Consider the following 57,671-nt stretch of genomic DNA (forward strand, 5'->3'; position numbering starts at 1 on the left):
CGCCTTCGATCTCGGCGCGAGCTTGGATAGTGGCCTCCGGTCCGCCTCCGCGAGAGTGAAGGATCGCCGCATGGCGCTCGTTCTGGAGACGCTGGGAATGGCCGCGGAGGAACGGCTCGCGAGCGCCCGCGCCGCGGACCTCCTGGCGGGCCTCGCCGATCGGCTCGCGTTCGAGGAAAGGCTGGAGGACGAGGTCAAGGCCAGAGCGAGCGGGGCCCGGCAGCAGCAGAAGCTGCTGGCGCTGCTCGTCCCGGCGATCGCGCTCGTGCTGATCGGCTCGATGCCTGCGCTCGCCACGGCGCTGGATAGCACCTTGGGTCGGTTCGTATTGATACCTGGAGCCGTCGTCCTCGAGGTTGAAGACCGGTGGTGCGAACGCGTCCGCCAGGAGCACGGGCGCCAGGGGGTCGGTCTCGTCGGCGTCGGCGAAGCGGATCCACCCTCCGTTGACGCCGCGCCCCGTCTTCTCCCCCCGCATGAACCCGAGGAACTCCTCGGGGGTCGCCCAGTCGAACCGTTGCAGGAGCGTCGGGGCGTCGGGGTACTCGCTGCCGTTGATGCGCTTGCACTCCTCACGCGGTGGGAGCGGAGGTGGCGACTCGGCGACGTGGGTGGGACCGTCGGCACGCGACAGGTCGGTGAACGTGGCCAGCGTCCGCAGGACCTCGCGTCCGTCCTGGACCAGCCGGCACGTCGCGGTGGAGTGGCGCTTGCCGGCGCGCACGACCTCGACCTCGAGCTGTGTCGGTCCGGCAGCCGGCGGTGCGATGAAGTGGCCCGTGATGGAGGCCGGATGCGGATGGGGCAGCGTGGCGGCCATCGCCCGGGCGGCCACGGCGAGGACGTAGCCCCCGTTGGGGGTCCCCCCGGGCGTCTGCCAGCGGTCGGTGAGTTCCCCACGCCAGCGGCCGTCGCCCGCGGGTTCGACCGCCGTGTCATCGGTGAAGACGCTCACACGCCACTCCTGTGTCGCCCGGTCACGCAGATTGCCACGAGGGATCGCGACCACTGGCAATGAGGACGGCCTCCCAGGTATCGTGGTCCCCGTCGAGCGGCTGACCCGTGGGCCCCTCCAGGCGGGCTCGCCACACGTCCGCGAGGACCTCGGTGTCGCCAGGCCGGTGGTCGGTGCCCTGGGATCGGGCGAGGTCCCACGCGTGCACGTGCCACTCGATGGCCGCCACCCCGACGTGCTGTCCGACCGTCCACACCGCCGACGGGGCGAGCATCATCGGCCAGTCCCAGTGACGGTCGGCGAGCTGCAGGTGGCGATTGGCGTGTCCGCTGAACACCTGCAGGTGGGTGCGGGCGGGCAGCAGCGGCAGACGCACCATGGCCTGCTCGTTGTGGTACGCGAGCTCGGCGCTCCGCAGCAGCGGACGGGTGCGGTCGGCGGGCGCGTCGTCGGCCCACTGCAGGTAATCGGCCGCGATGGCGTGCAGGTGGCGGACCAGCGTGTGAGCGTCCCACCGCGTGCAGGGCGTCGGGACCTGCCAGTCGGTGACGGTCTCCGCGATGCGCTCGATCGCCGCGATGCCGACACGTGCGGAGTCGAGCAGGCGGTAGCGACGCTCGGCGGGGCGCGGCTCCTCGCTCACGCGCCCGTCACACGCCCATCGGGTGCCACACCGTCTTGGTCTCGGTGAAGCGCAGGATGCGGCGCGGGTCGGGCTCGGCGGTCCAGTCCGGCTCGCCGTCGGTCGGCGGTCGGAGGACGCGCTTGATGTTGTCGGCAGCAGCGACCTCCAGCTCCGCCGCCGCGTCGGGCTCGACGCCGGCGAGGTCGATGGCGTTGACGTCCATGTGTCCGGCGAGGTGGGGGGCGAGCTCCTCGACGTGCCCGGTCAGCAGGTTGATGACTCCGCCCGGCACATCCGAGGTCGCGAGCACCTCGCTGAGCGTGATCGCGGGGAGCGGCATTCGGTGGGACGCGATGACCACGCAGGTGTTGCCGCTGACGACGACGGGGGCGATGACGCTGACGAGCCCGAGCAGCGGCGAGGTCTGCGGGGCGACGATCCCGACCACGCCAGTCGGCTCGGGGATCGAGAAGTTGAAGTAGGGACCCGCCACCGGGTTCGCCGCCCCGTCCACGACGGCGATCTTGTCGGACCACCCCGCGTACCAGACCCAGCGGTCGATGGCGGCGTCGACCTCACCAGCGGCGGCGGTTGCGTCGACGCCCCACGCCGCGGCGACCTCGGCCGCGAACTGCTCGCGTCGCCCCTCGAGGACCTCGGCGACGCGGTAGAGCACCTGCCCCCGGTTGTAGGCGGTGGCGGCCGCCCAGCCGGGCTGTGCCTTGCGGGCGGCGACGACCGCGTCGCGCAGGTCCTTGCGGGAGGCTCGCGCGGCGTTGGCAAGGAAGCGGCCGTCCGCGGCGGTGACCTCGTAGCTGCGCCCCGACTCGGAGCGTGGGAACGCCCCGCCGATGTACAGCTTGTAGGTCTTGCGCACGTCGAGCCGACCGGCACCGTCAGACATCGAGGCGCGCCTCCCCATCGGCGCCGTCAGACATCGAGGTACGCCTCCAGGCCGTGGCGCCCGCCCTCGCGTCCGAACCCGGACTCCTTGTAGCCACCGAAGGGCGAGGCGGGGTCGAAGCGGTTGAACGTGTTGGCCCACACCACGCCGGCGCGCAGGCGCTGCGCCATCCACAGGATGCGGCTGCCCTTCTCGGTCCAGACACCGGCCGACAGCCCGTAGGGGGTGTTGTTGGCCTTGTCCACGGCCTCGTCGGGCGTGCGGAAGGTCAGCACCGACAGCACCGGGCCGAAGATCTCCTCGCGCGCGATGCGGTGGCTCTGGCTCACCTCGGTGAACACCGTCGGTGGGAACCACCACCCCCGTTCGGGGAGGGTGCACTCGGCCTGCCACAGGTGCGCGCCCTCGGCGGCGCCGGCCTCGACGAGCTCGGTGATGCGCTCGAGCTGCTCTGACGAGTTGATCGCGCCCAGGTCGGTGTTCTTGTCGAGAGGGTCGCCGACCCGGAGCTTGCCGAGGCGGCGCTTCAGCCGGTCCATCACCGGCTCGACGACGGACTCCTGGACCAGGAGGCGTGAGCCGGCGCAGCAGACGTGACCCTGGTTGAAGAAGATGCCGTTGACGATGCCCTCGACGGCCTGGTCGAGGGCCGCATCGTCGAACACCACGTTGGCGGCTTTCCCTCCCAGTTCCAGGGTCAGCTTCTTGCGCGTGCCGGCGACGGCACGTCGGATGAGCTTGCCTACCTCGGTGGATCCGGTGAACGCGACCTTGTCGACGTCGGGGTGCTCGACCACCGCGCGCCCCGTCTCACCCGCGCCGGTCACGATGTTGACGACGCCGGGGGGCAGATCGGCCTGCTGGCAGATCTCGGCGAAGGCGAGCGCGGACAGCGGGGTCGTTTCGGCTGGCTTGAGCACCACCGTGTTGCCACAGGCGAGGGCGGGGGCGATCTTCCAGGCGAGCATCAGCAGCGGGAAGTTCCAGGGGATGATCTGTCCCGCGACACCGAGCGGCCGCGGGTCGGCGCCGTAGCCCGCGTGGGCGAGCTTGTCGGCCCAGCCGGCGTGGTGGAAGAAGTGCGCCGCCGCGAGCGGCACATCGACGTCGCGCGTCTCGCGGATCGGCTTGCCGTTGTCGAGCGTCTCGAGGACCGCCAGCTCACGGGCGCGCTCCTGGATGGTGCGCGCGATGCGGTAGAGGTACTTCGCGCGTTCGCGCCCCGACATCGGCCCCCACACGTCGTCGTACGCGCGTCGTGCGGCGGTGACGGCGCGGTCGACGTCCGCCGGTCCAGCCTCGGTGACCTCCGCCAGCACCTCCTCCGAAGCCGGGTTGACGGTCTTGAAGGCGCGACCGTCGCTGCTCTCGACGAACTCCCCGCCCACGAACAGCCCGTAGCTCGAGCGGATCGTGACGATTTCCCGGGCCTCGGGCGCCGGGGCGTACTCCCACGTCGGGGTGATCAGGTCGGGCACGTCGGAGATGGTCGCCACTGCGGCGTCGCTGGTCGCGGGCTCGGATGGGGTGGTCATGGGCGAAGGGTACGCGTGGTCACCGGTGGCGCGTCGTGACGACCGGGGCTCGATCGCGTACCCGCCTCCGACCGAGGACGACCGACTAGCCTCGTCCGTCCTCGCGTGCGGAGGGCTGATCGTGCCCGACGAACCCCTGCGGCGGATCGAACGGACCTCGCTGCCGGGAGTCGGCGAGCGCTTCGCGTTCAGACTCGGCGACGGACGCCACCTGTCGGTGCTCGTCCACAACACCGGACGTCGGGAGCTGTTCCTGGAATCCGCCGACGATCCCGACGCCAGCGAGCACCTGGTGTCGCTCGACGAGCGCGACAGCGTGTTGCTCGCAGAGCTCCTCGGCGGGTCCCAGGTCGTGCGCGGACTCGAGCGGCTCCAGCACGTCGCCCCGAACCTCGCGTTCGACTGGATCACTGTCGGCAACACCAGCGAGGCCGTGGGCCGGAGCGTCGGCCAGCTCGAGTTGCGTTCCACGACCGGCGTCACGGTCGTCGCCCTCCGCCGACGCGATCACACCGACGTCACCCCAGGCCCGGCGACGACGCTCCTGGCCGGTGACACGGTCGTCGTGCTCGGGACCCCCGAGAACATCCGCCGTGTCACCGACCTCCTGCGGCCGGGCTAGATGGACACCGGGTCGCTCCTGATCGAGCTCGGGGCGGTCGCGCTCATCCTGTCGCTGGTCGCTCGCCTCGCCGGCGGGATCGGCATCTCGGCGATCCCGCTGTACGTCCTGGCCGGTCTCGCCCTGGGCGAAGGCGGTCTCGTCCCCGTCATCACCGCCGAGGAGTTCCTCGAGGCCGGCGCCGAGATCGGCGTGATTCTGTTGCTGCTCATGCTGGGGGTGGAGTACTCCGGACGTGAGCTGATCGACGGTCTGCGCCGGACCGCCCCGGTCGCGGGGCTGGACCTGGTGCTGAACGCGGGTGCCGGGTTCGTCTTCGGGCTCGTACTCGGGTTCGGCCATCTCGGGGCAATCGTCCTGGGAGGCGTGACCTACGCATCCTCGTCCGGCATCGTGGCCAAGCTGGTCGACGAGTTGGGGTGGCTGGGGAACCGGGAGACGCCCGGGATGCTCTCGCTCCTGGTCGCCGAGGACCTGCTGATGGCGTTGTACCTGCCCATCCTCGGGGTCCTGCTCCTCGGCGGAGCCGGCGCTTCGCTGGTGGGCCAGGTCGCACTCGCCGTCACGGCTGCGTTCCTCGTGCTGGGGGTGGCGATCCGGTTCGGCGGCACCATCAGCGCGTGGCTCTTCACCGAGCACACCGAGGCGATGCTGCTCGGAGCCTTCGGCCTGGCGCTGCTGGTCGCCGGTGCCGCCGAGGCGATCCAGGTCTCCGCGGCGGTGGGAGCGTTCATGGTCGGCATCGCGATCTCGGGTCCCGCGCAGGAGGTGAGTCGTGCGCTGTTCCGGCCGCTGCGTGACCTGTTCGCGGCGCTCTTCTTCACGTTCTTCAGCCTGACGATCGACCCGGGCGACATCCCGCCCGTGCTGCTGACCGCGGTCCTGCTCGCGGTCGTGACCGGCGCGACCAAGTACGCCGTCGTGCGGTGGGGTGCGACCCGGGATGGCGTCGGTGAGCGTGGCCGCAACCGGGCCGGCCTGGCCATGCTCGCGCGGGGCGAGTTCTCGATCGTGATCGCCGAGCTCGGTGTGGCGTCCGGGATCGACGAACGGCTGGGTCCCCTGGCGGCGGCGTACGTGCTGATCCTCGCCATCGCCGGTCCCGTGCTGGTCCGCGTGTCGAGCGCGTATCAGTCGCGCGTGAAGTAGTCGGGCCCCGCGTAGCGCCCCGTCGCCTGCTTCTCGAGCTGCATGAGCACGTCGTTGACGAGGCTCGACGCCCCGATGCGGAAGCGGTCGGGGTGGAGCCATTCCGCCCCGGCGATCTCGTTGACCAGCACGAGGTAGCGGATGGCGTCCTTCGCGGTGCGGATACCGCCCGCGGCTTTGACGCCCCGGACCTCCCCCGTGGCCTGGGCGAAGTCGCGCACGGCCTCGAGCATGACGAGCGTCACGGGCAGGGTGGCGGCCGGTGAGATCTTGCCGGTGGAGGTCTTGATGAAGTCGGCACCGGCGATCAGTGCCAGCCACGACGCTCGGCGGACGTTGTCGTAGGTCGCGAGCTCGCCGGTCTCGAGGATGACCTTGAGGTGGGCTGATCCGCACGCCTCCTTCGTGGCGACGATCTCCTCGAAGACCTGACCGAGGCGTCCGGCGAGGAACGCCCCTCGGTCGATCACCATGTCGATCTCGTCGGCGCCCGCCTCGACCGCGGCACGGGTGTCGGCGAGCTTCACGGGCAGCGGGGCGCGCCCCGACGGGAAGGCGGTCGCCACGGCAGCCACCGCGACCCCGCTGCCGGCGAGCACCTCGACCGCGGTGGGCACGAGGTCGCCGTACACGCACAGGGCGGCGCAGTGGGGCACCGTGTCGTCGCCGGGGGCGGGGCGCAGCGCCTTGTGCGCCAGCGCTCGGACCTTGCCCGGCGTGTCCTGGCCCTCGAGGGTGGTCAGGTCGGTCATCGCGATGGCGGTGCGCAGTGCGCGGACCTTGGCGTCACGCTTGATCGAGCGCTTGGTCAGCCACGCTGCCCGCTCGTCTGCCCCGACCTGGTCGACTCCCGGCAGGCCGTACAGGAACCGGGCGAGCGCCGCCTCCGATCCCGCCGCGTGACGCACCGCCTCGGCATCGAGCGGGACGAGCGTCTGGCTCACGGCGGCTCCGGGCAGGGTGGAACCGAAGGGTACGCTCGCCGTCCAGACGAGGCGGTCCAGCCAGGGTCGCCGCGACCTCGCGAGGCTTCCCCCATGCCCCCCACGTCGGACGATGCCACCACGCCCTCGGTCGAGGCCGACTTGCCCACCATCGTGGAGCTCAGCAAGAAGCGCGGACTGGTCTTCCCGTCGTCGGAGATCTACGGCGGGCTGCGCTCGACCTGGGACTACGGCCCGCTCGGCGTGGAACTGAAGGAGAACATCAAGCGCCAGTGGTGGCGTTCGATGGTGCAGCTGCGTGACGACATCGTCGGGCTCGACAGCGCCATCATGATGGCGCCCCAGGTGTGGGAGGCGTCGGGTCACCTCGAGAACTTCACCGATCCGCTCGTCGAGTGCACCGTGTGCCACAAGCGTTGGCGCCTCGACCACCTCGAGGAGGCGGCCACTGAACGCGGTGATGACGGGCCGGTCACGTGTCCCGATGACGGCGGGACGCTCACGGACCCGCGCAACTTCAACCTCATGTTCAAGACCTTCCACGGACCCATCGAGGACGACAACGCGGTGGTGTGGCTGCGCCCCGAGACCGCCCAGGGGATGTTCGTCGACTTCGCCACCGTGCAGCGCGCGAGCCGGCAGAAGGTGCCCTTCGGCATCGCTCAGATGGGCAAGTCCTTCCGCAACGAGATCACACCGGGCAACTTCATCTTCCGTACCCGCGAGTTCGAGCAGATGGAGATGGAGTTCTTCGTCGAACCGGGGACCGACGAGGAGTGGCACCAGTACTGGATCGACGAGCGTCTGCGCTGGTACGTCGACCTCGGTATCCGCCACGAGAACCTGCGCATCCGCGAGCACGACGCCGACGAACTCAGCCACTACGCCAAGCGGACCGTAGACGTCGAGTACTACTTCCCCGACGAGTCCATGGGCTGGTCCGAGCTCGAGGGGATCGCCAACCGCACCGACTTCGATCTCAAGGCGCACGAGAAGGTCAGCAACCAGGATCTCAGCTACTACGACCAGCCCAACGACCGGCGCTACCACCCCTACGTGATCGAGCCGGCGGCGGGTGCGACCCGAGCGACCCTGGGGTTCCTCTACGACGCGTACCGCGTGGAGCAGGCGCCGACCGCGGAGGGCGGAACCGAGGAGCGCGTGCTGCTCGCTCTCGACAAGCGGCTGGCGCCCATCAAGGTCGCGGTCCTGCCGCTGAGCAAGAAGGACACGCTCCAGCCGACCGCCAGGCGCGTGTTCGACATCGTCAAGACCGAGTGGATGTGCGACTACGACGAGACCCAGTCGATCGGTCGCCGCTACCGCCGCCAGGACGAGGTCGGCACCCCCTACTGCGTCACGGTCGACTTCGACTCGCTCGACGACCAGGCCGTCACGGTCCGCGATCGCGACACGATGGCGCAGGACCGCGTCGCCATCGACCGCCTGGTCGACCACCTCCGGGAGCGACTGCCGCGGTGACCGCAGTGACCTCGATCCTGGTGTAACGCTGTACCACCGGACGGGCGAGGTGATCGGGGCCGCCCGTACGCTCCAAAGGTGAGGACGCTCGATCACGAGATAGCACCCGGGCGCCGACCGCCGACGACCGGTCGAGCCGGGTCGCGCACTGTCGGGTCGTTCGCGTTCCTCCTCTTGCTGGTAGTCGTCGTCTCGACCGGCGCGAGCACGGAGTCGGTGATCCCTACCGCTACCGCGGCGGGTGTCGCGGTAGTGCCGACTCCGGATCACGAGCATCTGCTCGCGCAGCCAGCCCAGTCCTCGTCGGAACGGTTCGAGGCGGCGGTCGCAGCCGCTGGTGGGGATGTTGTCGGCCGCATCGCTCGGCTCGGCATCCACATCATCGAGGTGCCCACACGGCGCGCCCCGGAAGCGTTACGAGACCTGTCGAGGTCCAGCGCGGTCGCGTTCGTCGAGCGCGACGCTCCCGTCACGCTCCTGACGCGACTCCCCAACGACCCTCTCTACGAGTTCCAGTGGAGTGCTGAACTCGTGCGTGCGCCGGAGGCGTGGTCGATCTCGGTGGGGGACGAAGAGGTCCTTATAGCGGTTCTCGACACGGGTGTGGATGAGTCACATGAGGACCTCCAAGGCTCGGTCGTGGGTGAGGCGAACTTCATCGATCCGGCGGCGCAGGCGGACGACGATCACGGGCACGGCACGCTGGCGGCCGGGGCAGCCACCGCACGCACCGACAACGGACGTGGTGTCGCCGGGCCGTGCTGGACCTGCTCCATCCTGGATGTGAAGGTGCTGGACGAGCAGGGCCGGGGAAGCCTGTCGAGCGTGGCGTCGGGGCTCGTGTACGCGACCGACCAGGGCGCCGACATCATCAACATGAGCCTCGGCTCATCCAACCCCTCGAGCACCCTCCAGTCGGCGGTGACCTACGCCGAGCAACGCGGCGTCCTGTTGGTCGCCGCGGCCGGCAACGCCGGGACGACCGACCTCGTCTATCCCGCCGCCTACGACGAGGTCATCGGGGTCGCCGCGGTGGACGAGTTCGACCAGCGCTACTCGTGGTCCTCGCACGGCGGTTGGGTCGACGTCGCCGCTCCTGGATGCACGCCGTCGACCGACTTCGACCCGTCGCGCCGGTACTCGTGGTTCTGCGGGACCTCCGCCGCCAGCCCGATCGTCGCCGGGATCGCTGGCATGGCGTTCGCGCTCGGAGCCCGACCGACGAACGAACAGGTCAGAACCGCGCTCTCGACGACGGCGATCCCCGTCGGTGACATCGTCAGGTTCGGACGGGTCGACGCGGGAGCAACACTGCAGACGTTCGTCGCCGCGTCGCCGTCCCCGTCACCCTCGCCCAGTCCGTCACCCTCGCCCAGTCCGTCACCCTCTCCGTCCCCCTCGCCGAGCCCGTCGCCGTCGCCCAGTCCGTCGCCGTCGCCGAGCCCGTCTCCCTCGATCGCACCGCTACCCCCGATCAGCGACGGTGACGACGAGCCCGTTCCCGCGCCCGCGCCGGGCACGACCATCGAGCGTCTGGCGGGGAGCGATCGGTACGAGACCGCCGTCACCATCAGCCGCACGACGTTCGACTCGGGGCTCGATGAGGTCTTCTTGGTCAGCGGCGAGCGCTTCCCTGACGCGCTCAGCGCTGGTGCTGCCGCGGCGACGGTCGGGAGCCCGGTGCTGCTCACGCGCCCCGACGTCCTGCCGCAGCCGGTCGCGGACGAGCTGCGTCGGCTCGCGCCACGTCGGGTCACGATCGTCGGGGGACCTGACGCCGTCGAGTTGGAGGTGGCGGAGCGAGCCGGTGCTGCAGCTGGCGCACCCCTACGGCGGGTGGCGGGGGCGACCCGGTACGAGACGGCCGCGGCAGTCGCGGCAGCGTACTTCGCCGCCCCGCTCGGCACGGCGTACGTGGCCACCGGCGAGACCTTCCCCGACGCGCTGGCGGGCGTGCCCGCGGCGGGGAGTGACGACGCCCCCCTGCTGCTCGTGACCAGGGACGACGTCCCGGTCGCCGTCGAGGCGATGCTGGAACGCCTCGCCCCAGAGCGGATCATCCTGCTGGGAGGCGAGGAGGTGATCACGCCGGAGGTGGCTCGGCGGCTCGCGGAGATCACACCCGACTTGCAGCGGATCGCCGGCGCCGACCGCTACGCGACCGCGGCCGCGATCGCGGAACGCACCTTCCCGGGTGAGTCCGCCGCCGTGTTCCTGGCGACCGGGACGACCTTCCCGGACGCGCTCGCGGGAGGCGCGGCCGCTGCAGCTCTACCTGCTCCGATCGTGCTAGTGACGCGCGACGCCGTACCGGACCCGTCACAGGAGGAGCTCACCCGTACAGGCGCGCACACCCTCAAGGTGCTCGGTGGGGTGCTGGCGATCTCGGAGGACACCGCCCAGCAGGCGGCGCAGTTCGCCAGCGAGGGCGATCCCGCCTAGTCGGAAAAGGCGGGGGCGGCGTCGCTGTTCAACGCAGCTGCAGGTCCCGGACGTGGGCGTCGGTGTCGAGGTGGCGCGGGCGCTCCCCGGAGGACCGATCGCCCCGGTTCTCGAACGCCTGAGCCAGGCGCAATCGCTCTGACGCGCACGTGGCGAACGACGACACGATGCGCTCGTCGCTGCGGCTGAACCCCACGGGGCGCTCGTCCTCGACGACCACCAGCAGCACGTGTTCCTCGGGGTCGAGGCACTCGAGCGGAGCGATGAGCGCGCGAGGCATGTCTCCGAACGGCCGTCGCAGACGCTTCACGCCGACGCCCCGCATCCGTTCGAGCAGCAGCGTCGTGCTGAGCTCGTCGATCATCACGGCGACGTCGTCCCGGTGACGCCACGCCTGCCACCGAACCGAGCCGTCGGGTCGTGCGGCGACGACCTGGGCGCGCGTCGCCTCGAACGCCTCGAGAGCCGCGTGCAGGATCGAGCTGATCACGGCGTGCCCGTCGGCCTCCGCCAGGCTGACCCGTTCGAAGAGCAGCCGCAGCGCGCGCTCCTCCTCCGCCCTCTGCACCTGGGAGTAGTACGCGGCGTGGGCGGGGATCAGCGGGAAGACCAGCAGGGCCATCTGCCACGGCTCGTCGAGGAACCGCACGGCCGCGAGCCCCAGCGAGGTGTTCGCGGCCCACCCAACCATGAGGATGAGCACGTTCTGGCGCAGCACGGCGTGCAGGGGCTGACCGGAGGACCGAGCGATGGCGACACCGACGAGCGTGTTGTTCACCAGGAAGTAGAAGGCCATCCCGATGGCGGCGGCACCGAGGTGCAGCCCGTCCGGGGCGACGAGCCACGCCACCATGGATGCGCCGCCTGCGGCGAGGGCGTGCTGAGCGGCGTTGAAGACCTGCTTCAACGGTTCTCGGCGGCCCCAGCGACCCAGGTACATGCCGCCGCCGCTGGCGAGCATGAGCCACCCGGGCGACAGCACGAACATCCCGACGGCGACGATCGCTTCCGAGAGGCCCCAGCCCCACCTCTGCCGGCCGATCCGTCGCATCACGAGCGGCATCTCGGTGACGGCGGTGGCGAGCAGGAATGCGCCGAACCAGTTGGGAGAGAGCGTGTCGGGCACGAGCGTCACGGCTGCGGTGACCAGCACGACGGCCGCCGTGACCAACGTGAAGACGTAGCCACGCACGGAGGTGGATGGGGGAGGGGCGGCGGCCGCGATCACCGCCAGGCCGCCGTGTTCCAGGTAGAGCTCGCCCAGGACGACCACGACCAGCTCGAGCTGTTCCAGGACGAGGAGTCCCACGACGAGCCGTTCCAGCTCGAGGAGTTCCACGAGGAGCTGTTCCAGCTCGAGGAGTTCCAGGACGAGCTGTTCCAACTCGAGCTCGTCCACGTCTTGGGGTCCCAGGCGTTGCCGAACACGTCGACCTCGCCCTCGACGGCCTCACCGTCGACGTACACGACGCTGGTGCCGCGGGCGGCCTGGAGCGAACCGGATCCGTCACCGCTGAAGGCCGGCTCCAGCGGGGCGAGCTGCCCCCGGTCCACCTTCCGCCACTGGAACCAGCCCGCCCCGTCGCCCCGCCCGTTACCGCTGGGGTAGTGGGCACCGGACACGACGCGAGCCCGGATCGTGTCGACGTCGTCGTCGGGGTGAGCCTGCACGAGCACGGCGGTGGCGCCGGCCACGAGAGCCGCGGCGTGTGACGTGCCCGAGCCGCGGATGTAGCTCGCGTCCTGCAGCGCGTCCGGGTTCTCGGTGGCCACCGTCGAGCTGGGATCGACGGGCGCGACCAGGTGCGTCCCGGTCGCGAGCAGTTCGGGCTTCGCGAGCCCGTCGACGGTCGTGGCGGTGGCGGAGAACGCGGCCGCGCTGCCGGCGTCGTGGTCGAACGCCCCGACCGTCAACGCCGCCGGTGCTGCGCCAGGGTTGGTGACGGCGGCGTCCGTGCCGCCGTTGCCGGCGGTCGCGACCGGCACGATGCCCGCGGCGTGCACGCGCTGGACGGCGTAGGCGAGGGGATCGACCGTCGCGGACTGCTGGCTATCGGTCGCGTAGGCGAGGAGCAGGACGTCGACGCCGTACACCTCGCGGTGGCTGACCGTCCACTGCAGCGCCGCGAGCACCTGGCTGACGTCGGTGGCTCCGTCGGCGCCGGCGACCTTGACCGACAGGATGCTCGCCCCCGGAGCCGCGCCCATCCAGCGGCCCCCGCTCGCGGTGCCATCACCGGCGATCAGGCCGGCCATGACGGTCCCGTGCCCGTACACGTCGTCGCTGGTGCCGTCGCCCGCGAAGTTCTGGCCGTGGATCACCCGCCCGGCCAGGTCGGGGTGATCGGAGACCCCGGTGTCGACCAGCGCCACCGTCGCTCCCGCCCCGGTCAGACCGTGGCGCCAGGCGGCCTTCATCCCCAACTTGTCGCCACCGCTGTAGCGCGGGAGCGCGTCGGCGTCGCTGGCAGCCGTCGGCGTCAGGCTCCGATCGGCGGCGACGAAGACGGTGTCGGGATCGCGATCGAGGCGTTCCGCAGCGAGTCGGTCAGCGGCCACGAGGGCGACGTCGAGGTCGTCGAGGACCGCCGTCACCCGCCCCGCATCGAGGTCCGCGGCCGTGGCACCGGGTGCCAGTCCGACGATCCACGTGGTCGCAGGTGGTGGCGCGGCGAAGAGGCCACCGAGCACCAGCAGCGTCGCGACCGCGACGGCGGTACGGCTTATCCGGGCCATCGTTAACCCCTCTGCCTCCACTACGGGTAACGGCACGGACCGTAACTAGCTGAAAGTGACTAGGCAGATACGCGGCGTTGCGTGCGCGCAGCGCACGTCTCAGTAGGGTGGGGTGTGGCGCCCCCAGGGGTCGCGTCCCGGCTCCGGTGTTCCGCCCCGGTCCGCCACGAGCTGGGCCAGATCGCTCTCCATGCGCGCGATCCGTGCCAACAGTGCGGCCATGCCGCGGGTCAGGAACGCGACGATCATCAGCAGCGCGCCCGCGGCGAAGGTGAGGACCCAGACGATGACCGCGCCGGCGGTGTCCCCGTCGGAGAACGCCAACCCCCCCGCGACGACGCCGGCGAGTCCGACGACGTACGCGAGCGACTGCGCCACCGCGGCGGCGCCGCGCAGGTCCTTGGGTGAGGGGATGCGGTCCACGGGTCGCATGGTCGCACACGCGTCGCCCGGTGCCGGCGCCCGCCACCTGCGACGCCACACGCGGAGGAGTCGGTACCCTGCCGTCTCGAGCGGTTCATGGAGGTGCAGGGTTGGACGACACCTCTCCGATCTCCTCCTGGGATGTCGCGCTGGCACGTCTCGAGGACTACCTGCTCGCCTACCCCTACGACCGGTCGCTACCCGATCTCGACACGATCCTCGTCGAGGCTGACGTGACGCGCGACTTCATCGAGAGCGACGACCGCGCTCTCAAGGTCCTCCACGAGGCCATCGTCGCCAGGCCGCTGTCGTCAGCCGATGCGGTCGCGCGGGTCCGTACCGAGGTCGAGCTGCTGACCCTCGAGGTCCGCGTCCTCACCGAGCGGCTGCGACACCCACGAACGACCGATGAGGAGGCCGCCACGGCCAGCGCGCGCTTGGCTAGGGTGCGACGGAAGCTCAACGAGATCCGCGACCTGCTCTGAGGCACATGCCGACCACGTGGGACCCCGCCACCGCGCTGGTCGTCGTCGACGTCCAGAACGACTTCGCCGATCCCGACGGTCGCCTGTACGTGCCGGGCGGCGACGAGGTCATCCCCGCCATCAACGATGCCGTACGTTCGGCCGACGAGGCGCGCGCGACGATCGTCTACACCCAGGACTGGCACCCCGAGGTCACGCCGCACTTCGAGAAGGACGGCGGCATCTGGCCCGTCCACTGCGTCAAGGGCACCTGGGGTGCAGCCTTGCACCCCGACCTCGTCGTGATCCCCGGACCCGTGATCCGCAAGGGCGTCGAGGGCGAGGACGGCTACAGCGCCTTCACCGTGCGCGATCCGGAGACGGGCGAGGAGGACCCCACCGACCTCGACGGGGTGCTCCGGGAGCGTGGCATCGAGCGGGTGGTCATCGTCGGTCTCGCCCAGGACGTGTGCGTCAGGGCGTCGGCCCTCGACGCGGTCGAGCGCGGTTACGACACGGTCGTCCTGCGGCACGCGACCGCCCCGGTCGAGCGCGAGCCGGGCGACGGCGACCGCGCGAACGACGAGATGGTCGAGGCGGGCGTGACACTCGCGTGAACCTCGGGCTCCACACGGACCTCTACGAGCTCCGGATGGTCGAGTCCTACCTCGCCGCCGGGATGACCGGCGCTGCGACCTTCAGCCTGTTCGTCCGCCCGCACCGGGCGCGACCCTGGCTGCTCGCTGCGGGTCTCGAGCGCGTCCACGAGACCCTCGCGGGGTACCGCTTCGGCGGCCCCGAACTCGACTACCTGCGGGAACAGGGTGTGGGAGACGGGGCGCTCGAGTGGTTCTCGACCTTCGAGACCGAAGGCGAGCTGGTGGCGGTCCCGGAGGGCACGGTGGTCCTGGGCGACGAGCCGTTGCTGGAGTTCACCGCTCCGCTGCCCGTGGCCCAGCTGCTCGAGACCGCGCTGCTCAACGTCGTCCACCTCGACACGCTGCTCGCGACCGAGGCCGCGCGGTGCGTGATCGCCGCCGAAGGACGCAGCGTCGTCGACTTCGGTTTCCGACGCGCGCACGGGTTCGAGGCCGGGATGCGTGCCGCCCGGTGCAGCTACCTGGCCGGAGCTGGCGCGACCTCCAACGTCGAGGCCGGCCGCCGGTTCGGCCTGCCCATCACGGGAACGATGGCCCACGCGTACGTGCAGGCCCACGACGACGAGCGCGAGGCGTTCCGTCGCTTCGCCCGTGACCACCCCCACGGAGTGACGCTGCTCGTGGACACCTACGACACCGAGGCCGGCGTGGCCAACGCGATCGCGGTCGCCCACGAGCTCGCCACCGAGGACATCGCGGTCCAGGCCGTCCGCCTCGACTCCGAACCGCTCGACGAGCTCGCCCGCAGCACCCGCTCCCAGCTGGACAGCGCCGGCCTGCGGAAGGTGCGCGTCTTCGCGTCCGGAGGTCTGGACGAGGAGCGCATCGCGGCGCTCGTCGCCGCCGGCGCCCCGATCGACGGGTTCGGAGTGGGCACGGCCCTGGCCGTGTCACGCGACTATCCGGCGCTCGACATCGTGTACAAGCTGGTGGCCTACGACGGCGTGCCGAGGGCGAAGTACTCGACCGGCAAGGAGCTGCTCCCGGGTCCCAAGCAGGTCAGACGGCCGGACGGCCTGGGTAGCGACGTGCTCGACGTCAGGGCTGGCGATGCGCCGGGCGAGCCCCTGCTGCTCCCGGCGTGGCGGGACGGCGAGGTGCTGCTCGGCACGGCCCTGGGCGAAGCCCGGGAGCGTGCCGCCGACCAGCTGGCACGGCTACCCGACGCGTGGACCCGGCTTCCGGGCCCCGACCCCCCGCCGGTCCCGAGGGTCTCGGACGCGCTACGGCAACTTGCTGCCGAGGTACGCGCGCGCGAGGTGGCGTGATTCAGGCGACGTCGTCGATGCTGGTTCCCGACCAGCGCTCGAACGCCGTCCGCTGGTCCTCGGAGGGATCGTCCACCGCGCCGATGCGACGTCGTGGGGCCGGCTCCCCCAGGGTGACCGGCAGCAGCAGCAGGCGCGGCCCACGGAGGACCGCGAGTTCGACGGTGACCCCTGCGGCGTGCTGACGCAGGACCGCATCGAGTTCGCCGCGCTCGACGCGCTGGCGGTCGATCGCGACCAGTCGGTCTCCACCCGTGACCCCGCCCCGCCACGCGGGTCCATCGCGCAACACGGCGGTGAACCGCACGCCCTCGTCGCTCTCTTCCGTCTGCGCGCCCAGGTGGGGGGCGGGTGGATCGTCGCCGCCGTCGGGGTCCTCGGCCAGCGCGAGGCCGATGACCTCGAGCAGTTCCTCGAGCGGTGGATCGTCGGTGCCGGCGACGTGGTCGTCGAAGAACTCCGACAGGTCGGTGCCGGCGACCTCGGACGCCGCGGTCTCGACGTCGGCCTCGGTGTAGCCCTTCCCGGTCCGTCCGAAGCGGCCCCAGAGCAGACGCAGGACGTCGTCGAGCCCGTCCCCGGTGGGTTCCGCACGACGGACCAGCAGGTCCAGGCACCATGCGAGGTTGGCGCCATGTGCGTAGTAGTTCACGGTCGCGTTGGGTGAGTTCTCGTCGCGCACGTAGTAGCGCGTCCACGCGTCGTGGCTCGCCTGACGGACGGACTGCAGCTTGCGACCCGGCGTCTCGAGGCTCGACCGCCACCGCTCCGCCGCGCGGTCGAGGTGGCGACGCGGTCCCCACGCCCCCGCGCGGAGCGGCAGCAGGTCGTCGTAGTAGGCGGTCCAACCCTCGGCCACCCACAGCGAGGGCGTGTGCGTCGGACGCTCGAGGTCCAGCTCCACGAGCTCGACCGGGACGAGGCGCTTGACGTTCCACAGATGCAGGTACTCGTGAGCCACCAGCTCGAGGAACGAGCGGTAGCGGTCCGCGGTGCTGAAGGTGGTGGCCGGAACCATCAGTACCGACCCGTCGCGATGCTCCAAGCCACCACCACCGCGATCCCACGCGGTGCAGAGGAACGTGTACGCCTCGATCGGCAGGTCGCCCTCGAACAGCTCCACCGCCTTCTCGGCCACCGCCCTGATGTCCTCGGCGATGCGATCGAGATCGGGGCGTCCGCTGTGGCCCGCCCAGACGAACCGGTGCGGGACGCCGGCGACCTCGAAGCTCGTCTCTGGATGCGCCCCTGCCTCGAAGGCACTGTCGACGAGGTGGTCGTAGTCGGTGGCGGTGAAGCGATCGTCGCCGGGCAGCAACGACCAGACGTGCCAGCCATCGGGAGCGTCCACCGTGACCTCGTGCGGCCGGTCGCGAGCGCCATCGACGAAGGGGAAGGTCGCGGCCCCGACGAGGAGGGCGTGATGGTCGTCGACGTGGTTGGAGCGGACCGTCAGCTCGTTGGCGTACAGCTCGAGCGTGAACGTCGCCGCATCGGGAGACACCAGCCAGGCGGTGTGGCCGTCGGACCGGACGCCAACCTCGGTGCCGCGATCATCGGCTGCTCTGACCTGTTGCACGTGGTGCACGTAGTCGCGGACGACGTAGCTGCCGGGGGTCCACACCGGCAGCACGATGCGCTCGGCATCGTCGGGGAGCATCAGGGTCACGCGGACGAGGTGCTGGCGGTGGCCCGACAGATCGATCGCGTAGCGGATGGGATCCACTAGGTGGCCTGCGCGTAACGCCGGTTTCGGCTGATGGAGGCGAGGTCGTTGCTGGCAAGGCGCCGGAGGAGGTCGTACCGGTGCTGTACGGACGACGACGGCAACGCAGCCAGCGGCGACCTCGGCCCGTCAGGCGGAGGCATGTGTTGCGCGCAGGTCACCTAAGTCTCCACAGCGGCTCCGGGCCGGGCGAGGCTAGCTCGTCGGCCCGGTCGGTACCTTCCGTACGACAGGAGCGGGACGTGGCCGGTCGGATCCGACGCGAGGACATCGAGGCCCTGCGCGAACGCGTTGACGCCGCGGACGTGATCGGCGACCACACGAAGCTGACTCGGGCCGGAGCGCGCCTCAAGGGTCTGTGCCCCCTGCACGGCGAGCGGACGCCGTCGTTCACGGTCGACCCGGGGCAGGGGCTGTGGCACTGCTTCGGTTGCCAGGAGGGGGGCGACGTCTTCTCGTTCCTGCAGAAGGTCGAGGGGCTCAGCTTCGTCGAGGCGGTCGAGCAGCTCGCGCGCCGCGTCGGGTTCCAGCTGCGCTACGAGGAGCTGTCGGCGGGGGAGAAGCGTGCGCTCGGCGAGCGCAGCCGTCTCGTGGCGATCAACGCGACCGCCTCCGAGTTCTTCCGCGAGCAGCTGCTCACGGACGCTGGCGCGGCCGCGCGCGACTACCTCAAGGGGCGCGGCTTCGGGCGCGAGGACGCGGACCGGTTCGCGCTCGGGTTCGCACCGCTGGAGTGGGAAGGGCTGTCGCGTCACCTCACGGCACAACGCTTCGACGAGCGCGAGCTGGTGAAGGCCGGTGTCGCGGTGCGCTCGGAGCGTGGCCGGCTCCGGGACCGCTTCCGCGGCCGGTTGATCTTCCCCGTGCTCGACCTGTCCGGTGACGTCATCGGGTTCGGTGGCCGCATCCTGCCCACGCTCGACTACGGCGACCGTGACCCACCCAAGTACCTCAACACCGCCGAGACCCCGATCTACCACAAGAGCAAGGTGCTCTACGGCATGAACTGGGCCCGCGCCGACATCGTGCGCAGCGGCGAGGCGTTGATCTGCGAGGGCTACACCGACGTGATGGCGCTGCAGCAGGCGGGGTTCGGCAACGCGGTGGCGACGTGCGGGACCGCCGTGGGTGCCGAGCACTTCCGGCTCCTGGAAAGGTACGCGGATCGCGTCGTGCTGGCGTTCGACAGCGACGAGGCAGGCGGCAAGGCCGCCGAGCGGGCGTGGGAGATCGCCCGCGACTTCGATCTCGACGTCCGCGTGCTCGTGTTGCCCGCGGGCCAGGACCCCGCCGACCTCGTCCGCGACGCTGGTGTCGACACGATGCGGGAACGCGTCGCTGCCGCGACCCCGGTCATCCCCTTCGTGCTCCGCCGCCACGTCGAGGCGTTCGACCTCGAGCAGCCCGAAGGGCGGGCGGCCGCCGTCCGTGACGTCGCCCCGATCCTGGCGAGCATCCCCGACCCCGTCCTGCGACACGAGTACACCCGCGTCCACGTCGCCGATCGTGTCGGCCTGTCGTTCGACGTCGTCGCGCGGGCGGTCGAGGGCGCAGGTGGCGACGTCGGCGGTGGTGGACGGATCGCGACGCCGGCGACCCGCACCGCCGAGCTCGATCCGCCACGTGATCCGCACGCCAGTGCCCAACTCGAACGCGAGGTGCTGCGTGTCATCCTCCAGCGCCCCGACCTCGTCCCCGATGCGTGGGCCGAGGTCACGGAGGACGATTTCAGCCACCCCCGTGCCAAGAGCGTCTTCCGGGCGGTCGCAGCGGGCGGCGGGCTCGGCGCCGACCTCACCTCCGTGCTCGATGCTGCCGAGGACGACGAGGCGCGCCAGCTGATCCGCGCGGTCGCGCTCGAGGACCCGACGGTGGAACCGGACGCGACGCACGTCGCCGCCCTGGTATCGCGCCTGCTCGTGCGACGCCTCGAGGACGAGATCGCGTGGCAGAAGGCCGAGCTCGAGCGCCTGAACCCGACGACCGATCCCGACGCCTACCGCCGGCGGTTCGAGGAGCTCATCGCCCTGGAGGCGCAGCGCCGCGTGCTCCGCGCGGTCGAGGAGTGAGCGACCTCTCGTGACGCCTACACCCGAGCGGGTGGGGCGTTAGCATCGACCGTCACGGCCCATCGAAGGAGCCTGGGGTGGTGCAGGGCACGCTCGATCCGCCCCCACCACCGCACGCGTCCGACCAGTTCGGTGACGCCTCCCGATCCCACGGGGCGCCGGGTACGGGCCCCCCCGCCGCCGCAGCGCGGGTCGTGGAGTTGCGGGCACGCATGGACGAGGAGCAGTCCGAACTCGACATCCTGCTCGACCGCAGCCGCGAGCGCGGGTTCGTGACGACCGCCGAGCTGGCCGAGCTCGCGGGGCGCGTCGAAGCCACCGCCGAGGATCTCGTGCGTGCCGCGCACCGGGCCGGTGTCGCGATCATCGACGTCGGCGAGGATGCCTCGGGCGACGATCGCGAGCCGGAGAAGGAGGCGGCCACCACCGTCGACGCCGTCCGCCAGTACCTCAACGAGATCGGGCAGGTGGACCTGCTCGAGCAGGAGGAGGAGGTCGATCTCGCCAAGCGCATCGAGGCGGGGCGCATCTCCGGCGAGATCCTCGATTCCCCCGCGCACCTCGGCCCCGAGCTGCGAGCACGGCTACGCCGCATCGAACGCGACGGTGCCACCGCCAAGGCGCACCTGGTCGAGGCCAACCTGCGGCTGGTCGTGTCGATCGCGAAGCGCTACATCGGCCGCGGGATGCAGTTCCCCGACCTGGTCCAGGAGGGCAACCTCGGCCTGATCCGCGCGGTCGAGAAGTTCGACTACACCCGTGGCTACAAGTTCTCGACCTACGCCACGTGGTGGATCCGCCAGATGATCAGTCGCGGTATCGCGGACCAGTCACGGACCATCCGCATCCCGGTCCACCTCGTCGAATCGCTGAACAAGATCGCGCGCGTGGAGCGCCACCTGCTGCAGAAGTACGGGCGCGAACCGACCCTCGACGAGCTCGCGTCGGCGGTCGAGATGGACCCCGACCGGGTCGAGGAGCTGCGGTCGCTCGAGATCGACCCCGCCTCGCTCGACGCTCCGGTCGGCGAGGACGCGGGAGCCTCGCTCGGCGAGCTCGTCGAGGACGACAACGCCGTCGTGCCGATCGACGCGGCCTCCCACCTGCTCCTGCAGACCCACCTCGGGTCGATCCTCGCCGAGCTGAACGATCGTGAGCGGGTCGTCCTCGAGATGCGCTTCGGTGTCCGTGACGGCGAGACCCACACCCTCGAACAGGTGGGGGAGGCCCTCGGCCTGACGCGCGAGCGGATCCGCCAGATCGAGGCGAAGGCGCTGGCGAAGCTGCGTCATCCCTCGTACGCGGACGCGCTGCAGGGCTACCTCGTCGATGACTGAGGCCACCCGCGGCAGCCTCGTGGTCGCGACCCCCGGTCTGGCCGACCCCAACTTCGCCCACTCGGTCGTGCTCCTCCTCGATAACGGCGACGACGGGGCGCTCGGGGTGATCCTGAACCGGCCCACCGAGATCGAGGTGGTCGAGGCGTTGCCGGTCTGGTACCCGATCGCTGCCGAACCTCCCGTGGTGTTCGAGGGCGGTCCGGTGGAGCCGTCGGCGGTCCTCGCGTTGGGACGCAGTGACGTCGACGCCGACCGGGGCACGTGGCGACGCGTCACCGAGGACATCGGCATCGTCGATCTCAGCATCGACCCCAGCACGCTCGACGGCCTCGTGGCCGTGCGGGTCTTCGCCGGCTACTCGGGGTGGGCCCCGGGCCAGCTCGAGGGCGAGATCGAGGCCGGAGGTTGGTTCGTGCTCGAGACCCGCCCCGACGACCCCTTCGTCGCCGATCCCGACGGGCTGTGGCAGGACGTCCTGCGCCGTCAAGGCGGTGTCTACGTGACCGCCTCGGAGGACCCGTCACTCAATTAGGGCCTTGGTCGTTCGGACGGGTGTTCACGGGGTGTCTGCGCCCCTGAACGGGCTGCGCCCGATCCCGTGTCACACCCACGTCGTACCTTGGGAGCATGGATGACAACGGTGTAACTCAGCCTCCCGAGCAGGGCACCCTGCCGCTCGAGACCGCCGCGGACGCCCCGATCGCGTACGAGCTCACCGCGCGGGCCCGTCGCGCGGTCGCACCCGACTCGCTGCCACCCCTCGAGGTCATCCCCGAGCGCGGAGACGCGGGGACCGTGGTGCTCGAGCGCGGCGATACCCGAGCCGCCCGTGCCCGGGCGCTCCGGCGCGCCGGGATGTCGCACGAGCGGATCGCCGACGAGCTCGACGTCGACGAGCTGCTGGTCCGGGCCTGGTGCGGGGACATCGCCTCGGGCCGTCCTGGCCGTCTGTCCGTGGTCGAGCAGCCGACGGCGCCGGCTCGTGTCGAGGCCACGCCACCGAGGCCGGACACGGCGGCCATCCGCACCGCGGCCCGCGCTGACGCCAACGATCGGCTCGATGGGCCGACGGTGTCGTTCGTCGGCGGGCTCGGTCTGACGCTGGCTCGCACCGAGGTGTCCGAGCACGCTGCCCTGATCGCGGTGGCGGACCAGCAGGTCGCGGCGGCCACGGTTCGCTGGTTGCTCGACCACGCTGGCGTCGACCCGCGGCGGCTTCGTGTCGTGCTCAAGATCGCCCCCGAGTTGGCAGCCGACGTCACGGTCCACTCCTGGGCCGCCGCGATGGAGATGGACCCCGAGACCTTGGTGCACACCAGGTGGCGCGGCGCTCCGACCGGCGATGCGGTCGAGGCGCTCATCCGGATCGCCGACCCCTCCGTGGCCGCCAGACTGGCGGGGTGGCGCGAAGCGTTGCTCGACCGACTGGGTGTCGACGCTCGTCCGGACGCCACCGAGACCGCGCCCGGTTCTTAAGGACCGAGCGGCCCGGTGCTTACCCTGGCGCCGTGGATCGACCGGAGCCGGGCTTCGAGCGTGCGGCGCCTTCCGACGAGGTCGGAGGGCCGCCGTTCCTACGCGTCACGATCGGTGACACCGAGGTGCTGCTCGGCCGGCTGCCCGACGGCGCGGCGGTGGCGTTCGATCCGGCGTGCCCGCACCAGGGCCACCAGCTCTCGCGCGGGTTCGTGACCGATGACGGCTGCATCGAGTGTCCCCACCACTTCTACGCGTACGACGCCCGCACGGGGACCAACACCTTCCCCGGTGACGACCAGGATCTCGCACTTCCCGTTCACGAGGTCCAGGAGGCCGAAGGCTGGGTGTGGGTCCGGCTCGCCGCCCCCACCTCGTGACCACCGCTCCAGCCGCTCAGTCGGCGTAGGCTCGCTGCGAGGGCCACCAGTTGTGTCGCCCGATCAGGATCGCCAGCGACGGCACCAGGAACGAACGCACGACGAAGGTGTCGAGCAGGATCCCTACCGTCGTGGCGAAGCCCATCTGCGCTAGCGAGGTCATGGGGGCAGCCATGAGGGCGGCGAACGTCCCAGCCAGGATCAGCCCCGCCGAGGTGATGACCCCTCCCGTCAGCCGCAAGCCCTCGGCGACCGCATGGCGGGTCGTGCGGGTCATCGCCTCCTCCCGGACACGGCTCATCATGTAGATGTTGTAGTCCGCTCCGAGCGCGACCAGCAGCACGTACAGGAACGGCGGGATCCACCACGCGAGCCCCTGATGGCCCAGCAGACCCTGGTAGACGATCGTCGTGAGGCCGAGCGCGGTCCCGAACGACAGCAGCACCGTCGCCACCATGTAGATGGGCGCCACCACCGCCCGCAGGAGCAGCACCAGGACCAGGAACACGCCGACGATGACCGCGACCACGATCAGCAGGAAGTCGCGGTCGACCGCCTCGTCGAGGTCCTCGAAGAAGGCCGAGACGCCAGTCGCCACCACCTCGGCGTCCTCGAGCGGCGACGACTGCAGCGAACGCTGTGCGGTCTCACGGATGTCGGGGACGAGCGCGACCGCCTCCGGCGAGAACGGTGAGGCGTCGAGACCGACGAACACGCGCGTGCGGGTCGCGTCCTCCGTCACGAAGAACTCGAGCTGTTCGCGCACGTCGGGCAGCGCCTGGACCATGCCCGCGGTCAGCACGAACGGTCCGCCCTCGTCTCCGAGCAGCAGCTCGCCGAGGCCGGCTTCCTCGATGCGTGACGCTGCTTGGCCGAGGCCGTCCGCGAGCTGAGCAGCGCCATCTTCGAGACGGCCGAGGCCGGCGAGCAGCTCGTCGATGCCCGCCGCCAGCCGGTTGATGCCCGGTCCGGCCTCGGCCAGACCGGTCTGCAGCTCCTGCAGGCCCTCCACCAACCGTGCCAGGCCGTCGTCGATGCTGCCGACACCGTCCCGCAGCTCGTCGACGCCGCCGATGGCCTCGCCGAGCCCCGCCTCCAGCTCTCCCAGCGCCGCCGGCAAGCCGTCGTACTCCGGATCGACCTGAGCTCCGGTCGTCGGATCGCGCCCCGTGATGTAGCCGAAGGCTTCGCCGACCGCCTCGACCGCTTCGGGGTACGCGGGGTCCGTCCGTCCGACGGTGAAGTCCTCGAAGAGCCGGCTCCAGGCGGAGCGGATCGCCTCCTCGGCGGGGACCGCCACGTCCTGGCGGAGCCGCCCCGCGCCGTCACGGGCATCCGCCAAGCCGGTCCGCAACTCGCCGAGCCCGGCGTCGAGCCGATCGAGGCCGTCGCGGACGCGCGCGGCGCCGTCGATCAGCTGACCGACACCGTCCACGGCGTCCGAGACCCCGGACCGCAGCTCCGGCAGCCGTTCGTCGATCTCGCCGACCCCCATGCGCGCCTGGGCCAGGCCGTCCTCGATGCGCCGCGCCCCGGACGCCGCCTCCTGCAGCCGAGTGGGCAGCTCGGACAGCTTCTCGGCCTCGGGGGTCGTGGTCAGCTCGGGGCGCTCCCCGTCGGTGGGCATCGCCACAGAGCGGACCGACGCCACGCCATCGAGACGCTTGAGGTTGCGGGACAGGTCGCCGAGGGCGCGGAAGCTGCCGGGGTCGAACACCGATGCGTCGTCGTCGATGACGAGGATCAGCGGGGCGATGGTGCCCGGGGGGAAGTGCTCGGCGAGCAACTCGAAGCCCTCGACCGATCCGGCGCCGTCGGGCAGTTCCTCGAGCGTGTCGTTCGACAACCGCATCGACGGCAGTGCGAGCAGCGGCGGGACCAGCAGCAGCAGCGCGAGCGCCAGAATGCGACCCGGGTGCTCCATGACGGTCGTGGCCAAGCGGCCCCAGAAGCCCTCGGCACGCGGTGCACGGTCGTCGCTCACTCTCCCTCGCCGTCGCCAGGGCGGTCAGCCCGCCGTTCCAGCGGGGCATCGAGGCGGAGCGCCGTGCCGCGCTGTTCGATGACCAGCGAGCCCGCGGCGTGCCCTCCCCGGATGCTCGCGTCCGGCCAGAACAGCCAGCGTCCGAACAGCCGCATGAGTGCGGGAGTCAGGGTCAGCGCGGCCGCGAGCGTGATCGCGACGGCTATCGCCATCGCCGGCCCCATGGTCCGGAACATGCCGAACTCCGCGACGGCCTGGGCGCTGAAGCCCGCGATGGTCGTGCCCGCCGACGAGGCGATGACGGCTCCGAGGACGACCATCGTTCCAGTCAGCGTGGCCCGGCGCATCCGCGGCGAAGCCACGTACCCGTGGCGCTCGCCGAGGTCGAGTTCCTCGTGGTAGCGGGATATCAGGAACAGGCAGTAGTCGGTTCCGGCCCCGAAGACGATCACGATGCTGAAGGTCTCGTAGAGCGACGAGACGTCCATGCCCAGCTGTGCCAGCAGCGACACCGTGCCGAGTGCGACGAGGAACGCGATCCCGATCGTGATCAACGGCACGATCGGGGCCACCGGGGAGCGGTAGACCCACAAGAGGATCGTGGCGACCAGGACCAGCGTCAGAAGGTGGGTGCGGTTGACCGACTCGTCGATCGCGGCCGATTCGTCGGATGCGACACCCGCCGACCCGGTGAGGTGGACCTGCAGTCCCGACGGGGTGTTGGCCTCGTCGAGGAAGGATCGCGCCTCGGCGACCGCCTCGTTGGCCGGTGGGGTGAACGGCGGGAGTTCGAGGCCGACGACGATGAAAGCCGCCTGACCGTCCGAGGACACGAGCACCTCCTCGAGAGCCGGATCGTCGAGGTGCGTGCTCACCGCGCCGAAGGCGCGCGGGGCCTCCGAGTCGAACCAGGCCGCCACGTCGCTCAGGAAGCGCTGATCGTCGTCGGTCAGCGGTCCGTCGTCCCGTGCGAACACGATGATGGCGCTGCGTGTGAAGTCGTCCTCCGGCCATCCCTCGGCCAGCAGTTCGCCGCCACGGATCGCCGGTGCATCGTCGCCGAGGAACGCGGTCTCGTCGAACGTGGCCACCTCGGCGAACGGGGGCGCGGCCACCTGCAGGGCGAGGGTGGCGCCGCCCCAGGCGAGCAGGACGAGCCACCACCAGCGCACGCTGAAGCGAGCGAGCCCAGCCATCGAGGTGTGCTCCGGGGGGTCAGGACGGTTCGCGCGAGCGTAGGGCCTAGCCTGTCGCGGCGAACTCCCAGGGAGACCGTCCGTCCAGGTCGTTGCCGTCAGCGGTCCCGATGCTGGGCACGCCCTACCCATCATCGCGGTCGCCGTCGCGCTCCGACGGCGGGGACACGACGTCACCGTCGCCACCGGGCCCCGATGGCGCTCCGGCGCCCAGGCCGAGGGCCTGGACTGGCTCGAGCTGCCGCACCTTGCCGCGCGCTCCGACGATGACGACTTCGGGTTCCGCATCTGGGGTCGAGCCGCCGAGATGGCCCCACCGCTCGCCGAGGTGGCGGCGGCGCTCGGGCCGGACGTGTTCGTCGTGGACACGCTGACGATGGCAGGCGCCTTCGCAGCCGACCTGCTCGGGGTCCCGTGGGTCGAGCTCTCCCCGCAGTACCTGTACGACCCCGCACCGTCGGTGCCGCCGGTGGGCCTCGGGGCGCGTCCGCCCCGAACCCCCCTGGGACGGCTCGACCAGGCTCGGCTCCGGCGCCGCCAGGAGGAGTCGTTGGCGGAGGGTCGCGCGCTGCGTGACCGGATGCGGGGACGGATCGGTCTGCCGCCCGGAGGCGAGCCCGTGCGTCGGCTCCTGGCGACCCTGCCGGGGCTGGAGTACCCGCGCGATCCCTGGCCCGAAGAGACCTTCGTCGTCGGACCGCTCGTGTGGGAGCCTTCGGACTGGCCGCGCCTGGATCCGCCCCGGGGGGAGGGTCCGGTGGTAGCGGTCACCGACTCGACCGCGTCGACGGTCGATCAGAGCCTGGTCGCCCACACGTTGGACGGGCTCGCATCGAGCGATCTGCGGGTCGTGGCGACCACACCGCAGGACATCACGGGCAACGTCCCGGACCGTCTCGTGATCGGCCGCGGCTCGCACGCAGCTCTCGTGCAGCAGGCATCGGTGTTCGTCTGCCCCGGAGGGCACGGGACCATCGTGAAGGCCCTCGCGGCTGGTTGCCCGGTCGTGGTCGCCCCTATCCAGGGTGACCAACGCGAGACGGCCCGTCGGGTGAACCTCGCCGGAGCCGGCGTCACCGTGCGGTGGGGCCCGCTGTTCGCGGTACGCCTCGCGTCCGCCGTGCGGCGCGTTCTACGCGACGATCGTCACCGACGCGCCGCCGCGCGACTCGCTCGTGGGGCGGCCGGTTTGGGGCCCGACCGCGCGGCCCGACTGATCGAAGCCGTCATGGCCGCGCGCGACCCGGCGGGACTCAGTGGTCGCGACCGCTGACCGTAGTGCCGTGAGGGACCACTTTTAGAGGCGTGCGAGCAGCGCCTTCGTGAACGCGGGGACGTCGTCGGGCTTGCGCGACGAGATCAGGTTGCCGTCCTCGACGACCTCCTGGTCGACCCACTCGGCGCCGGCGAGCGTCAGCTCCTTGCGCACGGACGGCCACGAGGTGATCGTGCGGCCGTCGACCACCTCCGCCTCGACGAGGAGCTGTCCCGCGTGGCAGATGGCGGCGACCGGCTTGTCGGCCTCGAAGAAGCCACGCACGAACTTGACGATGTCGTCGTTCAGCCGCAGCTTGTCCGGTGAGTACCCGCCGGGCACCACCAGTGCGTCGAAGTCATCGACGTGGACCTGGCCGGGGGTCTTCTCGACGGTTACGGTCACATCGCCCCTCTTGCCGGTCAACTGCTTACCGGCTTCGGTGCCGACGATGACAGCGTCGTGACCTGCCTCGCGCACCCCGTCGTAGGGGCCCTCGAACTCCACATCCTCGAAATCGGTCTCGAGCACGAACGCGACCTTCGCCACGGCTGCCTCCTCGTTCGGGTTCTGCGGCGATCCGTACCCACCCTACGGGGCGGGAGCGCACGCGCTGAGGCTGGTCCCGTCCGAACGTGGCCGGTCAGCCGGCCAGCGTCGCGCGTTCCAGCCCGGCGCCGAAGGCGGTGGCGGTCTCGTCATCGAACCCGACGAGGACGACCTCGGCGAGGCCCAGATCGGGCGCCAATCGCACGACCTCGTGGGCGATGACGGCTGTCGCCTCGTCCAGCGGGTACCCGTAGATGCCGGCCGAGATCGCCGGGAGGGCGACCCGCTGCGCGCCCGTCCTCGCAGCCGCTCGTAGCGCGGCGCCGACCGCGCGACGCAGGAGCGGCTCGTTCTGGTCGGAGCCCTCCTCGTACACCGGCCCGGCGACGTGCACCAGCTGCTGGGCAGGTAGCGTCCCGGCGGTCGTCACGGCGGCATCGTCAGGTCCCAGCGGGCCGTGCTCGTCGACCCAGGCGTCGGATGCTCGTTGGACCTGCGGACCGCCGGCCGCGGAGAGGGCACCCGCGAGCCCGCCTCCGTGCTGCAGGTGGCGGTTGGCGGCGTTGACGACCACATCGGCGTCGAAGGCGGTCAGATCCGCCTCGACGACCCGCACGACGGTCCCGCGGATCTCGGACTGCGCGTGCTGTTCCACGTCACCTCCGATCACGGCTGCAGGCTACGAGAACGGGGTCGGGGCGGTGGGGCCCTACAGTGGCCCCATGTTCGCTGCCACCGCCACCAGCCTGTCCGCCGACGATCCACTGTCGGGGTTGACCCTCGGCGAGCACCCTGATCCCGATCCACCGTCCGGGTGGGAGGTCGTCGAGGTGCGAGCGGCCTCGTTGAACCACCACGACCTATGGACGTTGCGGGGCGTGGGGATGAGCGCCGACCGGTTGCCCATCGTCCTCGGATGCGATGCCGCAGGGGTCACGGCCGACGGTCGCGAGGTGATCGTGCACGCCGTTGTCGCCACGCCCGATGGAGACGAGACGCTGGCGGAGGACTTCTCGATCCTGTCCGAGCAGCACGACGGGACCTTCGCGGAGCGCGTCGCGGTGCCGCGTCGCAACCTCGTCGACAAGCCCGCCGGGCTGTCGTTCGAGGAAGCCGCGTGCCTGCCCACCGCCTACCTCACGGCCTACCGGGCTCTGTTCACGCGGGCGGGCCTGGCACCGGGACAGACCCTGCTGATCCAGGGCGCCGGCGGCGGCGTCGCATCCGCGGCGATCCTGCTGGCCAGGGCGTCCGGGTCACGGGTGTGGGTGACGAGCCGGAGCCAGGACAAGCGCGACCGTGCCGTGGAGCTCGGAGCCGACGCGGCGTTCGAGTCGGGTGCCCGCCTGCCAGAGCGCGTGGACGTGATCCTGGAATCGGTCGGGCAGGCGACCTGGGATCACTCGCTGAAGGCGCTGCGCCCCGGCGGCGTGATCGTCGTCGTGGGCGCCACCAGCGGCGCCGACCCGTCGGCGCAGCTGCGACGGCTGTTCTACCGCCAGCTCAACGTCGTCGGCTCGTCGATGGGGACCCGCGATGAGCTGGCGATGCTCGTCCGCCTGATGGACGTGACCGGGACGCGTCCCCTCGTCGACGACGTCTTCGTGCTCTCCGACGCACGGGAGGCGTTCGCGCGTCTCAAGGAGGGCGAGGTGTTCGGCAAGCTCGTCCTGACCCCCTAGCTCAGCTCGCCGCCTGGCGCGCCTGCGTCAGTAGAGCCTGCCAGCTGGTCTCGTCGGGGCGCTCCTCGACCGCGTGCGCCAGCAGCTCGACGGCGCGATCGGGATCACCGTGCTCGAGGTGGAAGCGACCCACCTCGGCCACGATCTCCGGCGTGGAGGGATCGAGCTGCAGCACCCGCTCGTAGGTTGCGCTCGCATCCTCGATCCGCCCCGCCGCCACGAGCAGCCGGGCACGGTTGACCACGTTGGCGAGATCGCGCGGCTCGCGAGCGGTCGCCTCGTCGATCGCGATCCGCGCGTCGTCGGTCCGTCCCGCCTCCGCCAGAACCGACGCGCGGAACGCGGAGTACTGACCCTCCCACGTGGCGACCGATGCGGCGTCGGCGTACGCGTCGACCGCGGCATCGACGTCACCGCGTGCCGCCAGGTCGCGAGCACGACCCGCCGCGAGATCGGCTCGCAACGGCCACGTGGCGAGGGCCAGCGCCATCAGCCCGACCACGCCGATGGCGGTCACGAGCACCGGGTTGGCCCGTCGTAGCGGTACCGGGCGCGCCTTGCTCGGCTTCTTGCCCTTGGGGATGTGCAGGGGTGGAGCCCCCGGCAGCGCGACGAGCTCGGTGTCGGGGCGTGATCCGCGAGCGACCAGCACACCGCCCAGCACCCACTGCAGCACCGCGACCGGCGGCACATCGATCGAGACCAGCGACTGCAGCTGGTACGCGAGCCAGGCGCCGGCGATCGCCGCGACAAGCAGGTGATCGCTCGCATCCGTCCGTCGTAGGCCCCGCCACGCGGCGAGGGCGACGCCCACCACGATCGCGAGGTACGCCGCCCCGAGCGGGACACCGCCGCCTGTGAACATCGCCAGGGGCACGTCGTGGGGGTCGTCGACGGTCCGCCGCAGGCCCGACTCGGTGGCCAGCTCCTGCGAGCGGTACGCGTGGAAGTGGTCTCCGTACGCGTCGAGGCCGACCCCGAGCAACGGCTGGTCCGCGATCATGTCGAGGCCCGCCGCCCACTTGCCCGTCCTGGTCTCGAGGCTGCGGTCGAGGTTGGCCTGGATCTGGCTGAACGGTCCCGCTCCCGTCACCGCCAGGGTCGCCACGGCCACCGCGAGGATCGCGCCGAGCACCGCCACCGGCCCGCGCCAGCGTCGGACCGCCTCGCCGGGATGCGTCCACGCCCACGCCGCCAACACCACGGCCGTGCCCGACGGGGCGACGATCGCGCCCTGGAGCGATCCGGTGGCCAGACCCGCCACGTACGCGAGCGCCGCCGCGGCCGCTCCCGCCCAGCGGGACCACGCCGCGGCACCAGGTCGCAGGACCAGCCAGACCGCCAGCGGGACGGTGATCCCGAGCCAGGCGGCCAGGAAGTCGGCGTTGCCGAAACTCGAGACGACCTGGGGACCACCCTCGACGGCCTGCCAGTCGAAAGGCCCGACGTCTGCAGCCTGAGCGAGGGCGTACACGGCGACCGGGACCGATGCGAGGACCAGGGCGACCGCGAGGTGGTTGGCCGGTTGGCGCAGGTGCAACCTCACCGCGAAGACCATCAGGATCACGTAGGCGAGGTAGGCCGCCGCCCCGGTGTGGCGGCCGGGGTCGCCGACGAACGAGCGCATCGGCGTCTGCGATGTCACGGTCGCCAGCAGCAGGAGCACGGTGAACGCACCCAGCGCCCACCACAACCGGGTGCGGGGGACCGTCAGTCGCCGCGTGCGGTTCACGCGGACCGCGCCTATCGCCAGGAGCACGATCACCCCGACGACGATCCAGGTCACCTTCACGGTGTTGAAGACGTCGTAGGTCGCGCGCCAGAACACCACCGCCGCCCCCGCGACGGTGAGGCTGAGGATGGTCCGCTGCAGCCGCAGCGTCCGCTCGATCAGGGCCATGCGCCCGAGCGTAACCAGCGCCGCTCACCGCTCCCCGCCTACGCCAGCGGTGACGCGCGACCGGTGGTGAGCCGGGCGGGGCGTCGGTAGACTCCGCAGGCTCCCGTTCGGGAGCGCCTATTCCGGGGTAGCTCAACTGGCAGAGCAGTCGGCTGTTAACCGAAAGGTTTGTGGGTTCGAGTCCCACCCCCGGAGCGGCCTCAGTCGACCTCATCGCTCGTCGTAACGAACAGCGCGCGCATCAGACCCATGATCTGACGGTGAGTGCGCGAGCAGGCGTAACGAACGGTGGCGCAACCGCGTGGATGCTTCGTCGAGCGGATGCCACCGGTCGCGGCCGCCCGGTACGGCTTGCTGAACCGCTCCGGCGGGACACCGGTCACCTCGGACCAGAACGCGATCGCCGTGACCAGATCGAGTCCCTCGTGCAGGTACAGAGCGACACGTAGACGCTCCTCATCGATCTCGAAGAAGGTCCGGAGCCAGCGGCAGAAGAACCCCAGCAACCTCGGGTCCGTGTTGGCGAGCGCGACGCGGCCGTCGCCCTTCGTTCCTTCGCCGGCGTACAGCGCGAGGCCGGCGATGAGGAACTCCTGCTGCGACAGATCGCCGATCCGTTCCACGCCCGCCTGGTTCGCGGCTTCGATCTCGGCCTGCTTGCGACGTTGGAGCGCGTTGGGTCCACGTTTCTGCGCCCCGCGTCGGGGGCTCGGGGTGAACTCGACGTCGCGGACCCAGACGGAGACCGAACTCTTGGACACGCCGAGTTCGTCGGCGATCTCCTGCAGCTTCCACGCCTCGGCGCGTAGCTCGCGTGCTCGTTGTTGTTGCGTGACCTTGCCTCGGTAGCCCATGGTGATGTCCTCCACGCGGTCCGCCCCGCGACCGATCGACCGCGGGGTGACCGCCCCCGTCGGGGCGAGGATGCCCGCGAGGTGTGACAGCCCGAGGCGGCGCGGCGGTGGTCGCTAGGCTCCCGTGGAACCGCCGACAGGAGCCGTCGTGCCCCACCGTGACCTCGTGATCATCCCCGACGACCAGCCCGGCGTGCTCGCGCGCATCGGACGAGCGCTCGGCGACGCTGGCGTCAACATCGAGGGCGTGAGTGCCTTCACCGGGCAGGGCAAGGGCATCGTGCACCTGCTCGTGGACGAGCCACACAAGGCGAACCAGGCGCTGGCCGAGGCGGGCTTCGACGTCAAGGCGATGCGCCGCGTGCTCGTGTCGGACGTCGCGGACCGGCCCGGGGCGCTGGCCGAGCTGAGCCAGAAGCTCGCCGACGCCGAGGTCAACATCGAGCAGGCGTACATCGCGACGCCCGGGGGTGGGGCGACGCCCACACGCATCGTGCTGGTCGTCGATGACGTCGACAGGGGCAAGGCGGCGCTGGGGATGGAGCCGGACGACCTCTCCGAGGAGGAGTGAGGCTCAGCGCGGCACGACCGTCTGCTTGAACTCGTTGAGGTCGCTCCAGCCGTCCACGAGGTCGAGGACGCGGTCGACCGTACGGATCGCGAGTTCCGCGTCACCGTCGGGGCGGCGCATGAGCCGCACGAAGACCGCACGCTGCTGACCGATGAACGTGGGCACGCCGAACACGGCGTGATCGGTCACGGCTGCCTCGTGCTCCTTCCGGAGCGTGTCGAGCGGCTCGCCGTCGTCGACGATCGCCAGGATCGCGTCCACGTCGAGGTCGCCAGCCCGTTCCAGCGCCCCGCGGACCACCGCGCGGTCGCGGATGTCCTCGCCCCGGTCGTGACGGGCACGGAACAGCTCGATGTGGGTGTCCAGGAAGCGGTCGGGGGAGTGGTCACGCACGGCGAGGCCGGCTTGCAGCGCGAGGATGCCGGCTTCGGCCGACGGGTCGTCGAGCCCCCAGACGTCGGTCTCGTCGTCGGCGCGGTTGTTCTGCGTCAACGAGAAGGGGACGAAGTCCACCTCCAGGTTGGCGCCGCCACGCAACGCCAGGACGACGTGCTCGGCGACGTTACGTGCGAACGGGCACAGGTAGTCGAAGGTCAGTCCGAACGTCCGGCTCACGGCGCGGTCCTCGTCTCGGGTCCGGGTACCAGCTAACACCGTCGCTCGGTTGTCGCTTCCTCCCGTTCGGGCAGCCGGGGTCAGCCGACGCTCGCGAGTCCCACCTGCAGGGCACGCAGGGTCAACGCGAACGCGAACAGCGCGCCCCACGCGATCCCCACGTAGCCCGGCTTGCCGGCCTCCTCGCGGCGCAGCTTGGCGATGCGGCCGCCGACGATGGCGATCAGCGGGAACAGCGACCCGTAGAAGTAGTGCAGGACCGGCACGCTCACGCCGGTGATGCGACGACCGAGGAGCAGCAGCACGATCCCAACGACGATCTGCACGACCAGGAGGTTCTCGGTCCAGTGCAGCACCGCGCGGAACGGGACGGGTTCCTCCGAGCGTCCGGCGATGCGCAGGGCGAGACCCCACAGCATCAGGAGCGCGAACGCTCCGACGATCGCCCACCCGAGGATCAGGTGGAGCGTGTTCACGATGATGCCGCCGGGGACTCCACCGCTGGTGGTGGCGGAGGCCGGCTGAGTCGGTCGGCGACCCGGTACGTGGCGAGGCCGGTGAGGATCGGTAGCAACACGGCGGTGGTGCGCAGCACGTTCGTGAGCGCGTTGAGCGACACACCCCAGTCCGCCGCGAGCACGTCGTTGCTACCGGCGACGAAGATGACGAGCGCGAACGTGAGACCGGCCGCTCCGACCGCCGCCCGTTGCGGCACATCGCGGATGCGCTGCAGCAGGTGGTGCTCGGCGTCGTCCCTAGTGACGTAGCGCTGCTCGATCCACGGCCACGCGCCGACGATCGTGAACAGCACGCCCGGGACGACCACTCCCGGCAGGAACGGCTCGGGGATGGTGATGCCGAAGACGGTGAACTCCCACGCCGGCCACAGGCGCAGGAGACCCTCCAACCAGCCGATGTACCAGTCTGGCTGCGCGGGCGCGAACACCGCGAACGGTTCGTAGGGTCCGTAGAGCCACACCGGGTTGATCTCGAAGAGGCCGCCGAGCAGGGCGAGCACGGCGATGACGAACGCGAACAGCGACAACGACACCATCGCCTGCGTGGGGAAGAGCGGTTCGCCGACGACGTTCCTCTCGGTGCGGCGGGGTCCGGGCTTCTGGGTGTGGCGCTGACGGAACAGGATCACGAGGTGTGCCGTGAGCACCGCCACGAGTCCGGCGGGGATCAGCAGGACGTGCATGATGTGGAGGCGTCCGAGCACGTCCGTGCCGGGGAACTCTCCGCCGAGGGTGATGAATCCGAGCAGCGGCCCCAGCAGGGGGATGGACAGCAGCACCGAGTACGCGATGCGCAGGCCCGTGCCCGAGAGCAGGTCGTCGGGCAGCGAGTAGCCGGTGAAGCCCGCTCCCAGCGCCAGGATCAGCAGCACCACCCCGATGACCCAGTTCAGTTCGCGCGGCTTGCGGAACGCCCCGGTGAAGAACACCCGCAGCATGTGCAGCACGATGGCGCCGATGAAGACCAGCGCCGCCCAGTGGTGGATCTGGCGCATCACGAGTCCGGCGCGCACCTCGAACGACAGGCGCATCGTCGAGTCGAACGCGGCGGAGACTTCGGCGCCCTGGAGCGGGACGTACGGGCCGTCGTAGACCACGGTCCGGGAATCCGGGGTGTAGAACAGCGCTAGGAACGTCCCCGTGAAGAGCAGCACCACCAGCGCGAACAGCGCGACCTCACCGAGCAGGAACGTCCAGTGCGACGGGAAGGCCTTGCGCAGGTACTTGCTGCTCGCACCGGCCAGCCGCAGGCGGTCATCGAACCAGCGGGCGAGGGCGTCGACCGGGCTCGTCACGCATCACTCCCGGGCCGATCGCTCATGTTCCAGAAGGCGGGCCCGACCGGACCCTCGAAGTCGCCGAGCGAGATCAGGAAGCCGTCGTCGTCGGTCCCGAGGGGGAGCTGTGGCAGCGGCCGACCCGCCGGTCCCGACCGCACCCGGGCACCCTCGTTGACGTCGAAGGTCGACTGGTGGCACGGGCACAGCAGCTCGCCGACGGCAGCTCGGTAGAGCCCCACAGGGCAGCCGGCGTGCGTGCAGATCTTGGAGTAGACGACGAGCTGCTCGACCGTCGGCGGCGATCCCTCGGGTAGCGCCATGCGTTCGGCACGCAGGCCGATCAGCACCGCCTGCGAATCGGCACGTTGCTCGGGGGTCGTCGCCGACTCGGGGAAGACGGTGACGATCTCGTCGGCGACGACGTCGGCCGCCCGGATCCGCTCGCCTTCGGCCGTGACGAGGTGCTCGCCCTCGCGCCAGCTGGTCCTGAAGAGTTCGCTCTCCGGCCCCGGGCCCAGCGACCGGAACGGCAGGAGCAGCGCGAGCCCCAGCGAGGTCCCGGCTCCGGCCAACAAGCGCACGAGGAAGCGGCGGCGTGGCGAGCGCGACTGTCCAGCCGAGCCGCCGTAGACCTTGACGAACTCGGCCCGCTCCTCGGCGGTGCTGTGGAGCGGTGGTCGGTCCTCGACGAGTTCGGGCTCGGGGAGCAGCACCTTCGCCCAGATCCCCAGGCCCACCCCGATCCCACCGAACGCGACGAACAGCAGGGCGCCCTCGCCCTGCGTGTGGCCGCCGCTCAGGTAGACGACGAACAGGCCGATCGCGGCCGCGATCGCGACGAGGAACGCGGCCGCAGCGCCCCGTGCCGCACGGTCCTCGCGCTCACGCTGCTGCGCCCGATCAACCGTCGTGCTCACCGACACCTCCCTCCTCCGTGCGTTCGCCGAGCAGGTAGATGACGATCAGCAGCAGACCCAGACCGAGGATCCACGCCACCGCGCCCTCGAACACCGGACCGCTCCGACCGACGTGCGCCCCGCCTGGAGTAGCGCGGTCACGCAGGTCGAGCACCCAGGCGACGACCGAGTCGAGGTCGTGCTGGTCGTACACGTCCTCGCTGAAGACCGGCATGACCCCGGGGCCGGTACGGACCGCCTCGGCGATCTCGAGGGCGGTCGCCTCGTCGAGATCCGGGGCGATGTCCCGCTGCCCCACCGCGATCCCGGCGGCCGTAGGACCGTGGCACGCCGCGCAGTTGTGCGTGAACAGCTCGCGGCCACGAGAGAGGTCGCCCGCCGCCGGGTCCACCGCGGGGATCGGAGGCCCGGGGTCATCGCTCAGCCCCGTGATGTAGGCGATCAGGTCCTCGCGCTGCTCGTCGGTGACCTTCGGCGCCTCGTGGGTCATGCGCGCGTCCGGGTGCGGCAACGGCATCCGTCCCGTGCGCAGCATGAAGTCGACCGAGGCCGCGCCGACGCCGACGAGCGGAGGACCCGTACCCTCGATCCCGCGCCCCATCTCCCCGTGGCACAGAGCGCACTGCGCCGCGTACAGGTCCTGACCCCGCGGGTTGGTCTGGCCCTCCTGGCCGGCACCCGCCGATGCCTCGAGCACGACCGCGACGGTCAGGACCCCCAACACGACCGCGCTGCGACGGAGGAGGCGCGAGGGCACGGCGTTCGCCACCGACGAGATCCTGCGTTCGGGGGGTCAGCCACGTTAGTGCAGGTGAGCGCAAGTACGGTGACGGCCGTGCCTCTCTCGACGCGTATATCGACGACGGGTCAACGTGGAGTCACCGTGATGTCGTTGGCCTTGACCGTCGCGGCCACCTCGCTACCAGGATGTAGGTCGAGGTCGCGGGCGGCAGCGTGCGTCAGGGCAGCGATCAGTGGCGGTCGGGTGTCGAGCCGGACGAGGACGGCATCGGCCGTGTCGAGCAGCGCGACGACCCGGCCGACGAGGACGTTGCGTGCGGACGAGCCCGTCGGGGGAGCGGGGTGGAGCGCGACCGCGGCGGGGCGTATGGTCGCGGCAGCCGGGCCGCTGGGCGTCCCATCGGGAACCGTCAGTCGTCCCCAGTCGCCGATCAGCTCGTGTCCGTCGACCGTCCCATCGAGGACGGTCGCGCCGGCGACGCGGGCGACGTAGGTGGAGGCGGGAGCGGCGGCTAGCTCGGCTGGCGTACCCACCTGGGTGACGCGACCGGCTTCGATGACGACGAGACGGTCGGCTAGGGCATGGGCATCTTCGGGTTGGTGTGATGCCACGACCACGTGGCCGCCCAGATCGGCGTACCTGCGGATGGCGCGCCGGACGGCGGCCGCACCCGCGGCATCCTGTGCCGCAGTCGGCTCATCGAGCAGAGCCAACGAGGCGGCGAACAGGGCGCGCGCGACCGCCACGCGCTGGGCCTCGCCCACGGACAGCTCGTCAGCACGACGACGATCGTCGGGGTCTATCCCGAGCGTGACCAGGAGTGCGGCCACGTCGTCGGGCCCTCCCAGCGGCGAACAGCCACGAGCGAACCGCGCCACCTGCTCTCGCGGTCGCAGGCGCGGCAGCAGCCCGCCGCGCTGTGGTGACCAGCCGACTGGCGGGAGCAGCAGCGTCGGGCCGATGTGGCCGAGCAACGCGGCGAAAGTGGCCGACTTCCCCGCCCCGTTCGGCCCCACCAGCGCGGTCACGGGCGCCGTGCGTGGCTCCAGCGTGACGTCGAGGTCGAGCTGGCCCACCCGCGCACGTATCCGTACCGCTGCATCGCTCACGAGATCCTGCCCCGCAGGCGTCGCGCGGCGACGAGGACCAGACCGGCGACCAGCAGCTGCAGGAGCGCGGCTGCGGCAGCCTGTCGGGGCTGGTCCTGTAGCTCGTTGAAGACCTCCAGCGGCAGCGTGCGGGTGGAGCCCGGGAGCGAGCCGGCGAAGGTCAGGGTGGCGCCGAACTCACCGGCGGCGCGACCCCACCCGAGCGCGGCCCCCAGCAGGATCGCGCTGCGCAGCGACGGTAACGTGGCCCAGCGGAAGCGCTCCCACGCGCTCGCTCCGAGCGCGTCGGCAGCGAGCTCTGCGGTCGGGTCGGTCGATGCGAGACCGGCTCGGACCGCCAGGACGACCAGCGGCAGCGCGACCGACGCCTGGGCGATCACCACCGCGGCCGAGGTGAAGGTCAGCCGCAGCCCGGCGGCGTCGAGCGCACCTCCGAGCAGGCCGTTGCGCCCGAACGCCAGGAGCAGCCCCAGCCCCACCACGACCGGTGGGACGACCAGGGGGAGCTCGCTGACCAGCCCGGCGACCGTCGCCCAGCCGCCCCGCGCCCTCTCGGCGACGTAGGCGAGCGCGACACCGGTCGCTACCGCCAGGACCGTCGCGATCGTGCTCGTCCACGCCGTCAGCCACAGAGCCTGCTGGACTGCATTGCTGCCGACGGCGGCTCCGAGGTTGCTTACGCCTCCTGCGATGGCGAGGGCGAGCAGGGGCGCGAGCAGGAGCCCCGCACCGAGAGCGGCGGTCGTGCGGACCGCCAAGGGTGGGGCGAGGGCCCTCACCGCTTGGCAGCAACCCCGGCCGCGGCCGCGTCCATGAACCGCAGTAGCTCCATCGGCAGCGGGAAGATCAGCGTCGAGTTCTTCTCGGCGGCGACCTCCGCCATCGTCGACAGCACCCGCAACTGCATCGCGCCGGGGCTCGTCGCCATCTCGGTGGCCGCCTCGGCGAGACGGGTAGCCGCCTCGTACTCGCCTTGGGCGTGGATCACCTTGGCGCGGCGCTCGCGCTCGGCCTCCGCCTGGCGCGCCATCGCCCGACGCATGGACTCGGGCAGGTCCACGTCCTTCACCTCGACCAGGGTGACCTTGACGCCCCACGGGTTGGTGAGCTCGTCGATGATCTGCTGCAGCCGATCGTTGATCTCGTCGCGGTTGATCAGCAGGTCGTCGAGCTCGACCTGGCCGAGGATGCTCCGCAGCGTGGTCTGGGCCACCTGGGACGTGCCGAACAGGTAGTTCTGGATCTGGATGACGGCCTTCACCGGGTCGACCACGTTGAAGTAGGTCACCGCGTTGACCCTGACGGTGACGTTGTCCTTGGTGATGACGTCCTGCGGCGGGATGTCCATCGTGACGGTCTGCAGGTTGACCTTGATCATCTTGTCGATGATCGGGACGATCAGGAATAGGCCGGGCCCCTTCGCGCCGACGACCCGGCCGAGTCGCAGGATCACGCCCCGCTCGTACTCCTTCACGATGCGGACCGCTGCGATGAGGATCATGAGCAGGACGACTGCGGCGATGCCGAGACCGACGATCACGGTTGCTCCTTAGCTATGGGTTGGGTGTCCGAGGGGTCGATCGACCCCAGTGGTTCGACGATCAGGTCGAGCCCGTCGCGGTCCGTGACGCGGACGACCTCGCCGGGGGTCAGCGGCAGGCCGCTGCGCCGGCGCAGACGCCACCACGTCCCGTCGATCCGCGCGCGGCCGACGCCGGCCTCGCTGCGTTCGACGGTGATCTCGTGCCCCAGGTACAGGTCGCCGGGCGCGACGGACGGGGCGTTGCGCAGACGCCACGCCATGCGGCCGATCAGCACGACGAGGGCGGCCGTCACGACGGCGACGGGGACGAGGACGCCGAGATCGACGCCGATGCCGGTGGGGCGCTGGAAGAGGAACAACCCACCGAGGATGAGCGCGATAGTGCCTCCACCGCCCATCACACCGACACCGGGCACGAACAGTTCGGAGATGAACAACACCGCGGCCAGGACCAGCAGTGCGGCGCCAGCGAGGTTCACGGGCAGGACGGAGAGGGAGAAGAACGCCAGGATCAGCAGGATGACGCCCGCGATGCCGCCAGCGCCGACACCCGGGTTGGCGACCTCGTAGATGATCGCCAGGGTCCCCAGCGAGATGAAGATGAAAGCGAGGTTGGGGTCCGCGAGGCGCTGCAGCAACCGCCGCACGCCCGACAGCTCCGCCGGGACGAGTCCGGCATCGGCCGTCCGCAGCGTCACCTCGCCGTCGGCGAGTTCGATCGTCAGCCCGTCGATCGCCTCGAGCAACTCCTCGGTCGTGGCGGCGATAAGGTCGATCGCGCCGATCTCCAACGCTTCATCGGCCGTGATGGACCTGCCGTCGCGCACCGCGTCGACGGCGAACTCGACGTTGCGGCCGCGCTCCTCGGCGATGGCCTCGGCGTACGCCGCAGCGTTGTTCACGATCTTGTCGCCGACCTCCCCGCCCTCGAGATCGACGGGCGTGGCGGCGCCGATCGTCGTCGCCGGTGCCATGGCGGCGATGTGAGCGGCCAGCGTGATGAACGTGCCTGCCGAGCCCGCATCGGCTCCGCGCGGGGCCACGTGGACCACCACCGGGATCTCTGCCGCCAGGAACGTCTGCACGATCGAGCGCATCGAGGTCACGAGCCCGCCCGGCGTGTCGAGCGTGACGATGAGTGCCTCGTGTCCCTCGGCGGCAGCGCTCGCGACGGTGTCGCGGAGGTGGTCGTCGATGACCGGCGTGATGACTCCGGACACGGTCGTCGTGGCGACGGTGGGTCCGGCCTGGAACGCGGCAGCGAGGGTTGCGGCGCTGACGGCCAGCCAGAGCGAGAGCACGCCGACCGCCAGGGCTACGCGACGCCCCCGGCCCATGTCGTCTCCTCCTCCACGTTGAGCCTAATGGGGCTTGAACCCGTGTTCCTCCCAGATCGAGGCAGCCGCGTCGGACCGCAGGAAGCGCACCAGGTCCTCGCCCCGCGCGGTGAGCGCTTGGGCCGTGTAGACGACCTCGATCTGCCCCGGTTCGGGCCACGCGAGGATGCGGAGCGAGGGATCGGCCGCGACGGCACGCAGCGAGTCGGTCTCGTAGACGATGGCCGCATCGGCTTCCCCTGCGACCAGCTTGGCGACGACGAGCCGGGCCGAGTCCTCCAGCGAGCGCGCGTTGGCGAGGATCCCGGCGGCGCTGGTACCACGCTCCAGCATCGCGGCTCGTTCCAGCCGATCGAGGCCCGTACGGGTGTAGCGCCCGAGCGGGACCCCGGCATCTGCCAGGACGAGCCGGACATCCCTGCTGGCGAGGTCTGCGATCGACCCCACATCCGAGCCGGCGGCGACCAGTACGGACAGCCCGGTCTTGGCCACGGTGACCGGAGGGGGAGCGAGCGCCGCCCGGGCCAGGCGCTGCGCGATGTCGGGGTCGGCGAGCAGTACCGCCTCCGCGCTCGCCCCGGCCTCGATCTGCGCGGCCAGAACCTGCGAGCCAGCCTCGGAGACGCGCCCCCGTGCGTCCCAGGCGCGCGTGAGCTCGTCGGCGACCCCTGCTAACGACGAGGCCACCAGCACCGTCGGACTGGACGGGCCGCATGCAGCGAAAAGCGCCAGGATCACGATCGGAGCCAGGAGACGTGGCACGATGTCGTCCAACGACGGGGGAACGGAGCGCATCATCGGTGACGGCGGCCCCCAAGCGGTAACCGGTCCCGCGGTGCTCCAGGACGCTGGCGAGGAGCTGCGGTGACGGTGCTGCCGTTCGACGACGCGGAGTGGCTCCGCAGCGTCCTCGATCACCTCGACGAGGCGGTCCTGGTCATCGCTCGTGACGGCCAGTTGCTCTGGGCCAACGCCGCCGCCCGCGACCTGCTGTCGGGGCGCGAGAGCGCCGCCGTCGGCTCGTTGCTCCCCGAGGGCTGGCAGGTCATCGACACCGACGGCCAGCCGGTACCGCTCGACGAGCTTCCGGCAGTGAGAACGCTGCGAACCGGTGAGGCCATCACGCGGCGCACGCTCGGGGCGCTGGAGGGTGGCAAGCCGCGATGGTTCGACGTGTCCACGCGGCCTCTACTCGGCGAGGGCGGAGACGTCGCGGCCGTGGTCGTCTCCGTCGCGGACGTGAGCGCGCGACAGGAAGCCGAGGCGGAGCTGTGGTACCGCCTCGCGTACGAGGACCTGGTCGCGGGTGTGTCGCGCGCGTTCATCAGCGTCGAGCCGGAGGAGATCGACGATCGCGTCGACCGGGCGCTGGCGGACGTCGGCGAGTTCCTCGAGGTCCTGCACGTCGCTGCGTTCGAACACGATCTGCGAGCCGGGGCGCTCGTGCTCAGCCACGAGTGGTCCGCGGACCCGGCCCGGTTGCGGATCGCGACGCGCATCGACCTCGACGACACCCCCAACCTGCGCGAAGCGCTCCTGGACCTCGAGCCGTTCGTCGCCATCGACACGAGGCAGCTGCCCGACCTCGAACGCACGCTGCTCGAGGGTGAGTCGGTCGCGGTCGTTCCCGTCCCCTCCGGCCTCCGGCTCGGCGCTTGCATGCTCGCCCAACGTCCCGCAGGCGAGTCCTGGTCGGTCGATGCCATCCGGCTCCTGCGAGGCGTCGGCGAGCTCATCGCGACGGTCGTGCAGCGCAGGCAGGCGGCGGAGCTAACGGACGCCGTGTACAGCCGCCTCCAGCGTTCGAACGAGGACCTCGAGCACCTCAACCGCGAGCTCATCCGCGCCAACCAGGCGAAGGACGAGTTCCTGTCGGTGGCGTCCCACGAGCTGCGCTCGCCCCTGGTCTCGATCACCGGTTTCACCGAGACGCTGCAGAAGCGCTGGGCCTCCCTGACCGACGACGAGCGACACCGCTACATCGAGGTCGTCGGACGCCAGGCGCAGCGGTTGCACCACCTCGTCGAGGAGCTCCTGGAGACCTCACGCATCTCGTCCGGTCACGTACGGGTGACGCCCGAGCTCCACAGTGCGTTGGACTTCGTCAGCGAGCTGCTGGACGAGGTGCGTGACCCCGGGACCGAGGTTCGCGGTGACGCCTCCGTGCGCTTCGAGGCGGATCCGGACCACGTGCGCCGCATGATCGCCAACCTCGTTGAGAACGCACGCAAGTACGGCGCCCCGCCCATACGGGTCACGATCGGTGCGGAGGATGAGTTCGTGACCATCGAGGTCCGTGATCACGGAGCGGGCGTCCCGGAGCGCTTCGTCCCGAGACTGTTCGAGCGGTTCGCACGCGCCGAGGAGGACCCTGACACAACCGGCACGGGCTTGGGGCTGTCCATCGTGCGTGACCTGGCCGTGCTCAACGGGGGAGGTATCACCTACGAACGGGCCGACCCGGGAGCGGCGTTCACGGTCCGACTGCCGCGAGGATGACCGCCCGCGACGCCTCGGGACCCGATGCGTCCGCGCGGTTGCACGACCGCACCGTCCGCGTGCTCCATCCGGACGGGTCGGTCGAGGCCTCGTCGGACTTCCCCGGCTCGCTCGCGCCACCGCGCGGACGACCGCTCTACCGCACGATGCGGCTGACCCGAGCGGTCGATGACGAGGCCGTCACGCTCCAGCGACAGGGCGAGCTCGGGACCTACTCGCCGTGCCGCGGCCAGGAAGCGGCACAGATCGGCAGCGCCGCCGCCCTGGACGAGATGGACTGGGTCTTCCCGTCCTACCGCGAGACCGGCGCTGCCCTGCTCCGCGGCATCCCGCCCGCCTCGTGGCTGCAACGCGCGCGTGGGACCTGGCTGTCGGGCTACGACCCGCACGCTCACCGCTTCGGCCTGATAACCATCCCCATCGCGACCCAGACGCTGCACGCCGTCGGGTACGCGATGGGAGCGAGACGGGCCAGCTCGGACATCGTCGTCATGACCTACCTCGGCGATGGCGCGACCTCCGAGGGCGATACGCACGAGGCGATGAACTTCGCCGCGGTCGAGCGGGCCGCGGTGGTGTTCGTCGTCCAGAACAACGGTTGGGCGATCTCGGTGCCGACGCACCGGCAGACCCGGGCCCCGACCCTCGCCCACCGCGCCCTCGGCTACGGCATGCCGGGCGTCCGCGTCGACGGCAACGATCTCCTCGCCTGCTACGCGGTCGCGCGGTGGGCCGTCGAACGGGCACGTGCTGGCGAGGGACCCGCCCTGATCGAAGCCGTCACGTACCGTCTGGGACCGCACACGACCTCCGACGACCCCACTCGGTACCGCTCCGAGGACGACGTCGCGGCGTGGGAGGCGCTGGACCCGCTCGTGCGCGTCGAGACGTGGCTCCGTGCCGCCGGCGCGTGGACCGACGAGGACGAGACCGCCATGGCCGAGGCGGAGCGAGCCGTAGCCGCCGACGTCCGTGCGGAGCTCCTCGCCACGCCCCGTCCCGAGCCGGTGGAGCTGTTCGAGCACGTCTACGTCAGCCAGACGTCCGAGCTCCGGCGTCAGCGACATGCGTTGGAGCGGGGACTTCGCGCCGGCTCGTGAGCCACGCGCCCGCGATCACGACGGCGGTGCCGACGAGCGAGATGACGGCGACCGCCTCGTCGCGGAACACGATCCCCAGCACGATGGCCACGATCGGGACGAAGTAGATCGCCACCGAGCCTCGCGGCCCGCCGACGCGCCCGACGAGCACCGTCATCGCAACGAACGCGAGTCCGGTCCCGAGGGTGCCCAGGGGCACCATCGCGATCGCACTGGCGGTGTCCCAGCTGGAGTACGGCAGCCCGAACAGCCCGGCGGGCACCACGACCACGAGTGCGGCCAGCTGGGCACGCAGCAGGACCGGCAGGGCCCCGTACCGCTGCTGCAGCGGCACCGCCACGTTGGCTGCGAGGCCGTACAGCACGATGGCGATCAGGACCAGGCCGGTCCCCAGCGCCGTTGCTTCGGCACCGCGCAGGCCGGGCAGGGAGATCAGCACGATCCCGAGGAAGCCGATGACGATCCCCGCCACCTGCCGTGCGGGAGGGAGGCGCCGCAGCATCAAGGTCGCGATCGCCGCGGTCGCGATGGGCATGCCGCCGTTGAGCATCCCGGCCAGGGCGGAGTCGATCCACTGCTGCGCTACCGGGAACAGCGTCAACGGGATGGCGATCCAGATGAGTCCCAGGAAGGCGATCCGGAGCCGGTCCTCGGCGTCGACCGGTCGTCGAGCGCGGGGGACCAGCGCCAGCGTCGCGGCGCCCAGTCCCACCCGCGCCATGGTGACCACGGTCGGGTGGAACGCGTCGAGGCCGATCTCCATGAACAGGAAGGACGAGCCCCAGATGCTGGCGATCGCTGCGAGCAGACCCCACTCCCGGGTGCCGAAGGCATCGAGGTTGGTGCCGGCCGACGTCGTGATGAGACGTGACCTGGCGGTCGAGGCAGGGCCGGACACGGAGGACTCCTCGGTGGCTACTCGGCGACAACAGCGTTGGAGGGGCGTGCTGTTCCCCGTCACACCGTCACGGTGTCAACCGCGCGGTAGCAGTACCAGGCGGCGATCGAGCGGTACGGGCGGAAGCGGTCGCCGAGGGTAGCGAGCACCTTCGGAGCGGGAAGGTCGTCGAGGCCGTAGGCGATGGCGTAGCCCTTGCGGACGCCGAGGTCGTCGACCGGCCACACATCGGGACGACGCAGCTGGAACATCAGGAACATCTCGGCCGTCCACCGGCCGATGCCCCGGACCTGGACCAGCCGTTCGATGATGTCCTCGTCCGGCAGACGGCTGATGCGCGCCAGCGGGATGGACCCGTCGCTCGTCTTCAGGGCGAGATCACGGATCGCGGCGAGCTTGTTCCGTGACAGGCCCGCGCCCCGTAGCTGCTCCTCGTCGGCTCCCAGGATCGCCTCGGCGGTGACCCGTCCACCCAACACGTCCTTGGTCCGACCCCAGATCGTGCGCGCTGCCGCGCCGGCGAGCTGCTGATACACGATCGCGCGGGCGAGCGCTTCGAGGTGGCTGGCTCGACGTCGGCCCAGTCGGACGGGTCCGTGGGCACGCACGAGCAGCCGCATCACGGGATCCCGCCGAGCCAACTCGGCGGACGCCCGGTCACGTTGCACGTCGTCCACGCAGCGAACCCTACGGGTAGGGTCGAGGTGATCATCAACCGAGGAGCACCGTGCCGAACCTGCGCGCGTGGATCCTGAGGCGCCTCGCGCGACGTCTCCGCATCGGCGAGGACATCCTCAGCCACCTGTCGTCGTTCCAACGGCTCGGTGAGCACCTCGAGATCGCCTCGCCGCAGGAGATGCTGCCGGTCGGGGCGAGGACGGTCGTGCGGGCGTTGCGGTCGCGTGCCGCCCCCGAGATCCGCCCCGACTGGCTCTGGCCCTACTGGCTGGAGCGTCAACACGATCCGACCTCGCCGGCGTTCATCCCGCGCGGACACCTCGCGTTCACCCAGAACCTCACGCAGCGGAACTGGACCGCCGTCGGCAACATCGCCTCCCCCTGGGAGGCGATCGTCGACCCCCGAGGGCTGGTGACTCCCTGGTACGACGGGTGGTCGCTCGACTGGTGGGTCGACGACGACGGCTGGCGCTTCCCCAGCCGTGAGGACGGCGTCACCCAGGAACTGCTCTCCGGGACGCCCGTGACCCTCACGACGCTGCCGCTGCGCGATGGGGCGCTGGTGCAGCGTGTCTCGGCCCAGGTCCACGACGGCGAGTGGGTCGCCGTGGAGCTGGAGAACGCGTCAACGCGTGGCCGCTCCGTCGCCGTCGCCCTGCGGCCCTACAACCCCGAGGGCCTCGCGGTCGTCACGGCGATCGCCGTCGAGGGGCGCCACGTCCTGCTGACGCGCGACACCCTGGCGATGGTCCTGCCGCGTGAGCCGGAGCGCGTCGCGCTCTCCACCTTCCACCAGGGCGACAGCCGTCACGTGCTAGAGCAGGGGCTGGCACGCGGGGCCGGGCGGCTGGCAGTCCACGACCCTGCTGGGCTGGCGCAGGCCGCGTTCGTCTACGACCTCGAGCCGGGCGAGGTGCTGCGGGTCGCGATCCCCCTCGTCCCGGGCATCGAGCAGGCCTCGGCCCGCAGCCTGCGTGAACGCGTCCAGCCGGTCCGCGTCACGCCCCCCGTCCTGCGGCCCGCAGCCGAGGTCGCCGCCGGATGGTCCACGCCGCTGCGGAGGGGTATGCAGGTCGACCTTCCCGACGAGCGACTCCAACGGGCGGTCGACGCCAACCGAGCCCACCTTCTGGTGCTCCACGATCCCGGGGCCATCACGCCGGGTCCCTTCACCTACCACCGCTTCTGGTTCCGCGACGCTGCGTACATGCTGCTGGCGCTGGACCGGTGGGGCTTCCACGAGGAGGCCGCCGACGTGCTCGATACGTTCCCCGCCCGCCAACGGGGCGACGGCTTCTTCTACAGCCAGTGGCGCGAGTGGGACGCCAACGGCGCGGCCATCTTCGCGCTGGCCGAGCATCACCGTCTGACCGGCGACGAGACGATCCTGCGCCGCACCGCACGGTCGGTGGCACGCGGCGGCCGGTGGATCGAACGCATGCGCCTCCGTGGACGCGGCGTCGCCCCGGAGGTCGAGGGTCTGCTGCCCGCTGGGATATCGGCGGAGCACCTGGGTCCGTTCGACTACTACTACTGGGACGACTTCTGGTCGCTGCGCGGGCTGATCGATGCGGCGTACGTGGCGCGGGTGATCGGGGACGAGCGCGTCGCGGACGACTTCGACCGCGCGGCTGCCTCGTTGCGCGCCGACACGCTCGCGTCCATCGAACGGGCCGCCAAGAGGCTCGGCCAGCACCTGATCACCGCCGGGCCCACGCGGGCCATCGATCCGGGGATCATCGGCTCGCTCGTCGCGTGCGAGCCGTTGCGCCTGCTCGAGGCCGACGATCCGCTCATCGATGGCACGCTCGAGGTCGTGCGGGATCGGTTCACGCTCGGCCCGGCCTTCTACCAGGGCATCAGCCACACCGGCCTGGGCACCTACCTGACGATCCAGCTCGCGCTGTGCGAGCTCGAGCAGGGCGATCCCCGTGCCTGGGAGCGGCTGCGCTGGCTGCTCGACGCGGCGACGCCGACATTCACCTGGCCCGAGGCCATCCACCCCCAGCTCGACGGCGGCTGCATGGGCGACGGCCACCACGGCTGGGCCGCTGCCGAGTTCCTCACGTTCGTGCGTCAGGTCCTGGTCCGGGAGGGACGCGACGTGGCGCTGCACCTCCTCGGCGTGCTACCCGACGAGTGGCGCGGCCACGACCTCGCGGTGCGGAAGGCACCGACCCACCACGGGGCGCTGTCCTACGAGCTGCGCTGGGACGGTGACGTTCCCGTGCTGTCGTGGGAGGCCGAGCGCCCCGGCGTACGCCTCCGGGCGCCCTCGCTCGATCCCGCATGGACGACGACGGAGCAACGGGGCGAGGTCAAGCTGCCGAGCCCGGACTGAGCCGACTCGGACGGGATCTCAGCTCGCGAGGAAGTCAGCCAAGGCGCTCTCGACCGCAACGTCCACGACCGCCGGGCCGCCGAGCACGACGATGCGCCGGGGACGGATACGGTCGAGCTGCGCGGACACGTCCGCCGGGATGGCATCGCCCGGCACCAGCACGATCGGTCCGACCGCCAGGACCGCTGGGGGCGTCCCGGTCAGCGCATCGGGGAAGTTGGCGCCGGTGGCGACGTACACCACCGCGGTGTCGGCGGCGAACGTCGCGGCGACTCCGGCCGCCGTGGCGTAGCGGTCGGTGCCTTCCAGCCGGGTGACGCTGCCGGTGGTGAACGCTCCGAGGCGGCTCTGGACCGCGTCAGACACGGCTGCTGTCCCGCCGAGGATCACGATCCGGCCGGGGCGCAGCCGGTCGAGCTCCGCCGCCACCACGTCAGGGATGTCGTCCCCCGTCACGAGCAAGATCGGGCCGCCGTCGCGTCCCGCAGCCGCTGCCCCCGCGAGGGCGTCCGGGAAGTTCGCGCCGGTCGCCACGTAGGCCACCGGGACACCCGGCTGGAACGCGCTCGCGGACACCTCGACGGCGGTCTCGTAGCGGTTGCTGCCCTGCAGTCGCGTGACCACACCCGAGGCGAAGCCCACGAGCTGTCGCTCGACGCCCGGGGAGACCGCAGCGTCGCCCCCGAGCACGACGATGTTCGTGGGACCCAGGCGTCGCAGCTCGGTCGCGGTCGCCTCCGGGACCGCGTCGGTCGTGACGAGCAGGATCGGCGCGTCTGCACGACCGGCGACCGGTCCGGCGGCCAGGGCATCGGGGAAGTTGATGCCGGTAGCCACGTAGACCGTGCTCGCACCGTCAGGGAAGCTGTCCGCGGGGACCCTCGCAGCGGTCTCGTACCGGTTCAGCCCCGCCAACCGGGCGACCTCGCGCACGATCGACTCCAGCGTCGTCGCGGTGGTCGCGAGCACATCCGACACGTTGCCCGCAGCATCGGCCGCGCGGATGGTGAAGGTGTAGGTCGTGCCGTCACCGAGTCCGGCGAGCGTCGCTGACGTCTCGCTCGCCGGCACCTCCGTGGTGGTCGCGGTGGCGTCGACCGTGGAAGCTACGACCTCGTACCGATCGACGGCGATGTTGTCGGTGGCTGCCTGCCATGCGAGCGTCACGTGATCGTTGCCGACGTCGATCGCTTCGAGCTTCGCGCCGGCCGGGAACGTCGGGGCGGTGGCGTCCACCGTCGTGACATCGCGGCTGAGTGCGCTCGACACGTTGCCCGCGTCGTCCAGTGCGACCACGGTGAACGTGTACGCCGTCGCCTCATCGAGGCCGCTCACCGCGTGACTGGTCTGCCCCACCGTCTTGGTGGCGATGAGCAGGCCATCCTGGTGCACGTGGTAGGCGGTCACGGCCACGTTGTCGTCGGCTTCTGGCCAGCTGAGTACGAGACCTGTCGTCGTGACGTCGGTCGCCGCGAGCTTCGATCCTCCTGAGAACGTCGGGGCGAGCGTGTCGAGGGTCTCGACGAGCACCTCGAGAGGCCCCGAGGTGTTGCCGCCCGCATCGGCTGCCACGACCTCGAACGTGTAGGAGGTCGCCGGGGTGAGTCCGGTCGCCTCGTAGGTGGTGGTCGCGCCGCTCACCGTCGCGATCTGCGTGCCGTTGCGACGGATGCGGTACTCGTCGACGCCGACATCGTCCGTCGCCGGTGTCCACTGGAGAGTGGTGGCGGTGCCGGTCGTTCCGCTCGCCGTGAGTGCGGCTCCGACGGGGAACTCCGGAGGTACGCCGTCGATGATCTCGCAGGTGTAGATCTCGATGTCATCGAGGAACCACCCGTAGCTGCCCACGGCGCTGTCGGTGCCGATACGCCACCGGAGCGACACGTCCTGGCTGGCCAGAGCGGACAGGTCGACCACGGAGGCGGTGTACCCACCGCTCGTGCCGACGAACGCCGGGGCGCCCGCCAGCGGGTTGCCGAAGCCGGTGTCGATGGTGCCGTTGTAGCCCTGGGCGACGAACGACCCACCCAGGTCGGCCCACGTCTCGCCTCTATCGATGGAGTACTGGACGATGCCGCCATCGAAGTCAGGGGCCTGGAACTCCCACGCGTGGGCGAAGCGCAGGTACGCGTCGGCCGGCACCGAGATCGGCGTGATGGTGTAGAGGTCCCAGGTGCCCGTGACCGCGACGTTGTCGCCCCAGAAATGCAGGTCCCCACTGGTGGCGTAGAAGTCTCCGTAGTACCAGCGACTATCCGGGCCCGCCGGTGACACCCCCCAGTCGTCGATGTCCGTCTCCGCGTCCTCCTGGTAAACGAACGCCGGCGCCGACCCCGTCACGCAGTAGGGGGCCTCCAGCGTCGTGGGGCCCGCAGGCTCCATGCGCATCTCGGTCGCTGCTACGGCATCCGCGACCTCGACGCAGTCGCTGACGGTGATGCCGTGTTGGTCGACCAGCGTGTCGCAGGCCTGCTCGAGTGCGTCCGCAAGTCCTGGGTAGTCGGTGGCGGAGGTCAGGAGAGAGGTCTGCGCCTCATAGTAGATCTGCAGTGTCTTCGCAGCTCCCAGCCCCGTGATGGTCCGACCGTTGAACGTGTCACCGTCGACCAACAGGTAGATGGCCTTGTTGTTCACGCCGCTGTTGGTGTGGACGCCGCCGTTGTCCCATGCGTCGGGGTCGGTCCGGTCCGTGAACGTGTGGTAGTTGGCATGCCCGATGCGATCCGGCTGCATGCCGAGCGGTGGGTCCGCCATGTCACGGATCGCACCGATGGCCGAGTCCTCGCCGACGAGCCACCGGTTGCCAGGCGTGTCGTCGCCATCGTCGGTCTCGAGGTCGTACAGCTCGCCGTAGAGGTCGGACAGCGACTCGTTGATGGCCCCCGACTGGTAGTAGTAGAAGAGGTTGGCCGTGAACTGGGTCAGGCCATGCGCGAGCTCGTGCCCAACGATGTCGTCGGCGGCGAGCCCGGTTCCGTAGTACATCTCGGCGCCGGTCCAGAAGGCGTTGAGGTAGGGGCAATCGGGATCGGCGGTGAAGTCGTAACACCAGCGCACCGTCGATCGCAGCTCCAGGCCTGCGTCGTTCAGCGAGTCGCGGCCGAAGTGGGCGAAGAGGAAGTCGTACACTCCGCCGGCGTGGTCGTGGGCCGAGTTCACGTCGGCATGCCCGGTCGCAGGGTCGCCCTCGCCACGGACGAACAGCCCGCTCGCGGCGGTGCAGCTCGGCAGGGGATCGCCAGGGTCTCGTTCAACGTCGGCGTTGTCGCACGTGTAGCGCTGCTTCACGGCATGCACGAGCGAGAAGTGCACCACGATGCCGCCCCGGTGTGCATCGACCAGGACGTACTCTCGCAACGAGGGATCCACCGTCGAGGCCACTTCGGTGCGCCACACCAGCCGCGTGGTGGGTAGTCCCGGGCCGCCGAAGAGAGCCCGGTCGAACACCGCCAGCTCCGGCGCGCTGGCCTCGAGCGTGTCGGCGGCGACGTCGGCGTACTTCGCAACTGCGGCCCTGGCGGTCGCCGTCGCGGCGTCAGCCGGGACGGCGGCCGTCACGTCGACGTCGGTTTCCGGCAGGATCTCGCCGGCGACGGACACGATCCGGTTGGCGGCGTCGGTGCGCACGACGAGCTCACCGCCGAGGATGGGGATGCCGTCGAGGGTCTGGTCGAAGCGCACGGCGCTCCCACCGACGTGCGTCAGCGCCGCGGTCGCACGGTGATCGAGGTCCTGGTCCGCGTCCTCCATCCCGAAGGCGCGCTGGTGACGGCGCAGGAACGCACGGGCAGCGACCTCCGGAGCATCCGACGCCCCGACCCCCGCCGGCCGGCCGAGGGTGTTGCCCGGCGCGGCGCCGACGAGACGTGCGAACCCCGTCGTCTCGTGGGCGACGAGACGGACCGGAGCCGAGGACGTGACGCGAAGCGCTGCCGCGTCCTCCATCGCCATGCCCCGGCCGGGATCGGCTGCGGCTGCTGGTGACCCCTCGAGCGTGACCGCGAGCTGGGCGGCAAGCGCCACCACCAGCAGGACAGCACGGAAGGAGGTGATCTCTCTGGACACGAACGACCCGCTCGTTGCGTTCCGGCGCCCGCCCCGCCGATGTACCGAAGTGTCGAAGGTACCTGACGCTGAGAGGTCGCGCGCATACGGCCGGCGACGGCCCGACCGGGCCGCCCGTCCGGGCGGACAGGGTCACTCGGTACCCCCCGAACGATGGGATCGCCGGATGTGTTCGGAACCTCGGGCGCGACAGGGTGGAGGCATCCAACCGAGAGAGGCACGGCGTGAGCTTGGGACTGTTCGTACTCAGGGTCGTGGTCGGCGCGTTGTTCATCGGCCACGGCAGCCAGAAGCTGTTCGGCTGGTTCGGGGGGCCTGGCCCCGAGGGCGCGGGGCAGTTCTTCGACAGCCTCGGGTACCGCGAGAGCCAGAAGATGGCCCGGCTCGCCGGCGCGACCGAGGCGGGTGCCGGCGTGCTCCTCGTGCTCGGCCTGTTCACGCCCCTGGCTGCTGCCGCGATCGTGGGTGCGATGCTCAACGCCGCCGTCGCCGCGCACCGAGAGAACGGACTGTGGAACTCCGATGGCGGCTACGAGTACCCGCTGGTGCTGGCGACCGCGGCCACCGCTCTGGCCTTCGTCGGCCCAGGAGCTGCCTCGCTCGACAACGCGCTCGGTCTGAGCCTGGTCGGGCTGTCGTGGGGCTTCACGGCCCTGCTGCTCGGGCTGGTGGTGGGTGCTGCGACCCTGGCGATGCGCAACGACGAGGTGGTCGAGCCGGCAGGGGTCTCCGAGGAGGAGGACCAGCGACAGGCTGCGTGACGCCGGGGCTGCTCCGTCGCTACGTCCCGCCAAGCCCGAACCTGTCGCGCACGGGGCGGACGAGGGCGTAGCTGACGTAGGACCAGACCGCGGTCGTGAGCATCCCCACCTTCCGCAACGTGCCGACCGCACGGGAGACCTCGTCCTTCTCCTCCTTGGTGCGGTGCCACAGGCCCTCGCACACGAACGCGGTGGTCGGTAGATCGCGCTCGTTGCACAGCGAGTTGAGCGCGGCCTCCACCTTGTACCCGCGGATGTCGTCCGCGCTGAGCTGCTCGAACAGCGCGCGTCGCATCGCACGTTGACCGGTCAGCTTGGGCAGGACGTTGAGGAAGACGGCGTTCAACTCGTCACCGCGGTCGAACAGCCCCATGGACATCGCGACCTCGCCGGAGGCGACCGGGGCGACGAGCGAGTCGACGTGCTCGGGGGTCAGGCCCAACAGGTCCGCGTCGAGAAAGACGATGAGGTCGGCATGGGTCGCGGACGCCCCGGCCGCCATCGCCTGTCCCTTGCCCTTCGTGGCGCAGTCGACGACGCGAGCGCCCCGCCGACGCGCGATGTCGCCGGTCTCGTCCCAGGAGGCGTTGTCGACGACGATCACCTCGTCGACCCGTGTCGCACGCCGTGCCACGTCGACCACGTCACCGACGGTCGCCGCCTCGTTGTGCGCTGCGATGATGGCAGCCGTCGTCACCTCCGCGTCCTCCTGGTGTCCGCGCCCTTCGCCTGGCCCCTCACGGTACCGGCCGACGTGAGCCGCCCCGCGGTCCGACCCCGTTCGGTCAGTCGGTCCAGGCACCTTCCCAGCCGTCGAGGTAGCAGGGCCGCTCGCCGCAGATCTCGATCACGTGTCCGTCCGGGCTGAGGAACGCCGCGATCGACGCCAACCCGTAGACGGTCTCTGACGCGTCCGGGCCGTGGGGATCGACGCCGTCACGGTTGGGCACGTTGTCGACGGGGGGTGGCGTCGTCCCGCGGGTGCGGCCGTCCTCGTCGCGCAGTGGGCCGATGTCGGCAACCACCATCGCCGAGCCGACGTAGGGATACTCCTCGATCCGCTCCAGACCCCAGTAAGCGTTGTCGCCGGCGGGGTGCCGGCCCGGGTCGATGGCCGGGGCGCGCAGCCGCGCCCCGACGGTACGAGCCATCACGTCCGATGCCCAGTTGGTGACCTGGTGATCCCCGAACGCCACGTTGAGGTAGACCTCGTGCGGCGGGGTGTTGGCGTAGGGATCGTCGGTCATGTGGTGGGCGTAGCCGTTGGACTCGGCCCGGTCCCACAGCGTCTGGATGAGCGAGAGCAGCAGCGGCCGCTCGAGCTCGTCGGGGTAGGCGCTGTACATCACGACCGCGTAGGTGTCGAAGTCGATGCTGCGGCGCAGCAACGTCGAGTAGTTCATCGCCGGTACGCCGAGGTGGGCACGGGTGAAGTCGGGAGCCACCGCGGTGAGCGAGCCGCCCATGATCCCGCCCTGGCTGCCGCCGTTGTAGTACAGCCGGCTGGTGTCGATGACCGAGTCACCGTCGACCTGGAACGCTTCGTGGCTGGAGAAGCCGTCCGGGTGGATCATCGCGCGGCCCAGGAACAGGAAGTTCAGCATCCCCTGCTGACCGCGGTCGGCGAGCGAGGGGAACTGGTTGAGGTCGGCCAGGATCGCCAGCGCGTTGGCGATGTCCTCGGTCGACATCCCCGACCAGTCGGTGGCGCAGAACATCAGTCCCTCGTCGTGCAGCTCGTACAGCTTCCAGGTGTTCACCTGGCTGCCGGAGCCGAGCAGCCCGTGCCCGTACAGCGAGGGGCGGTACGTCTTGCCCTCTGCCGCCCCCGCCGGGACGTTGCACGTGAACGGCGCCGCCGCGACGTTGCCGGGGATGCGCAGCGGCGTGTTGTCGTCGAGCCCGGCGAACGCGAACCGTGACCCGGGCACGCAGCCCGGCGCGTCGAGGTAGCAGGGGACGATGACCCGACCCTCGACGCGGCGGAGCACACGCGGGTCGAGCTCCTCCTCGTCGCAGTCGACCGGCGGGACGTCGAACTCGACCCGGCACGGCAGGCTCTGGGTGATCTCGTCGACGACGAACGTCGGGGCGGCACCGGCCACCTCGAGGTCGGCGAGGTTGCTGTCGCCGAGCTGCGCGAACGCGTCGTCACGGATGTGCAGCATCCGCTCCGCGAGGTTGCGTTCCGACGCCACCGTGAAGTCCCAGGCGAGATAGAGCTCCTCTCGCTCGATGCCGGCCTCCTCGAGGACGGTGAAGATGCTCTCGAAGCGCTCGGCACGCGCCCCGTCTGCCGTCCCGTCGCGGAACGCGGCGAAGGCGTCCTGCGCTGCCAGCTCCTCGCCGTCGGCGCCCCGCAGGTTGCGCAGCGCGACGATGTAGCGGGCGCCCTCGTCGAAGTTGACGGCGGGGCGGATGAGCAGCGTGACGTCCTCGACGGAGGCGGGGTTCGCGTCGAGCTCGCTCCAGATGGGGTGACGCTCACCGGTGTCGGCGTTGATGACGACCACGGGCTGGTCGGCATAGGTGTAGGCCCCGAGGTCGAGCAGGCTCACGGGGTTGGTCGCTGCGAACGCCTCTGGCGTGTCGAGGCCCGGCACCCTCGTGACGATCAGCGCCCCGGGGCTGAAGCCGTCGTTGCGGTTGTACGGCTCGGGCCGGATGGGATCGCCTGCGATGTTGCGGGGCATCTGGCGCACGTCGAGCGCCAGTCGCCGCCCCGTGTCGGTGCCTTCGTCCTCGTCGGTGAAGTGGTCGTTGGGGAAGGGGTAGAGGCAGTGGCTGGGGTCGAGCGGGTCACAGCGCCCCGACGTCTCCGTGACGTCGTCGTCGATCGGCCCGACCGCGGCCGGGGCGGCCGCGACGAGCGTCGCGAGCGTGGCCAGCGCGGTGAGCAGCGTGAGCGGGCGTGCAGGCATCAGGGAGCGTTCTCCGGTCCGGGCGGTACTCCAGAGGGTTCGACGCCACGTCCGCCCGCTCCTCCCCGGGCAGGAGAGCGACCCTCGCGCGCCGAAGTCTCCCAGTCCGACCCGCACCCCTCCTCGAGGCGGACCGCCGATGCGCTGGAAGTTCACCCCTGTCGTCCTGCTCGCCGCCCTCGTGGCGTCGACGCTCGCGTTCGTGACTCCCGGTCCGGGGCCGGTCGCCGACGCTGCCGACCGCCCCGAGGTCGCGATCCCCGACGGCGTCGCCTACGCCGGTGTGGGGTCGCGCGACGTGTCGTGGCACCTCGGGGCGTCCGGGGGCCAGTTCGCGGACACGGAACCGCCTGTCCGCGAGGACTTCATCGACCCGCACGCCCACAGCGTGAAGAAGCGCCCCGCCGACGGCATCGCCTCCCGCATCCTCACCCGGGCACTGGTGGTCGAGGGCGCGGACGGCACGCGCGCCGCGGTCGTGGCCAACGACCTCTACCTCCCCAACGACTACCTGCTCCGGCGGACCGCGCAGCTCATCGCCGAACACGACCTGCTCGTGACCGCCGGAGTGAAGGACGGGCCGGTCACGGGCATCACCGGCGACAACCTCGCGATGACCGTCAGCCACAACCACAACTCGGCGTTCTACTCGACCCCGAGCTGGGGCACCTGGATCTTCCAGGACGTGGTCGACCTGCGCTTCTTCGACTACTACGCCCAGCGCATGGCCGACGCGGTCATCGAGGCGGCGAGCGACCTGCGTCCCGTCCGCATGGGCGCCGCCACGGTCCCGTTCAACGAGATCACCTCGCACACCTACGGTCCCAAGGTCGCCGACGACGGCACGCCAGCGGGCCAGCCCTACAGCCACACCACCGGCCAGCTCTCGGTCGTCCGTTTCGACGACGTCACCGACCCGGCCGACCCCCAGCCCTTCATCGCGTGGATCACCCTGGGTGTCCACCCGGAGTGGACCTGGGGCTACGACCTGTTCAACGGCGACATCACGCACGCCACGATGCGCGTCGTCGACCGCGAGCTGGGCGTCACCTCGGTGATGAGCCAGCGCGAGACCGGCTCCTCTGGTCCGCACAAGGACCGTCGGGTGCACGAGCCGGAGGACCGGCGCGAGTTCCAGGACAACGGCTTCGAGCAGC

General features: G+C 70.9%; 47 protein-coding genes, 1 tRNA gene and 1 pseudogene (1 of these 49 running past the window's edge). 21 read left to right on the forward strand and 28 right to left on the reverse strand.

Annotated elements, in window-relative coordinates; all coding sequences use genetic code 11:
* The 4 genes from KY469_17260 to KY469_17275 all read right to left on the reverse strand — a co-directional run.
* On the reverse strand, window positions 1-955 hold a 955-nt coding region (locus tag KY469_17260; GenBank protein MBW3664851.1), incomplete at its 3' end, for a thioesterase family protein.
* Between the two features lie 22 nt (window positions 956-977).
* A complete protein-coding gene (locus tag KY469_17265; protein ID MBW3664852.1) occupies window positions 978-1,598 on the reverse strand; it encodes a maleylpyruvate isomerase N-terminal domain-containing protein in 621 nt (206 codons plus the stop codon).
* Between the two features lie 7 nt (window positions 1,599-1,605).
* Window positions 1,606-2,484 carry an aldehyde dehydrogenase family protein gene (locus KY469_17270; protein ID MBW3664853.1) on the reverse strand — a complete coding sequence of 293 codons (879 nt, stop codon included), beginning with the start codon at window positions 2,482-2,484 and terminating at the stop codon, window positions 1,606-1,608.
* 26 nt (window positions 2,485-2,510) lie between these two features.
* Entirely contained in the window at window positions 2,511-4,019 is a 1,509-nt protein-coding gene (locus tag KY469_17275; protein MBW3664854.1) for an aldehyde dehydrogenase family protein, read from the reverse strand.
* A gap of 121 nt (window positions 4,020-4,140) precedes the next feature.
* Here KY469_17275 and KY469_17280 point away from each other — a divergent pair, with 121 nt between their 5' ends.
* Together KY469_17280 and KY469_17285 are read left to right on the forward strand one after the other, a co-directional pair.
* On the forward strand, window positions 4,141-4,641 hold the full coding sequence (locus KY469_17280) for a potassium transporter TrkA (GenBank protein MBW3664855.1): 501 nt from the start codon (window positions 4,141-4,143) through the stop codon (window positions 4,639-4,641).
* Window positions 4,642-5,790, forward strand: coding sequence for a cation:proton antiporter (locus tag KY469_17285; protein ID MBW3664856.1), 1,149 nt, complete (start codon window positions 4,642-4,644; stop codon window positions 5,788-5,790). It begins immediately after the preceding gene.
* Here the strand turns inward: KY469_17285 and deoC are convergent.
* Window positions 5,772-6,749 (reverse strand): deoxyribose-phosphate aldolase, encoded by a 978-nt coding sequence (deoC, locus tag KY469_17290; GenBank protein ID MBW3664857.1) that lies wholly within the window; start codon window positions 6,747-6,749, stop codon window positions 5,772-5,774. The two genes, KY469_17285 and deoC, sit on opposite strands and share 19 nt — an antisense overlap.
* 78 nt (window positions 6,750-6,827) lie before the next feature.
* On the opposite strand from deoC, the gene KY469_17295 reads away from it, so the two are divergent.
* Complete coding sequence (locus KY469_17295) at window positions 6,828-8,216, forward strand: glycine--tRNA ligase (protein ID MBW3664858.1); 1,389 nt, start codon at window positions 6,828-6,830, stop codon at window positions 8,214-8,216.
* A gap of 252 nt (window positions 8,217-8,468) precedes the next feature.
* Entirely contained in the window at window positions 8,469-10,658 is a 2,190-nt protein-coding gene (locus KY469_17300; protein ID MBW3664859.1) for a cell wall-binding repeat-containing protein, read from the forward strand.
* A 1,224-nt stretch (window positions 10,659-11,882) separates the two neighbouring features.
* Here KY469_17300 and KY469_17305 read toward each other — a convergent pair.
* Both KY469_17305 and KY469_17310 read right to left on the reverse strand, forming a co-directional pair.
* A complete protein-coding gene (locus tag KY469_17305) occupies window positions 11,883-13,394 on the reverse strand; it encodes a S8 family serine peptidase (GenBank protein ID MBW3664860.1) in 1,512 nt (503 codons plus the stop codon).
* Between the two features lie 99 nt (window positions 13,395-13,493).
* Window positions 13,494-13,826: a hypothetical protein gene (locus KY469_17310; protein ID MBW3664861.1), complete on the reverse strand. Its 333-nt coding sequence runs from the start codon at window positions 13,824-13,826 to the stop codon at window positions 13,494-13,496.
* Between the two features lie 101 nt (window positions 13,827-13,927).
* Between KY469_17310 and KY469_17315 the strand changes: the two genes are divergently transcribed.
* The 3 genes from KY469_17315 to KY469_17325 are packed head-to-tail and all read left to right on the forward strand — an operon-like array spanning window position 13,928 to window position 16,208.
* Complete coding sequence (locus KY469_17315) at window positions 13,928-14,302, forward strand: hypothetical protein (protein ID MBW3664862.1); 375 nt, start codon at window positions 13,928-13,930, stop codon at window positions 14,300-14,302.
* Between the two features lie 5 nt (window positions 14,303-14,307).
* Window positions 14,308-14,898, forward strand: a complete 591-nt coding sequence (locus KY469_17320; protein MBW3664863.1) for an isochorismatase family protein — start codon at window positions 14,308-14,310, stop codon at window positions 14,896-14,898.
* Between the two features lie 35 nt (window positions 14,899-14,933).
* Window positions 14,934-16,208: a nicotinate phosphoribosyltransferase gene (locus tag KY469_17325; protein MBW3664864.1), complete on the forward strand. Its 1,275-nt coding sequence runs from the start codon at window positions 14,934-14,936 to the stop codon at window positions 16,206-16,208.
* 1 nt (window position 16,209) lies between these two features.
* On the opposite strand, the gene KY469_17330 is transcribed toward KY469_17325, so the two are convergent.
* Window positions 16,210-17,934: a PDZ domain-containing protein gene (locus KY469_17330; GenBank protein ID MBW3664865.1), complete on the reverse strand. Its 1,725-nt coding sequence runs from the start codon at window positions 17,932-17,934 to the stop codon at window positions 16,210-16,212.
* A gap of 242 nt (window positions 17,935-18,176) precedes the next feature.
* Between KY469_17330 and dnaG the strand changes: the two genes are divergently transcribed.
* The 5 genes from dnaG to KY469_17355 all read left to right on the forward strand — a co-directional run bounded on the left by dnaG (window position 18,177) and on the right by KY469_17355 (window position 23,199).
* Window positions 18,177-20,003, forward strand: coding sequence for a DNA primase (gene dnaG, locus KY469_17335; GenBank protein MBW3664866.1), 1,827 nt, complete (start codon window positions 18,177-18,179; stop codon window positions 20,001-20,003).
* A 212-nt stretch (window positions 20,004-20,215) separates the two neighbouring features.
* On the forward strand, window positions 20,216-21,340 hold the full coding sequence (locus KY469_17340) for an RNA polymerase sigma factor (protein ID MBW3664867.1): 1,125 nt from the start codon (window positions 20,216-20,218) through the stop codon (window positions 21,338-21,340).
* Window positions 21,333-21,875 (forward strand): YqgE/AlgH family protein, encoded by a 543-nt coding sequence (locus KY469_17345; protein ID MBW3664868.1) that lies wholly within the window; start codon window positions 21,333-21,335, stop codon window positions 21,873-21,875. Before KY469_17340 ends, KY469_17345 begins: the two co-directional genes overlap by 8 nt.
* Before the next feature lie 95 nt (window positions 21,876-21,970).
* Window positions 21,971-22,819 carry a hypothetical protein gene (locus KY469_17350; GenBank protein MBW3664869.1) on the forward strand — a complete coding sequence of 283 codons (849 nt, stop codon included), beginning with the start codon at window positions 21,971-21,973 and terminating at the stop codon, window positions 22,817-22,819.
* A gap of 32 nt (window positions 22,820-22,851) precedes the next feature.
* Window positions 22,852-23,199 (forward strand): Rieske 2Fe-2S domain-containing protein, encoded by a 348-nt coding sequence (locus KY469_17355; protein MBW3664870.1) that lies wholly within the window; start codon window positions 22,852-22,854, stop codon window positions 23,197-23,199.
* 16 nt (window positions 23,200-23,215) lie between these two features.
* Here KY469_17355 and KY469_17360 read toward each other — a convergent pair whose 3' ends face one another.
* Both KY469_17360 and KY469_17365 read right to left on the reverse strand, forming a co-directional pair.
* Window positions 23,216-25,183 carry an MMPL family transporter gene (locus KY469_17360; GenBank protein MBW3664871.1) on the reverse strand — a complete coding sequence of 656 codons (1,968 nt, stop codon included), beginning with the start codon at window positions 25,181-25,183 and terminating at the stop codon, window positions 23,216-23,218.
* A complete protein-coding gene (locus tag KY469_17365; GenBank protein ID MBW3664872.1) occupies window positions 25,180-26,379 on the reverse strand; it encodes an MMPL family transporter in 1,200 nt (399 codons plus the stop codon). The genes KY469_17360 and KY469_17365 overlap by 4 nt, the downstream gene beginning before the upstream one ends.
* Window positions 26,380-26,686: 307 nt before the next feature.
* Between KY469_17365 and KY469_17370 the strand changes: the two genes are divergently transcribed.
* On the forward strand, window positions 26,687-27,652 hold the full coding sequence (locus KY469_17370) for a glycosyl transferase (protein MBW3664873.1): 966 nt from the start codon (window positions 26,687-26,689) through the stop codon (window positions 27,650-27,652).
* Between the two features lie 24 nt (window positions 27,653-27,676).
* Here KY469_17370 and KY469_17375 read toward each other — a convergent pair whose 3' ends face one another.
* Entirely contained in the window at window positions 27,677-28,183 is a 507-nt protein-coding gene (locus tag KY469_17375; GenBank protein MBW3664874.1) for a type 1 glutamine amidotransferase, read from the reverse strand.
* Window positions 28,184-28,277: 94 nt separating this feature from the next.
* Window positions 28,278-28,838 carry a macro domain-containing protein gene (locus tag KY469_17380; protein ID MBW3664875.1) on the reverse strand — a complete coding sequence of 187 codons (561 nt, stop codon included), beginning with the start codon at window positions 28,836-28,838 and terminating at the stop codon, window positions 28,278-28,280.
* A gap of 67 nt (window positions 28,839-28,905) precedes the next feature.
* Here KY469_17380 and KY469_17385 point away from each other — a divergent pair, with 67 nt between their 5' ends.
* Complete coding sequence (locus KY469_17385; protein MBW3664876.1) at window positions 28,906-29,865, forward strand: zinc-binding dehydrogenase; 960 nt, start codon at window positions 28,906-28,908, stop codon at window positions 29,863-29,865.
* A 1-nt stretch (window position 29,866) separates the two neighbouring features.
* Here the strand turns inward: KY469_17385 and KY469_17390 are convergent, their stop codons facing one another.
* Complete coding sequence (locus KY469_17390) at window positions 29,867-31,765, reverse strand: tetratricopeptide repeat protein (GenBank protein ID MBW3664877.1); 1,899 nt, start codon at window positions 31,763-31,765, stop codon at window positions 29,867-29,869.
* A 121-nt stretch (window positions 31,766-31,886) separates the two neighbouring features.
* On the opposite strand from KY469_17390, the gene KY469_17395 reads away from it, so the two are divergent.
* Window positions 31,887-31,960, forward strand: a tRNA-Asn gene (locus tag KY469_17395).
* Between the two features lie 5 nt (window positions 31,961-31,965).
* On the opposite strand, the gene KY469_17400 is transcribed toward KY469_17395, so the two are convergent.
* Complete coding sequence (locus KY469_17400; protein ID MBW3664878.1) at window positions 31,966-32,634, reverse strand: hypothetical protein; 669 nt, start codon at window positions 32,632-32,634, stop codon at window positions 31,966-31,968.
* A 133-nt stretch (window positions 32,635-32,767) separates the two neighbouring features.
* Between KY469_17400 and KY469_17405 the strand changes: the two genes are divergently transcribed.
* Window positions 32,768-33,190, forward strand: coding sequence for an ACT domain-containing protein (locus KY469_17405; protein MBW3664879.1), 423 nt, complete (start codon window positions 32,768-32,770; stop codon window positions 33,188-33,190).
* Window positions 33,191-33,193: 3 nt separating this feature from the next.
* Here KY469_17405 and KY469_17410 read toward each other — a convergent pair whose 3' ends face one another.
* The 9 genes and pseudogenes from KY469_17410 to KY469_17450 form a co-directional block, all read right to left on the reverse strand.
* Window positions 33,194-34,522 (reverse strand): DsbA family protein, encoded by a 1,329-nt coding sequence (locus KY469_17410; GenBank protein MBW3664880.1) that lies wholly within the window; start codon window positions 34,520-34,522, stop codon window positions 33,194-33,196.
* Window positions 34,523-34,531: 9 nt separating this feature from the next.
* Window positions 34,532-35,618: pseudogene (locus tag KY469_17415) on the reverse strand (cytochrome b).
* Window positions 35,615-36,520, reverse strand: coding sequence for a ubiquinol-cytochrome c reductase iron-sulfur subunit (locus KY469_17420; GenBank protein ID MBW3664881.1), 906 nt, complete (start codon window positions 36,518-36,520; stop codon window positions 35,615-35,617). Before KY469_17420 ends, KY469_17415 begins: the two are co-directional and overlap by 4 nt.
* Window positions 36,504-37,289 (reverse strand): c-type cytochrome, encoded by a 786-nt coding sequence (locus KY469_17425; protein ID MBW3664882.1) that lies wholly within the window; start codon window positions 37,287-37,289, stop codon window positions 36,504-36,506. The genes KY469_17420 and KY469_17425 overlap by 17 nt, the downstream gene beginning before the upstream one ends.
* A gap of 98 nt (window positions 37,290-37,387) precedes the next feature.
* The gene (locus tag KY469_17430) at window positions 37,388-38,371 is read right to left on the reverse strand and encodes an ATP-binding cassette domain-containing protein (protein ID MBW3664883.1); all 984 of its coding nucleotides are present in this window, start codon (window positions 38,369-38,371) and stop codon (window positions 37,388-37,390) included.
* The gene (locus KY469_17435; protein ID MBW3664884.1) at window positions 38,368-39,129 is read right to left on the reverse strand and encodes an ABC transporter permease subunit; all 762 of its coding nucleotides are present in this window, start codon (window positions 39,127-39,129) and stop codon (window positions 38,368-38,370) included. Before KY469_17435 ends, KY469_17430 begins: the two co-directional genes overlap by 4 nt.
* 17 nt (window positions 39,130-39,146) lie before the next feature.
* Window positions 39,147-39,872 carry a slipin family protein gene (locus KY469_17440; GenBank protein MBW3664885.1) on the reverse strand — a complete coding sequence of 242 codons (726 nt, stop codon included), beginning with the start codon at window positions 39,870-39,872 and terminating at the stop codon, window positions 39,147-39,149.
* Window positions 39,873-39,907: 35 nt separating this feature from the next.
* A complete protein-coding gene (locus KY469_17445; protein ID MBW3664886.1) occupies window positions 39,908-41,251 on the reverse strand; it encodes an ATP-dependent Clp protease proteolytic subunit in 1,344 nt (447 codons plus the stop codon).
* Window positions 41,252-41,275: 24 nt separating this feature from the next.
* Window positions 41,276-42,013: a substrate-binding domain-containing protein gene (locus KY469_17450; protein ID MBW3664887.1), complete on the reverse strand. Its 738-nt coding sequence runs from the start codon at window positions 42,011-42,013 to the stop codon at window positions 41,276-41,278.
* 102 nt (window positions 42,014-42,115) lie between these two features.
* Between KY469_17450 and KY469_17455 the strand changes: the two genes are divergently transcribed.
* Window positions 42,116-43,750: a PAS domain-containing protein gene (locus KY469_17455; protein ID MBW3664888.1), complete on the forward strand. Its 1,635-nt coding sequence runs from the start codon at window positions 42,116-42,118 to the stop codon at window positions 43,748-43,750.
* Window positions 43,747-44,850, forward strand: a complete 1,104-nt coding sequence (gene pdhA, locus KY469_17460; protein ID MBW3664889.1) for a pyruvate dehydrogenase (acetyl-transferring) E1 component subunit alpha — start codon at window positions 43,747-43,749, stop codon at window positions 44,848-44,850. The genes KY469_17455 and pdhA overlap by 4 nt, the downstream gene beginning before the upstream one ends.
* Here the strand turns inward: pdhA and KY469_17465 are convergent.
* Both KY469_17465 and KY469_17470 read right to left on the reverse strand, forming a co-directional pair.
* Window positions 44,783-45,748, reverse strand: coding sequence for a DMT family transporter (locus KY469_17465; protein ID MBW3664890.1), 966 nt, complete (start codon window positions 45,746-45,748; stop codon window positions 44,783-44,785). The genes pdhA and KY469_17465 overlap by 68 nt on opposite strands.
* 59 nt (window positions 45,749-45,807) lie before the next feature.
* Window positions 45,808-46,368 (reverse strand): DNA-3-methyladenine glycosylase 2 family protein, encoded by a 561-nt coding sequence (locus KY469_17470; protein MBW3664891.1) that lies wholly within the window; start codon window positions 46,366-46,368, stop codon window positions 45,808-45,810.
* A gap of 107 nt (window positions 46,369-46,475) precedes the next feature.
* Between KY469_17470 and KY469_17475 the strand changes: the two genes are divergently transcribed.
* Window positions 46,476-48,767, forward strand: coding sequence for a hypothetical protein (locus tag KY469_17475; GenBank protein ID MBW3664892.1), 2,292 nt, complete (start codon window positions 46,476-46,478; stop codon window positions 48,765-48,767).
* An 18-nt stretch (window positions 48,768-48,785) separates the two neighbouring features.
* On the opposite strand, the gene KY469_17480 is transcribed toward KY469_17475, so the two are convergent.
* Window positions 48,786-52,832, reverse strand: coding sequence for a cell wall-binding repeat-containing protein (locus KY469_17480; GenBank protein ID MBW3664893.1), 4,047 nt, complete (start codon window positions 52,830-52,832; stop codon window positions 48,786-48,788).
* A gap of 224 nt (window positions 52,833-53,056) precedes the next feature.
* On the opposite strand from KY469_17480, the gene KY469_17485 reads away from it, so the two are divergent.
* Window positions 53,057-53,593, forward strand: coding sequence for a DoxX family protein (locus KY469_17485; protein MBW3664894.1), 537 nt, complete (start codon window positions 53,057-53,059; stop codon window positions 53,591-53,593).
* Between the two features lie 19 nt (window positions 53,594-53,612).
* Here the strand turns inward: KY469_17485 and KY469_17490 are convergent, their stop codons facing one another.
* Both KY469_17490 and KY469_17495 read right to left on the reverse strand, forming a co-directional pair.
* Window positions 53,613-54,290, reverse strand: a complete 678-nt coding sequence (locus KY469_17490; protein ID MBW3664895.1) for a glycosyltransferase — start codon at window positions 54,288-54,290, stop codon at window positions 53,613-53,615.
* Between the two features lie 88 nt (window positions 54,291-54,378).
* On the reverse strand, window positions 54,379-56,514 hold the full coding sequence (locus tag KY469_17495; protein MBW3664896.1) for a hypothetical protein: 2,136 nt from the start codon (window positions 56,512-56,514) through the stop codon (window positions 54,379-54,381).
* A 139-nt stretch (window positions 56,515-56,653) separates the two neighbouring features.
* On the opposite strand from KY469_17495, the gene KY469_17500 reads away from it, so the two are divergent.
* Window positions 56,654-57,671, forward strand: partial view of a hypothetical protein gene (locus tag KY469_17500; protein MBW3664897.1) — the beginning only. It continues 1,991 nt past the right edge of the window; only the first 1,018 of its 3,009 coding nucleotides appear in the window; the start codon lies at window positions 56,654-56,656; its stop codon lies beyond the right edge, outside the window.

The organism is Actinomycetota bacterium (genome assembly GCA_019347575.1).
GTDB lineage: Bacteria > Actinomycetota > Nitriliruptoria > Nitriliruptorales > Nitriliruptoraceae > JAHWKY01.

What these genes read in the sequence shown, in the direction of transcription:
- KY469_17270 (MBW3664853.1), bottom strand. Translation starts at nt 2,484, where the DNA reads ATGTCTGACGGTGCCGGTCGGCTCGACGTGCGCAAGACCTACAAGCTG.
- KY469_17275 (MBW3664854.1), bottom strand. Translation starts at nt 4,019, where the DNA reads ATGACCACCCCATCCGAGCCCGCGACCAGCGACGCCGCAGTGGCGACC.
- KY469_17285 (MBW3664856.1), top strand. Translation starts at nt 4,642, where the DNA reads ATGGACACCGGGTCGCTCCTGATCGAGCTCGGGGCGGTCGCGCTCATC.
- KY469_17295 (MBW3664858.1), top strand. Translation starts at nt 6,828, where the DNA reads ATGCCCCCCACGTCGGACGATGCCACCACGCCCTCGGTCGAGGCCGAC.
- KY469_17305 (MBW3664860.1), bottom strand. Translation starts at nt 13,394, where the DNA reads ATGGCCCGGATAAGCCGTACCGCCGTCGCGGTCGCGACGCTGCTGGTG.
- KY469_17310 (MBW3664861.1), bottom strand. Translation starts at nt 13,826, where the DNA reads ATGCGACCCGTGGACCGCATCCCCTCACCCAAGGACCTGCGCGGCGCC.
- KY469_17320 (MBW3664863.1), top strand. Translation starts at nt 14,308, where the DNA reads ATGCCGACCACGTGGGACCCCGCCACCGCGCTGGTCGTCGTCGACGTC.
- KY469_17325 (MBW3664864.1), top strand. Translation starts at nt 14,934, where the DNA reads ATGGTCGAGTCCTACCTCGCCGCCGGGATGACCGGCGCTGCGACCTTC.
- KY469_17340 (MBW3664867.1), top strand. Translation starts at nt 20,216, where the DNA reads ATGGACGAGGAGCAGTCCGAACTCGACATCCTGCTCGACCGCAGCCGC.
- KY469_17345 (MBW3664868.1), top strand. Translation starts at nt 21,333, where the DNA reads ATGACTGAGGCCACCCGCGGCAGCCTCGTGGTCGCGACCCCCGGTCTG.
- KY469_17350 (MBW3664869.1), top strand. Translation starts at nt 21,971, where the DNA reads ATGGATGACAACGGTGTAACTCAGCCTCCCGAGCAGGGCACCCTGCCG.
- KY469_17365 (MBW3664872.1), bottom strand. Translation starts at nt 26,379, where the DNA reads ATGGCTGGGCTCGCTCGCTTCAGCGTGCGCTGGTGGTGGCTCGTCCTG.
- KY469_17370 (MBW3664873.1), top strand. Translation starts at nt 26,687, where the DNA reads ATGGCCCCACCGCTCGCCGAGGTGGCGGCGGCGCTCGGGCCGGACGTG.
- KY469_17385 (MBW3664876.1), top strand. Translation starts at nt 28,906, where the DNA reads ATGTTCGCTGCCACCGCCACCAGCCTGTCCGCCGACGATCCACTGTCG.
- KY469_17390 (MBW3664877.1), bottom strand. Translation starts at nt 31,765, where the DNA reads ATGGCCCTGATCGAGCGGACGCTGCGGCTGCAGCGGACCATCCTCAGC.
- KY469_17410 (MBW3664880.1), bottom strand. Translation starts at nt 34,522, where the DNA reads ATGTGCCGCAACGGGCGGCGGTCGGAGCGGCCGGTCTCACGTTCGCGC.
- KY469_17440 (MBW3664885.1), bottom strand. Translation starts at nt 39,872, where the DNA reads ATGATCCTCATCGCAGCGGTCCGCATCGTGAAGGAGTACGAGCGGGGC.
- KY469_17445 (MBW3664886.1), bottom strand. Translation starts at nt 41,251, where the DNA reads ATGGGCCGGGGGCGTCGCGTAGCCCTGGCGGTCGGCGTGCTCTCGCTC.
- pdhA (MBW3664889.1), top strand. Translation starts at nt 43,747, where the DNA reads ATGACCGCCCGCGACGCCTCGGGACCCGATGCGTCCGCGCGGTTGCAC.
- KY469_17470 (MBW3664891.1), bottom strand. Translation starts at nt 46,368, where the DNA reads ATGCGGCTGCTCGTGCGTGCCCACGGACCCGTCCGACTGGGCCGACGT.
- KY469_17495 (MBW3664896.1), bottom strand. Translation starts at nt 56,514, where the DNA reads ATGCCTGCACGCCCGCTCACGCTGCTCACCGCGCTGGCCACGCTCGCG.